Source organism: Desulfoprunum benzoelyticum (assembly GCF_014201505.1).
GTDB lineage: Bacteria > Desulfobacterota > Desulfobulbia > Desulfobulbales > Desulfocapsaceae > Desulfoprunum > Desulfoprunum benzoelyticum.
In genome coordinates, this window is the sequence record NZ_JACHEO010000026.1 from 1 (window position 1) to 44,681 (window position 44,681).

The following is a 44,681-nucleotide window of genomic DNA, read 5'->3' on the forward strand; positions in this document are numbered from 1 at the left end:
AGCAACTCCTCCGCCACCCACTCCATCACCGCCGCCAGTACTGCGGCCTTGTTGGGAAAATGTCGGAACAGGGCCCCCTGGGTCAGTCCCATGCGTTCGGCGATCGCCGCCGTGGTGATGCCATTCGGATTCTGCTCGGCGGCCAGTTCGATCACGGTCTGGACAATCACCGCGCGCCGTTCCTCGGCCGGGAGATGATGGCCACGATTGCTCATACGCCCTCCTTTCTAGATAGTAATTATTTACTATCTTCAATAGTACGGCATCGACCACCTCTGTCAAGACCGATGGTCTCAACATCGACAAAACGAACCCAAAAAGCAGGGAGTGTTGCCCGGCGATGGTCCTGCCGGTTGGTTGCTGCCGCAGGAGGGTCGTATCGGCTGGCAACGAACCGGAATGGAGACAAACTGCGGGTGCAGGTCGAGCTCTGCGACTGCCAACGGCGCAGCTGGGATCAGGATGGGCAGGAAGGAGGTCTCTGACCGACAATATATTCCACACTCCCCCGAGCCGCTCGCCGATCTTCCTCCAGGGTGAAAAGACTGGCGTAGCCGAGGGCCGCCAGGCGCCGGAGGGTGACTCGGTGGCGGCCGACGATGGCCGACCGGTCCCGCCCGGATATGCGGATCGTCAGATGTTCGTCTTGCGTCAGGCATGCCAGCCGCCGCCGGATCCGTTTGAACCACAGCCGCGACTGGACACACTCGCCGAAGGCCGGGTGATAAGGCCCGGCCACGATCCCGGCCTCCAGTTCGGCGGAGGGCTGCAGGCCCATGCGGATCACCCGGATACCGGCGGCGGCGAGCAACTCCTTCGCCCGGGCGGTCTTCGCCACCGCCTGGTTGAGCGACAGCGGTCGATAGCGGCCGGCCTGCCACTCTTCCTCCAGCCCGGTATTGCGCAGCACCACCGCCGGGTAAAGCCGGACCACGGCCGGGGCCAGGACGATGGTCTGGCGGATGCCGGCGATGAAGGAACGGTGCGTTTCCCCCGGCAGACCAGGCATCAACTGAATACCCACAGTAATCCCGGCCTGTTGCAGCAATTCCACTGCCCGCCGACTGTCCGCCGCCGTATGGCCGCGGCGGGCCGCCCGCAGCACCTGGTCGTCGAAGGACTGGACACCGATTTCGACGATGCCGACCCGATGGTCGCGGAGGAACCGGCAGGTCTCGGCATCGATGCAATCCGGCCGGGTCGACAGACGGATCGAATGCACCTCACCGGAATCGACAAACGGCCGCACCGCCGCCAGCAGCCTCTCCTGCTCCGTCTGGGGCAGACAGGTGAAAGAACCGCCGAAAAAGGCGGCCTGGACCTCGTCGCGCCCCGGGCTCCTGTCGATCCAGGTGCGGATGATATCGCCGATGGCCGCCGCATCCGACGCCGCCTGCCCGGCCGCGGTAACGCTGTGCTGGTTACAGAAAAGGCAGAGGTGGGGGCATCCCCGATGCGGGATGAAGAGCGGAATGACAAGAGGCATGACCGATCATTCGCCTTCCTGCAGCCGCCCGAGGGCGGCGGCGGCGGCCCGCTGCTCCGCCTCCTTCTTCGACCGGGCCTGCCCGGTGCCGAGAATCTCGCCGCGGAACACGACCGAGGTGGTGAACAGCGGTTGGTGCGACGGCCCCTCCTCCTGATCCAGCTGGTACTGGGGCCCCTCGTTGAACCGGTCCTGCAGTATCTCCTGCAATCGACTCTTGGCGTCGGCCACCAGCAGTTCCTCCTTCTTGCCGGAGATCGCCGGGATGAAGAAGGTCTCGATGCATCCGGCTGCCAGGTAATAGCCGGCATCCTCGAAGATCGCTCCGATCACCGCCTCATAGGCGGAACTGAGGATAGAGGACTTGTTGCGGCCGTTCGAGGCATCTTCCCCCTTGCCGAGGCGCAGGAAGCGTCCGAGTTCGATGTTGCGCGCCATCTGGGCCAGGTGGGTTTCGTTGACCAGGGCCGAACGGAGGCGGGTCAAATCTCCTTCCCGCATCTCCGGATACCGCTGGTGCAGCAGGTGACCGACCGCCAGATAGAGGACGGCATCGCCCAGATACTCGAGGGTCTCGTTGTTTTTGCCGAAGGACGGCTGTTCGAAGGAATAGGACGAGTGGACGAGGGCCAGTTGCAACAGCCGCAGGTCGGTGAAACGGTATCCGAGGATCTTCTCTAACTCGCTCAGCGGCTCCTTGTTCTCCTGCACCAAGGCGTCGAGATCCGTTGCCATGCTCAAATATTTCCTCTTGTCAAAATGATTAACTATGGTATAAAGATGGCCTCATCGTTGCGGCGGCGTAGCCAAGTGGCTAAGGCAGTGGTCTGCAAAACCATTATTCAGCGGTTCGAATCCGCTCGCCGCCTCCAGCAGATACAAGGGACCATGGCATCAGCCATGGTCCCTTTCGCGTTTCCGGCCGGTTCACGGCTGCCCCTGTATAGCACAGACGAAGGCGATACGCACGCCAAAGTTCAGCCGTCGCGCCTCCCTCAGGCAACAGGTATCCCCCAGATCTCCTCGGAATACTCCCTGATCGTCCGATCGGTCGAGAATTTGCCCATCCGCGCGACGTTGAGAATCGCCATCCGCGTCCACTCCTCAGGGTCGAGGAAGGCGGCGTTGACACGATGCTGACACTGAATGTAGGACTCCAGATCGAGCAGCAGCAGATAGGGGTCGTACTTGTTCATCAGACTTTCGACCAGCGGCATGAACAGGTCGCGATTGCCGGGACTGAAACAGCCGTTCCTCAGGCTTTCGATCACGTCGTTGATCTCGGCGTTGGCCTGGCAGATCTGCAGCGGCGTGCGGCTGATATTGAGACGCTCGTACTCGGCCTCCTCGGCGGTCATGCCGAAGATGAAGATATTGTCCTCGCCGACCTCCTCGCGGATCTCGATATTGGCTCCGTCGAGGGTACCGATGGTCAGGGCTCCGTTGAGCGCGAACTTCATGTTGCCGGTGCCGGAGGCCTCGGTGCCGGCGGTGGAGATCTGCTCGGACAGGTCCGCCGCCGGAATGATCTTCTCGGCCTGGGACACCGTGTAATTGGGAAGAAAGACAACCTTCAGCCGGCCGAAGATGCGGGGGTCGTTGTTGATCACGTCGGCAATCGAGGTGATCAGCTTGATGATCAGTTTCGCCCGCCAGTAGGACGGGGCCGCCTTGCCGCCGAAGATCACGGTCCGGGAGGCGATTTCCTCGCCGCCGTTGCGCAGGATCCGGTGGTAGAGATGGATGACGTGCAGGGCGTTGAGCAACTGCCGCTTGTACTCGTGGATCCGCTTGACCTGGACGTCGAACATCGAGTCGGGATCGATGGCCAGCGAACAGAGGTCCTTGACGTATTCGGCGAGCCGCACCTTGTTGGCCCGCTTGACGTCCTGCCACCGGCGGCGGAATTCGGGGTCATCGGCGCAGGGTTCGAGCCGGCGCAGCTGGGCAAGGTCGGTGACCCAGTCATCGCCGATGTGCTCGCCGATCAGGGCCGCCAGCTCGGGGTTGGCCTGCAGCAGCCACCGCCGCGGAGTGATGCCGTTGGTCTTGTTGTTGAATTTTCCCGGATAGAAGCGGTGAAAATCGTGGAACAGCCGGTCCTTCAGCAGCCGGGTGTGCAATGCCGCCACCCCGTTGACCGAATGGCTGCCGACGATGGCGAGATGGGCCATGCGCACCATCTTCGGCGGCCCCTCCTCGATGATCGACATGTTCCGCAGCCGGTTGATGTCGCCGGGATAGGACTGAGCCACTGCCTCGAGGAAGCGGCGGTTGATCTCGTAGATGATCTCGAGGTGCCGGGGCAGGACCCGGCCCAGCAGATCGACGGTCCATTTTTCCAGGGCCTCGGACATCAGGGTATGGTTGGTATAGGCGAAGGTCTTGACGCAGATATCCCAGGCCTCCTCCCAGGTCAGGCCTTCAATGTCGAGGAGCATCCGCATCAGTTCGGGGATGGCGATGGACGGATGGGTATCGTTGAGCTGTATCGCCACCGCATCGCTGAATTTGCCGAAACCTTCCCGGTTGTTCTTCTTGAAGCGCCGGATCACGTCCTGCAGGGTCGCGGCGACGAAGAAGTACTGCTGTTTGAGCCGCAGTTCCTGGCCGGCGAGGTTGTGGTCCGGCGGGTAGAGAACCTTCGAGATGGTCTCCGAACTGACCTTCGACTGGACGGCGCTGATATAGTCTCCCTGGCTGAAAAAGCCGAGGTCGAAGTCACGCGAGGCCCGGGCCGTCCACAGGCGCATATTGATGACATGATCGTTGCGGTAGCCCGGCACCAGGATGTCGCAGGGCATGGCCATAACGTCGGTGGTATTGACCCACTTGGCCCGGTAGCGGCCGTTGTCGTCGAGGTACCCGGTGACATTGCCGTAGAAACGGACCGGGAAGACCGGCACCCGCCGTTCGAACTCCCACGGCGTGCCGTAGCGCAGCCAGTTGTCCGGGGTCTCGACCTGGTAGCCGTCGATCAACTGCTGGTAGAACAGGCCGTACTCATAGCGGATGCCATACCCGTAGGCCGGGATTTTGAGGGTGGCGATCGAATCCATGAAACAGGCGGCGAGGCGTCCGAGACCGCCGTTGCCGAGCCCGGCATCCTCCTCCTGATCACGGATCTCGCTCATGTCGAAGCCAAGTCCCTCGATGGCCTTCTTCGCATCCTCCATGATCCCGAGGTTGACCAGGCTGTTGCCGAGGGAACGGCCGATCAGGAACTCGAGCGAGAGATAGTAGACCCGTTTCTTTTTCTTGGCATAGAAGGTTTTCTGGGTCGAAATCCACTTCTCGACCATGATGTCGCGCATCGTGTAGGCCAGGGACTTGTAGACGTCGGTCGGCCCCGACCGCTCCGGGTCCCGCCCTTGAAAACTCATCAGATGGTGGATGATGTTGTCCTTGATCGCCTCGGTATTGGTCTTGAAAAACACCTCGGGACAAGAAGGTGCATCCTTTCCCGAATCCGACTGGGACTCAACCTTCTGCAATTTTTTTTTCATGTTCCGTCTCCATGGTTCTCAACCGGGAAACCCGGTTCGCTTTTCGCGTCTACTCCGCCCCCTTCCCCGCATTCCCGACATTGACAGCGGACCCAGCCTGCTTATTTCTATCCAAATGGGCCGGCGGTGAAGCGGAAACAATCCGTATCGTTCCAGTCTGCCATGACTGCAGCGGAGTGTCCAGACCTTGCGGGCGATTCTGTCTTTTTGTTGAGAATTGTACCACATTGCAGTATACAGGGAGACCGTTCGCAGAAATGTATCCGACTGTCATCGTCCCGCCCGTACCCGAGACCGTCGCCAACCCGTCCCCCCGAAAGCGGAAAAGCCATGACCACACGACAGCCAGCCTCGAAAAACCGGACGCCGATCCTCCTCCTGATCGTTTTCATCGGCGGCTTTCTCGCCGGTGTCGCCTTCACTACCTATAAGACGAGCCGGATGGCGGCGCCGCCGGCAACCGGGGAACAGGCGGCCCAGCAGATTTCGCAGGAACAGGCCGAGGCCATCACCCAGCTCGAAAGCGCAGTCACCAGCCAGCCGAACGATTATCAGGCATGGATCAGGCTCGGCCACCTCTACTTCGATACCAACCAGCCCGAGAAGGCAATTCAGGCCTACACCCGATCGATCGCCCTGCATCCGCCCGACGCCAATCTGCTGACCGATCTCGGCGTCATGTACCGCAATACCGGACAGAAGGAAAAGGCGATCGCATCCTTCGACCAGGCCCGGCAGCTCGATCCGCGACACGAACCGTCGCGGCTGAACAAGGGTATCGTCCAGCTCTTCGACCTCAATGATCCGCAGGGAGCCATAGCCAGCTGGGAGGAGCTGCTCCGCCTCAACCCCGAGGCCAAGATGACCGACGGCAGCAGCGTCCGCCAGTTTATCGACGGGGTGCAGAAGGAACTGGCGAACCAGAAGGACAGGTAATGGCCCGCACCGGTCCCGTAACGGTTGCTTCCTGCCGGAACGGATCAAGATCCGTCCGCCGCCCCAGCCATAAAGGAGAGACCATGAAATTCGAGACCCTCGCCCTCCATGCCGGCCATACCGTCGACGGGGACAGCCTGTCGCGGGCGGTGCCGGTGTACCGGACCAGCGCCTACCTGTTCCGGAGCACGAAGCACGCCGCCGACCTCTTCGCTTTGAAGGAGGCCGGCAATATCTACACCCGTATCGGCAATCCGACCCAGGCCGTGCTCGAGGAGCGGTTCGCCGCCCTCGAGGGTGGAGCGGCGGCCGTCGCCCTGGCCTCCGGCACCTCGGCGATCTTCTACGCCATCATCAATATCTGCCGCCAGGGCGACGAGCTCGTGGCCGCCAACAATCTCTACGGCGGCACCTACTCGCAGTTCGACTCCATTCTGCCGCAGTTCGGCATCAAGGTCCATCTCGTCGACCCGAGCGACCCGGACAATTTCGCCCATGCCATCACCGAGCGCACTCGCGCCCTCTACTGCGAGACCCTCGGCAACCCGGCGCTGAACATGACCGACATCCAGGCGGTAGCCGATATCGCCCATCGCCACGGGCTGCCGCTGATCGTCGATTCGACCTTCACCCCGCCCTGCCTGTTCCGGCCGATCGAGCACGGCGCCGACATCGTCGTCCACTCGCTGACCAAGTGGATCGGCGGTCATGGCACCGGTATCGGCGGCATTGTCGTCGACGCCGGGACCTTCGACTGGAGCGACCCCAGGTTCACCCTCTACAACGAACCGGATCATTCCTACCACGGCCTGCGCTACGCCCACGATCTCGGCGAGATGAACCGCATCGCCTTCGCCCTGCGGCTGCGCCTGGTGCCGCTGCGCAACCTCGGCGCCTGCATCTCGCCGGACAATGCCTGGCTGTTCCTCCAGGGCATCGAAACCCTGGCCCTGCGGATGGAGCGGCACAGCGCCAACGGCCAGGCCGCCGCCGCCTACCTTCACCGCCATCCGGCGGTGGCGTGGGTCAATTACCCCGGCCTCCCCGGCTCGCCCGGCCATGAGACCGCCCGCAAATACTTGAACCACGGCTATGGCGGCATGGTCGCCTTCGGGATCAGGGGCGGGACGACGGCGGGCAGCCGCTTCATCGAAGGGCTGCGGCTGTTTTCGCATCTGGCCAACGTCGGCGACGCCAAGTCGCTGGCGATCCACCCGGCCTCGACCACCCACTCCCAGCTGTCGCCCGAGCAGCTGGCGGCGGCCGGCATCGACGCCTCGATGATCCGGCTGTCGATCGGTATCGAGCATATCGACGACATCCTCGCCGACCTGGCCCAGGCCCTGGACCAGGCGATCGAGGGACAGGACTGATCGTCGGCCATGACCATCGCCACCGGACAGGGCGCCCCGGCCTCGATCGGCATCGTCGAAAAACGCTTCCACCGGTTTGCCGACCCGCCCGACACCATGGTGCTCGAGAGCGGCACCCGGCTCGGGCCGATCACCGTCGCCTTTGAGACCTGGGGCCGGCTGAGCGAGGGGCGCGACAACGCGATCCTGGTTGCCCACGCCTTCTCCGGCGACGCCCATGCCGCCGGCCGCTACCCCGGCGAGAGCGGGGACGACAAGCCGGGGTGGTGGGACTTTCTGATCGGTCCCGGCAAGGGGATCGACACCGACCGCTATTTCGTGATCTGCGCCAACATCCTCGGCTCCTGCATGGGCACCACCGGCCCCTCCTCGCTCAACCCGGCCACCGGCCGCCCCTACGGCCTCGACTTCCCGATGGTGACCATCGGCGACATGGTCGAGACCCAGAAACGGCTGCTCGACCATCTCGGCATCGACCGCCTGCTGACCGTCGTCGGCGGCTCGGTCGGCGGCATGCAGGTCCTCGAGTGGTGCCGGCGCTACCCCCGGGTCGTGCGCTCGGCGATCCCGATCGCCACGACGATGCGCCACTCGGCCCTGGCCATCGCCTTCAACGAGATCGCCCGCCAGGCGATCATGGCCGACCCCAACTGGCAGGGCGGCAACTACTACGACACCGGCCGCCGCCCCGATCTCGGCCTCGCCGTGGCCCGGATGGTCGGCCACGTCACCTACCTCTCCGACGAGGCGATGCGCCGCAAGTTCGGCCGGCGGCTGCAGGACAAGAACGATTTCTCCTTCGGCTTCAACGCCGATTTCCAGGTCGAGAGCTATCTCCGCCACCAGGGCAGCAAGTTCGTCCGCCGCTTCGACGCCAATTCCCTGCTCTACATCACCCGCGCCGCCGATTATTTCGACATGACGCAGCGGCCGGATCCGATCGATTCCGCGCGACCCGGCATCAAGTATCTCGTGATCTCCTACAGTTCCGACTGGCTCTACCCGACCTACCAGGCCAGGGAGCTGGTGCGGCGGCTCAAGCGGGCCGGACAGGACGTCAGCTTCTGCGAGATCGAGGCCGACTGCGGCCACGATGCCTTCCTGATCCCGGACGAGCGCCTGAGCAACCTGATCGGAGGATTTCTCCATGGCATCGCCGCAGCCTGAACATATCCGTTTCGACCTCCAGGTCATCGCCTCGCTGATCGAACCGGGGAGCCGGGTCCTCGACCTCGGCTGCGGCAGCGGCGACCTGCTGGCCTGGCTGGCGGCGGCCAGGGATGTCAGGGGCGCCGGGATCGAACAGGACAAGGACAAGGCCGCCCGCTGCATCGCCCGCGGCCTCAGTGTCCTCCAGGGCGACCTCAACGCCGAGGTCGAAGACTACCCGGATGCCAGCTTCGACTACGTCATCCTCAGCCAGACCCTGCAGCAGGTCTACGAACCGGCCCGCCTCCTCCGCTCCCTCGCCCGGATCGGCCGCCGGGTGATCGTCAGTTTCCCCAACTTCAGCCACTGGACGATCCGGCTGCAGCTGCTGTGGCGCGGCATGGCCCCGAAAAACGACCAGCTGCCGTACTCCTGGTACGACACCCCGAACATCCGGGTCATCACCCTCGCCGACTTCCGCCGCTTCGCCCGTGACGTCGGCTACCGGATCGTCCGCGAGATCGCCATCGATACCGACACCGCCAGCCGCAGCGGCAAGGTCGTCGAATTTCTCGCCGACTGGCGGGCCACCTATGGTATCTTCATCATCGAACAGAAAAATTCCGACGGCGCCTGACTTCGCCGCCTTCCTCCCTCTCCACTTAAAGCGAGCACCGCAGCCATGGCACCGAAAATACAGCCGCAAACAACGATCGACACCATCGCCGACATCTGCAACCACATTCAGATCAGCCAGTCGAGCCGGCACGACAAGGTCCCGGCGATCGTCAACCGCCTGCTGAACTCCTGGAGCACGAAGGAATGCTACGAGCATATCAGTCCGGTGTCGATCCCCTCGCACGACAAGATCATCGAAATCGTCCAGCAGGCGCGGCGCATCCTCTTTCCCGGCTATTTCACCAGGACCAGGCTGCATGCCGCCAATCTCGAATACTATATCGGCAAGGAAACGACCGATCTCTACGAGAAGGTGGGTGAACAGATCGTTATCGCCATCCGTCACGACTGCCGGCGCAACAACCTGCCCTGCACCAGATGCGAGGAACGGAGTCAAGAGTTGACCCTGGCCTTCATCGAGTCCCTGCCCGATGTCACCGCCACCCTCGCCACCGATATCCGGGCGGCGATCGAAGGCGATCCCGCCACCGACAGCCCCGACGAGGTGATCTTCAGCTACCCCGGCCTCCTCGCCATCTCGATCTTCCGCCTGGCCCACGAGTTGTTCCGGCTCAAGGTGCCGATCGTCCCCCGGATCATGACCGAATACGCCCACAGCCTGACCGGCATCGACATCCACCCGGGCGCCACGATCGGCGAAGGCTTCTTCATCGACCACGGCACCGGTGTCGTCATCGGCGAGACCACCGTCATCGGCAACAACGTCCGCCTCTACCAGGGCGTCACTCTGGGAGCACTGTCGCTGCCCCGCGACGCCGGCACCAAGCTCCGGCACCAGAAGCGCCACCCGACGATCGAGGACGATGTCATCATCTACGCCAACACCACCATTCTCGGCGGCGATACGGTCATCGGCCGCGGCTCGGTCATCGGCGGCAACATCTGGCTCACCGAGAGCGTCGAGGCCGGCACCAGGGTCATGCTCAAACGCCCGGAACTGATCTATGCCAACGGTCGGGCCAGATAGCCTAACCATATCCCCGCAACGAGGCCAGTCATGAAACTGACGGAAACCACAGGCAACACCCCGCTCCTCGCCCTCGACAACTTCGCCGCCGGCGCCGCCGCGACCATCCTGGGCAAACAGGAATCCCGCAACCCGATGGGCAGCGTCAAATGCCGGATCGCCGTGGCAATGATCGATGCCGCCACGGCCGCCGGCGCGATCACCCCGGCCACCACGATCATCGAGCCGACCAGCGGCAATACCGGTCTCGGTCTGGCCTTTGTCTGCGCCAGCCGCCGCCTCCGCCTGATCCTGACCATGCCCGAGAGCATGAGCATCGAGCGCCGCAAACTGCTCAGCCACCTCGGCGCCGAACTGGTGCTGACCCCGGCGGCGCTGGGGATGAAGGGGGCGATCGCCGCCGCCGAACGTCTGCTGGCCGAGACGCCGGACGCATTCATGCCCGACCAGTTCGCCAACCCGGCCAACCCGGAGGCCCACCGCCGCACGACTGCCGAGGAGATCTGGCGCGACAGCGGCGGCCAGGTCGATGTCCTTGTCGCCGGGGTCGGCACCGGCGGCACGATCACCGGCATCGCGGAGGTGCTGAAGGCCCGCAACCCCGCCCTGCACGTGGTCGCGGTCGAACCAGCCGCCTCGCCGGTGCTCTCCGGCGGCAATCCCGGCCCCCACAAGATCCAGGGCATCGGCGCCGGCTTCGTTCCCAAAGTGCTGAACAGGGCGATCATCGACGAGGTCATGACCGTCAGCGACGACGACGCCTTCGCCACGGCCAGGGAGCTGGCGCGAAGCGAGGGCATCCTCTGCGGCATCTCGAGCGGCGCCGCCGCCTGGGCGGCCCGGCAGATCGCCCGTCGACCCGGCCAGGCGGGCAGTACCATCGTCACTATCCTGCCCGACACCGGGGAACGCTACCTGAGCACCCCGCTGCTGCTCGATTGACGTTGCCCGAGCCGCTCCGGTACCGACGAAGCCGTAGAAAACACTGGAAAATCCGGGAGGATGGCACTATACTTTCCGTTGACCATGAGGCCTTCCCGGCCCCCGACCACATGAACCAGACTCCAATTTGAGGACCGAGACCATCGAAACACGTCACCTGAAGGTTTTCGTCGCTGTCTACAAGAACCGCAGCTTCACCAAGGCCGCAGAATTGCTGCATACCAGCCAGCCGACAGTCAGCGAACATATCCACAACCTCGAGTCGCGACTCGACTGCCGGCTCTTCGACCGCCTCGGCCGGTCGATCATGCCGACCCTCGAGGCCCAGCTTCTCTACCCACGGGCACTGGCGATACTCGAAGACCTGCGCAAACTGGAAGACGAGGTCAGCGCCACCGGCAAGGGAGTGGCCGGCGAACTGATGATCGGGGCCAGCACCATCCCGGGCGAATATATCATTCCCAGGCTGGCATCGTCGTTCAAGGCGAAGTACCCGGGGGTCTCGTTCGAGATCAGGATCGGCGATTCCGCCGGAATCGTCGACAGTGTCGCCGACAACGACCTGCTGATCGGCATCGTCGGGGCCCGGATACCGTCCCGCAAGGTCAATTACCAGCCCTTCATCGAGGATGAACTGATCCTCGTCGCCGCCGCCGACGCCGACATCCCGGGTGCGATCGAAGTGACCGATCTGACCGCCCTGCCCTTCCTGATGCGTGAGGAAGGATCGGGGACGCGGAAGAATATCGAGGCCTTTCTCGCCAGGAAGGACCTCGGCATCGAGCACCTGAAGATCTGTGCCACCCTGGGATCGAGCACCGCCATCAAGGAATCGGTCAAGGCCGGCCTCGGGGTGTCGATCATCTCCCGTTTGGCGATGCGAGACGAGCTCCAGGGCGACCGGGTCAAGGTAATCAGGATCAAGGGCTTGACGATGAAACGCTCGTTCTATATCATCTCCGCCCCCAAACGGAGCCTGCCCAACCACTACCGCCTTTTTCTCAACCGGCTCATGGAGGAACGGAAACTCTGAACCACTCATCATGACCCCAAAGGATACTATCATGCAGCCACGCGGGTATATCAAAGTTCTCAGCCTGGCCCTTCTCCTCGCCATCATCCCGGCAATCGGGACGACAGCGAAGGCGGATACCACCTCAAGCGCGACAGCGGAAAAAACCGGCCTGTATTCGACCGGTGCCCGTTTCGGCACATCGTTTCGGGGTGAAGACACCGATCAGGCCGACTTCTTCGTCGCCAGAAAACTGCCGTGGGCCAGGAATCTGTCGTCCGGCTGGAATCTCGGCGCCGCCGTGGAACTGGACCTCAGCATCCTCCAGCATGACGACGAGGAAGTCGTGGCCGGATCGGTCTCGACCGACCTGATCCTGTCGTCACCGGGACACCGTTTCTTCCTGTTGACGGGAGTCGGCGCCGGCGTCCTCGAAGACGAAATTCTCGGCGATATCAATTTCGGCGGCCCGGTCTTCTTTCTCTTCCATGCCGGGGCCGGCCTCCGCCTGACCCCCTGGCTCTCCCTCGGTTACCGCTATTCACACATGTCCAACGGCGGCATCTACAGCAGGAACCCGAGCCTGAACCTGAACATGGTGGAGCTGCGGTTCACCTTCTGAAACAGGAGAGGGGCTTCGGCCCGGACCTCTCCCCGGCTGCCCGACGGGCGGGGAGAAAAAAGCCTTGATCTGCAACGTTCATCTGTGCTAGCTTTTTCTGCTCCGGGTCAGCTGCCGCATCCCGGCAACGGCCCTTCATCGTCACTACCGGCGTGGCGGATCAACCATAGAGACACTTCCCGTCCGCCGCACTGTCCACACTCTCACGGTCCCGACCACAGCCCATGCATACTCCATTCCTTCGCGTCGAAAAAATCGGCGGCACCTCGATGTCCCGATTTCCGGAGATCATCGACAACATCATCCTCCGCGATCCCGACGACATCTACGGCCGGATCTATATCGTCTCCGCCTACAGCGGCATCACCAACGAGCTCCTCGAACACAAAAAAACCGGCAAACCCGGCATCTACCAGCTGTTCAAGGAGCAGCAGAACTATCCCCGGAAACTGCTTGACCTGCGTGACAATCTGTTCAAGCTCAACGAGGCCCTGACGCCGGTCGGACTCGACCTCGACGAGGCCAACGATTTCATCGGCGACCATATCGATCTGACCATCAATATCCTCCGCAGCATGGACAACGTCCTCTCCTCGGGATACGTCTCACACAAGGCCCTGCTCCTCGCCGCACGCGAAATGCTGGCCTCCCTCGGCGAGATGCACAGCGCCTTCAACTCGGCGAACATCCTGAAGAACCAGGGATACAATTCGACGTTTATCGACCTCAGCGGCTGGGAGGACAGCCGGCAACTGACCATTGACGAGCGGATCAAGGACAGCTTCAATTCCATCGACCCGTTTTCGACCATCTGTTTCGCCACCGGCTACACCAAGGGCAAGGAAGGGATCATGCGGGAATTCGACCGCGGCTATTCCGAGGTGACCTTCTCGAAGGTGGCGGTCCTCCTCGGGGCCAAGGAGGCGATCATCCACAAGGAGTACCATCTCTGTTCCGGAGACCCGCTGGTCATCGGTGAGGACAAGATCCACCCGGTCTGCAACACCAACTTCGATGTCGCCGACCAGCTGGCCGACGTCGGGATGGAGGCGATCCACCCGAAGGCATCGAAGCCGCTGGAGATCAACAACATCCCGATCCGAATCAAAAACGCCTTCGATCCCAACCATTCCGGAACCCTGATCACCAAGGATTTCATCGCCCCCCGATCGAAGGTCGAAATCGTCACCGGCTCCGACAAGGTCGTCAGCATGGAGATCCATGATACGCGCATGGTCGGCGAAGTCGGCTTCGATCTGCGTATCATGCAGGTCCTGGCCAAACACCAGGTTTCCTATATCAGCAAGGCCACGAATGCCAACACGATCGCGATGCTGATCGCCGACCGCGACTGCTCACAGGCGCTGCTGGACGATCTGAGCGATAAATTCGAATCGGTCACCAGCCGCCCGGTAGCCATCGTCTGCGCCATCGGCTCGAATATCGGTCAGCCCGGCATCCTGGCCAGGGCCGCCCAGTCGCTGGCCGCCGACGACATCAATATTCTGGCGGTTTCCCAGACTCCCCGCCAGACCAACATGCAGTTCATCGTCGAGAGAGTGCAGTTCGCCCAGGCCCAGCGGGCCCTGCACCAGGCGCTCTGCATGTAGCGGAAAACGGCAAGGGCCGGGCATGCCCCCTCCGACATGCCCGGCCCTTGCCGGTCAACCACAGCGAAGCCGGAACGGCAGCGCTGTTCACCGCCCGCAGCTGACTCGCAGCCGATCCGGCTCCCTGCTCACCATTGCGGTTCGACTTCGCTCAGAAATTTTCCCGACGGAACCAGCATGCCGCGCTTGTCAAGACTGAAATACAGCCAGGCCGTCTCCAGGCGTTTCCCCTGCCCCCCGTCATCGACCGAGATATCGACCTGCTCCCGCCGGTACCAGTCGGGATGGCCTTCGAGGCTGTCGAGGGCGGCCAGTATTTTCTCATCGACACGGTAGAGTTCTCCGAAAATCGGCGAAACCGCCTCCTCCTTGAGAACAATCGGCGTCCCGGTCGAATAATACATTGCGAACTTCTCCAGTGTCTGCGCCGCCCCAACAAATTCAGCACCGGTCAACAGACGGTGATTACTGAACCCCTTCTTCAGGGTGCCATAGACAAAAACGAGATAATGCATGAAAGTATTCACCTGTGAATTATTTTCCGGCATCCCCGCCGGGTATAATCAAAGAATTTGATATAATATTTATATATATTTAAATGATGCCTGCACGAAAAGCAATCGAATAACGACGTCCCCAGCATCACAATTGCCTGTCATTACATGCTATATGAGGTCTGTTGCGGAAAACTTCTGATGCCGTGGAGACAACCGGGACCATCTTCGCGTTGCCGGGAATCGCTTCCTGTGGTATCACGGGGCACCGCTTCTGATACCCGCATAACCGGAGGATTCCGCCAATGCCGCCGCAGCCCACCGAAACGATGAACCTGAAAGGAATTGTCGCCGCCCTTCTCTCCGCCCTGCTGATGGGGACCATCGGCGTCTTTTCGAAGATCACCGGCCTGTCCGCCGAAACCATCACGTTCTTCCGCCTCTTTTTCGGCGCCGGCTTCATGCTGCTCTACCTTGTTGCCTGCCGGCAGACCGGCCGTATCAGGCAGTGGCCGACCTGGCCGGTGCTGATCAACGGCACCATGTTGTCCGGCTTCATCATCTTCTATGTCCAGGCGATGAACCTGACGACGATGGCCAACGCCATCATGCTGGTCTACCTGGCGCCGCTGACGGCATCGATCTATGCCCATTTCTTTCTCGGCGAACGGTTGAACCGTGCCAGCGTCCTGCTGATCGCCGCGGCCCTCTTCGGTTTTGCCATGATGATGGAGTTTCGCATCGATTTCTCCAGCGGCAGCAACCACTTCGCCGGAATCTGCCTGGCCGCCCTGGCATCGTGCTGCTACGCCGCCTTCATCCTCATCAACCGGACGATCAAGGCGCATGTCCATGTCTACAGCCGCACCTTCTACCAGCTGCTGATCGGGGCCCTGGTCATGCTGCCCTTCCTGATCGCCAGTCCGCCGGCGATCTCGACGACCAACTGGCTGTGGCTGACCGGCACCGGTCTTTTCCCCGGCTTCCTCGCCATCCTCTGCGCCGTCGTCGCCCTCAGCACCCTTCCCGCCGCAACCTTCGGCACCCTGGCCTATTTCGAGCCGATTGCCGTCATCGCCTTCGGCTGGCTGATCTTCAACGAAACCCTGACGCCGCTGCAGATCGCCGGGTGCCTGCTGATACTCGGCAGCGGTGTGATCAAGACCTGGCTCAGCGCCAGGCCGGCGGCGACCAGGACCTGCCCGGCCGCCCTTGACACGGCGGGTGATTCCTCGGATACCGGTCGAAGATAACGCCCACCCCTGCTCCGCGGCGGTCCCTCCCCGACCCACCGGCCCCTCCGCCCTCCTCCGGCCGAACCGGTTCGCAGCGGGCCCAACGGGGAGTAGCGCTTGCCTCCGGTGATGCAGCCGCCGAGACTTTACCAAGTCAGTCCACTGATCACAAGTCAGGACGCAGTGAAAATCATCCCTGAGTCGGAGGCGCCTGGCTCCAGCGTTCAGGGCAGGTTTTGACGATGGCTTTTCTTTTCGAAAGTGCCTACATTCTCCGGCAGGAACCTTGCCCTGGCCGCCATCCCTGCCGAGATTCAGACAAGGAGGAGAATATCATGCTGCGCTGCACCGGACCGGCGTTGATTGTCGAGGACGACCCCAACACCGCAAATCTGCTCAAGACCTATCTCGAGCATGAAGGTTTTACCTGTGAAATCGCGACTGATGGCGAAAAGGCCGTGCGATTGGCCCGACATCGCCGGCCCTGCATCATCATCCTCGACATCATGCTGCCCAAACTCGATGGATGGGAGGTCTGCCGGCAGGTGCGGACCTTCTCCAATGTGCCGGTACTGATGCTGACCGCCCGGGAGGAGGAGATCGACCGGGTGACCGGACTCTCGCTCGGCGCTGACGACTATGTCATCAAACCCTTCAGCCCTCGCGAACTGGTGGCCCGGGTCAAGGCCATCCTGCGGCGCTCGAACATGCAGACGAACAGTCAGGGTAAAATGCTGCGCTCCGGCGGGCTGGAGATGGACCTGGACAGACACCGGGTCAACCTTGACGGCAGGATTGTCGACCTGACCAGTTTGGAATACAAACTGCTCCAGGCCCTGATGCAGGCCCCCGGCCGGGTCTTTTCCCGCAGCGAACTGCTCGATGCCGTTTATCATGGCGGCGAGATCGTCATCGACCGGGTGGTCGACGTCCATATCGGTAAACTGCGACAGAAGATTGAACGGCAGCCCTCCCAACCCCGCTACATCCGCACCGTCCGCGGATTCGGCTACGCCTTCGCCGACCCGGAAGACCTATGAACCCTGTCAGACAACGCCTGCTCTGGAAATTGCTGCTGGTCAACGGGATACCGGTGGTGACGATCATCATGGTGATCTGGTTGGCCCTCGATGGCCTGGCAGCCGGCAACTTTCCCGATCTGCCGGGAAACGACCCGATACCGCCGGCAGGTATCCCCCAGAGCTTTATCACCTCAATCCACGCCACCCTGATCTGGGCCAGCCTCGCCGCCCTGCTGCTCGGTTTCGTCCTCAGCTACCTGCTGACCCGCAGGGTGCTGAAACCACTCTCGCAGATGAACGCCGTCACCCGGGCGGTGGCATCGGGCAACTTCACGGCCCGGGTGGAGGTCACCACCGGCGATGAGGTGGGACAGCTCGGCATCTCCTTCAATCACATGGCCGACAGCCTGGAACGGATCGAACAGCTGCGCAGGAACATGGTGGCCGATGTCGCCCACGAACTGCGGACGCCGCTGACCAACCTGCGCGGCTATCTCGAGGCCGTCAACGACCGTGTTCTCCCCCCTTCCCCAGAGACCATCGATCTGCTGCTGGGTGAGACCCTGCGCCTGGTCAAGCTCGTCGACAACCTCCAGCAATTGGCCCGCGCCGACGCCGCCAGGACATCCCTGCACCGGGAGAAACTGGTGATATCAAAGCAACTGCAGGAGATGCTGACCCTGTACCGACCGAGCATCGAAGAAAAGCACCTCGAGGTGACGACCGATTTTCCGCCGGAGGCCGACACGGTCCAGGCGGATCGGGACAAATTTCTGCAGGCGGTCCGCAATCTCCTCGACAACTGCGTCAAATACACCCCGGACGGGGGACAGGTCGCCATCTCCAGCAAACGGCTCGACGATGGCCTGGAGATCCTGTTCTGCAACAGCGGCCCGGCAATCTCCAGCACCGACCTGCCCCTCATCTTCGAACGATTCTTCCGCACCGACCGTTCCCGCGGCCGCAATGCCGGGGGCTCCGGTCTCGGTCTGGCGATCACCCGGGAACTGATAAAGGCCCACGGCGGCCGGGTCGGAGCCGACAGCACGGATGACCGGACCTGCATCCGGTTTACCCTGCCCGACTGAAAATCACGGTTCCTGCCATCTTTACCGGATCTTTACACCGGCGTTATACCATCCTTACAACGACGCCTTAGTTTTGAAGCATCGGAGGTGATTTCTCATCGCCTTCATTAACTGAACTTGAGGAGAAATCGTCATGAAGACTCTCACTAAATCGATCCTGGCACTCGTTGCAGTACTTTCCATTTCCCTGTTCGTCGCCGGCTGTGGGCCAAAATCCGCAGATTGGCAGGGGTATTCGGCACCGGGCGCAGGAACTGGAATGAGCGGTGACAACTTCAGCAGCATGGGCGCTGGAAACTCCGATCCGAGCCGGGGTGCGGGGATTTCCGACAACGACACCCACAATGCCGGGGTCTTCGGTCCCACCAATGAGGCGCGAGGCACGGAGTCGCACGAAAACTGATCATTAAACAACAACCTGCAGGGAGGCCGGCATGAAATTTGTCTGGGCGGGCGTCATCACGGCACTGACACTACTTTTTACTGCCGGCTTCGCTGTATCCGCAAAGGAGGATAAGCACGACGTGAAAACAACACCCCCACCTCCGGCAATGGAGAAGGCTCTTTTTGCCGGCGGCTGTTTCTGGTGCATGGAAAAGCCCTTTGAAGAACTCGACGGCGTTATCTCGGTGACCTCCGGCTATGCCGGCGGTACGACGGAAAATCCGACCTACGACGACTACGGTGCGGGTGGGCATACCGAGGTCGTTCAAATTGTCTATGATCCTCAAAAAATTTCCTACGGCCGGTTGCTCGACGTCTTCTGGCGGCAGATCGACCCGACCGATGCCGGCGGCCAGTTTGTCGACCGCGGGCGCGAGTACCTTTCCGCCATCTTCGTCTCCAATGAAGAACAGCGGCAGCTGGCCCTGGCCTCGAAACAGGAGCTGGCCGCCAGCGCCATTCTGAAGAGGCCGATCGTCACCGCGATTCTGGATGCCCCCCGTTTCTGGAAGGCGGAAGAATATCACCAGGATTATTACAAAAACAACCCGATCCGCTACACATTCTACCGTTCACGCTCGGGCCGCGATGACTTCCTCCGCCGGACCTGGGACAAGGCCGAGATCGACCTTTCCGGGGAGGGAAAGGGCGAAGGTCGACGACAGAAGCTGTCCGCCATGCAGTACCATGTGACCCGGGAGAACGGCACCGAGCCGCCTTTCAACAACGAATACTGGGACAACAAGAAGGCCGGTCTCTACGTCGATATAATCTCCGGTGAGCCACTCTTCAGCTCGCGCGACAAATTCGATTCGGGGACCGGCTGGCCCAGCTTCACCCGACCGGTGGTCGCGGACAACATTGTCGAACGCGAGGACCGGGGCCTTTTCAGCGTCCGGACCGAGGTCCGCAGCCGCAAGGGTGACGCCCATCTCGGTCATGTCTTCGACGACGGACCGGCGCCGACGGGCCTGCGCTACTGCATCAATTCCGCCGCTCTCCGCTTCATCGAAGTTGAAAAACTTGTCGAATCGGGTTACGGAGAGTTTGTCGAGCAGTTCGAATAACCGCATCGCCACGGGGTGACGGCCGGCCCACGGCCGCTCCCCGTAGATCCTGCGCCACTCTGTTATCGACTGGGTTCACCGCCCTATGTCCTATCGTCTTCTGGGCGACCTGGTCGTCGTCCTCCACCTGCTGTTCATCCTCTTCGTCGCCGCCGGCGGCCTGCTGGTCCTGCCGCGTCCCCGCCTCGCCCTGCTGCATCTGCCGGCGGTCGTGTGGGGGGCCTTGATCGAGTTCACGGGCGGTATCTGTCCGCTGACTCCCCTTGAAAACCTCTTCAACCGGCTCGCCGGCCACAGAGGGTATGACGGCGGCTTCATCGACCACTATCTGCTCCCCATCATCTATCCGGAAGAAATGACCCGGGAGATCCAGATCGGGCTCGGCCTGCTGGTCGTCGCGATCAACGCCGCCCTCTATCTGCTGCTGATCCGCCGCTCCCTCCGCCGGCGGAGTCGAAAGTAGCGGTGGCAATCCTCTATCCGTGCCGCGGCGACGGAGGTGGCGTCGTTGTCGTCACAAGATGTTTGCCGCAAACTTGACTTCTGGTATAGTGAGCCTTGCCGGAACTGGGACGGCAGTCCCTTGTTTCCTTTCCATTTTTTCCAGCAAGGCCATAGTGATCGATGAACGGTACACACCCCAACCCTACCCTCGAGACGATCTTTCGCCGCCACAGCATCCGCCAGTTCCAGGAAGCGCCGGTCGACGAGAAACTGATCAAGATCATCCTCGATGCCGCCAACCAGGCCCCTTCCGCCCATAACCAGCAATCCTGGCGCTTTGTCGTCCTGCGGGAGAAGAAACGCCTGGAACTGGCCCACCTCGTTGCCGGCCGGGCGGGCGACTTTCCCAAGCCCTCGTCGTCGATCCTGCGGATGGCCTCGCGCTGCCTGGCCAGCGCCCCGGTAGTGATCAGCGTCAACAACACCGGCAGCCTGATTGCCCACGGCAGCGAGCTGTTCAACCTCGCACCGGAACGGTCCCGCGATTTCTTCCGCACCATGGAGATCCAGAGTTCGGCCGCCGCCGTCGAAAATCTCCTCCTCGCCGCCACCTCCCTTGGCCTCGGCAGCGTCTGGCTCGGCATCCTCTACCTGATCAAGGACGAGGTCCTGACCTTTCTCGGCGAGAACAAGGGCGAGTTCATGGCCGTCATCCCGATCGGCTACCCGAAAAAGAATCAGGGTGGACCGCAGAAAAAACCGCTTCAGTATGTCCTGAAGGAATTCGACTGACAGCGAACAGCCGGAATGGAGGGAGCGAATCAGGCCGGCGGGCAGGCGAGGTCGGCCAGGGCGATTCTGACCGCTGCCGCCAGTCCGTTCTCCTGACAGTAACGGAGATTGAGGGCGGCCAGTCGTTCGTTGAAACCGTCCATGAACAGCAGGTCCGCCTGCTCGAGATCATCATCCTCGGCAAAGTTCAGGGGACAGGCCGAGACCTCTATCCGCTCTTCGATTTCATCGATATAGGCCAGGGCCATGCCCTGGGTGCGGCAGATGATCGGTCGCAGCGGATAGACGGTGCAGCGATCGTCGTCGAGAAAAACGCATCGGCCTTGTCGCCGCTGCCCCCCGGCCGCCCGACAATCCCGCCCCGCAAGCAGCATCGCCGCCTCCAGCGGCAGGATTGAAAATTCAATACAGCAAGCCGAACAACCCGGCCGGCAGCGGATTTTGCCTGCCAGTCGGCCATCGACAAGCTCGCTCACGAACCGGTCGATCTCCATGACGAGTTGGAGATACGCGTCGCGGACCTGACGGGTGGGGGACGGTAATTTCCCGGGTTCGATCATCGGCAGCGGAACGGGAACGGCACCGGCCAATACGGGAGATATGATTTTCTCATCTTGCCGGTCGGCGCATATTGTTTATAATTTAAAACTTACACACTGCCTGCGGCAGCGTCCAGAAGGGGACGCTGCCGCAGACTGCCATTCGACGGAGGACATCGCCATGCTGCACAAATCGCAACAACTCGTTTTCGCCCTTATCGTGACTCTCTGTTCCGCCCTGCTGATCTCCTGCTACACCCCGGCCGGGAGAAGCGCCGGGGAGGTAGTGGACGACGCCGGCATCACCACCCAGGTCAAAACCTCGCTCATGGCCAACAAGGCTCTCGAGGGGATCGCTATCTCCGTCAAGACCTTCTCCGGCGAGGTCACCCTCACCGGTGCCGTCGATACTCCCGAACAGGTCCGCAAGGCCTCGGAGATCGCCGCCTCCGTCCGTGGTGTCAAAAAAGTCAACAATCTCGTGACAGTGAAATAATGGCCCCTGCCTGAAGGGCTCGGGGAGGACCGGTTGTGCCGGTTCTCCCCCGGCATCTCGTGCCGCCCGCCCGTTCAGTTCATCTCATCCCGGGGCTGAGACTACAGGGCGAAGCGGAGCGCAGCGCCAAGGAAGATGGTGTCGGTATCGATATCGGTATCGTCATCCTCCAGCTGCACTGAATCATTGAATCGATAGTTGGCCGAGATATCGACGAAGACCCGGGGCAGCAACTCGAGGTTCAAACCGACCCTGAAGGCATAGAAAGGGTCGTCGGCAAATTCGCCGTCGGTGCGGATAAGCCCTATGCCGGCACCGGCATAGATCGTGCTGCCGATCAGGATATAGGCTTCCGGGGCGTAGGCATTCTCACCGAAGCGATCGGGCAGCAGTTCCATATCGACCTCGACGCCGAGGAAATCCCACCAGTGCTGGTAGCTGACGAAATAGGAAAAACCATCGTCATCATCGATCCCTTCCTCATCGAGATCATCCACCGCAACCCAGTAATTGGCGCCGCCGCCGATCCGGTGTTCACCGGCCTGCAGATCAGCGGTGAACAGCACCAGGCCCAGGGCCAGCAATGCCATCAACAGTCTGTTCATAATCGTTCCTCCTCATCTACCATTGCTTTCGTTTCTCCACGACATCCCCGGCAAACAGGACCACCCGTTGCCGTCGGGGCCAACCTCTTCCTCCACAATCGGAACTGCAAAACACCCATGGTAACAGAGCAGCGGTGAAATGACAATCATCGGGACATGACCGGCTGCCGTCCGGTTGCCGCGGTGTCCCGGCAATCGGCCGCACCGTTGGAATCAGGGCTGACGCAGAGTGACCAGACGGGTCAGCAGGAACCAGGCGCAGAGGGTGAAGACGGACGCCCCGACCCCGAGCCAGCCAAGTGTCGTGATCTTGTCCGCCCAGTGAAGGGAGATGGCCCACATCGAGGCGGCGCCGGTGATGAAAAAAATGAAGACCATGAACGCGGAGGCGGTACCGACATCGGTCTCGACCTGCTCGAGAATGAGGTTGTTGCCGGGGGGTCGGGTGAACGAGAAGCTGAAGGTGAAGAACCACATCGGCAGCGCAATCCGCCAGACACCGGGCAACAGCGGTATGGCCATGACCAGGGCCGAGCAGACCATGCCGACGAAGCCGAACGGCAGGAGCCGCATCAGCGATACCCTCTTTACCGCCCGGGAAAAGGCCATCGGGGCGACCATGAAGGCCGCCGAGTTGAGGGCGAAAAAGGAACCGAACTGCTGCTCGCTGTAACCGAGCCGGGTAATGTAGATATCGGGCGCGGCGGCGATAAAGGCGAAAAAGGGCATTCCCATGACGGCAAACGTCAGGGCCAACAGGATATAACGCCGGTTGCGGAACAGACGCGCATAGTTATAGGCCACCCGCGACAGCGGTTCGGCGGCGGCGACCTGGAGGGTTTCCTTGACCCGCAGGACCCCGAAGAAGGCCACCATCCCCAGCAGGGCCTGGATGACGAAGATGAAACGCCAGGAAGTCATGCTCATGACCCAGCCGCCGATCATCGGGGCCAGCATCGGCGCAGCGGCGGTGATGATGCCGAGCTGGATGAAGATCCGCTGGCGCACCTGGCCGGTAAACATATCCTTGCTGATCGCCAGGGCGATCGCCGAGGCCGAGGCCGCCCCGGCCCCCTGGACGATCCTGGCGACAATCATCGTTTTCACCCCTCCGGCCATCGCACAGAGCAGACTGGCGACAACGAACAAGCCGATGCCGGCGAGCAGCGGCGGTCGGCGGCCGTACCTGTCGGACAGCGGGCCATAGATCAGCAGGAAGCCGCAGTAGGTGGCGAAAAAACAGACCAGGGTCAGGTTGACGGTGGCCAGCGAAGTCCCCCAGGTCTCAACCAGCATCGGAATCGCCGGCAGATACATGTCGGTCGACAGCGGTGGGAACGCCGACAGCAGCGCCAGCAGGGCGATAATCCGTTTCATGGAGCGGCGCACAATCGTCCACCGCCCCGGCCGGGGTCATCGGCCGACAGGCGATTGGCCCGAACCGAGCCGGTCGCATGCCATCGCTTGTGTTTCCTGTCCATCATGTTCCCTGTTCCCTGCTGATCTTCTCCCGGCAGGCGAGACGGGCAGGCGCCGCCATGAAAAATGGTTGCCTCGCGGCGCCGGATGTATTTCACTGACGGGATGAAGCCGCCATCGCCATCGACCTCCCGCCGTTGCGGGATCAACAGGAGTCTATCGTCGCCAACCATGGCCGCATCTTCCTTTCCCGTCACCTGTCGCAACGTCTCGGTGAACGTCGATGGACGGACGCATGGGTGAATCGCTGGTGCTGGTGCACACCACCGATGACCCGGAGGAAACGAGGGACTGCTCACTGGTGCTTTCAGCCGCCGATATACCGCACACGATCACCTCTCCGTCGCAATCGAGCTGGGGTATTGCCGTCGCCGCAGAATCGGCCGACCAGGCCCTCAGCGAACTGACCGCCTATGCCGAGGAAAACCGTGACTGGCCGCCACGAACGCTGGAACAGGACCGGTTCAGACCGTCATTCCATCTGCTCAGCCCGTTCATTATCGGCTGTCTTGTCCTTCTCTACCTCGAAACCGGCCAATGGCGGCATGATTCGCCGTGGTTTACCGCCGGGGCGGGGGATTCGACCGCCATCCTGGCCGATGGCCAGTACTTCCGCCTGGTCACCGCCCTGACCCTGCATGCCGACACCCTCCACCTGCTGAGCAACTGCGTGCTCGGCGTCTTCCTCCTCCATTACCTCTTCCAGTTCCTGGGCAACGGGATCGGCCTGGCGGCCCTGCTGACGGCGGCAAGCCTCGCCAACCTCATCAATGTCGTCGCCCATGGCCGGGACCATCATTTCGTCGGTTTCTCGACGGCCATATTCGCCGTCATCGGCATGCTCTCCTCCCTCAATTTCCGCCGCCATTCGGCGATCGGCCGCACCCGGTGGCTGATGCCGCTGATGGCCGGCCTGGCGATGCTGGCGATGGTCGGCAGCGAAGGCGAACGCACCGACCTCGGGGCGCATTTTTTCGGACTGGTCATCGGCCTGATCGCCGGTTATCTCTTCGGGACGAAGCCGGTTCTCGCCCTGCGCCCCTCATTCTGGCTGCAGACCATCCTCACCGGCGCATCACTGGCCGTCTTCCTGATCGCCTGGAAAATGGCCCTGTCCTGACCCGGATCGACCGGACGGCGGGAATTCCCCGAACATCTCAAAAGTGCAAAGTGTTTTTGAGATTCACGGTTGAGAAACAACGGAAAGCGGAGAACGTCAGGCGGCAATCGATCACGCGCGGAATGACCTTCCCTTGCCGCCCCTGGCGCAAGACCGGATCTCGTCCCCGCCCAACCTCAAAGCCTCCACATAACCTGGAATCACATGCCTTTACTGCGAAAGGGGCGAATCTCCGCCGATGCGATGAACGCCGGTTTGAGGAGGACCTCATCCTCGTGACGATGCCGCAGATACACCATGATATCGGCCTTGACGACATCGACCTCGAACAGTTCGCCGCCTCCCAGGGATGGGTCCTTCCAGCGTTCGGCGAAGCCCTCCGCTCTTCGCCGGTCCGGCGTCCAACTCAGGCTTGTCCTGACACCGGCGACCGAGCCCCGATAAACAGTGGCGGAAGCGAAACCGACAGGTTCACCGAGGGCATACAACCGTTCCGGATCGCAATCGGCGAACAGGTCGTTCCACGTCTCGGCGTCACCGCCTGAAGAGAATGGACTGTTGAACCTGCCGTACAAGAAAAGCACTGCTTCCTCCAGCCTGCCGGCCTGGCGGAACTGGCCAAGATTGTTGCGGAAGAATTGGGGTTGATCCTTGACATGCAGCAATTTCATCGCCTTGAGGGGATCGGCCTGCCGCTGTAAGGTATCCTTGAGTTGCGCGAGCTTGTCCTGCATCTGCCGTTCATGCCGGGCCTGCATTTTGGCATTGTCGAATGTTCCGGTGTATGCGTCGGGAGGGTGAAGAAAGACAACCCCCTCTACATTCCACTCCATATTGTCTCCTCTCTGGCGTGTCGCAGCGGTCTCTCGTCTCATCCCTTGATGGAAGATGACGGCGGCGGTGAAAACTGCAGGATCAAAAAACCGGTTGACCGTCGGACCGCCGGCAGGAATCTCCCTTCCGTTCACCGGATATCCCGCATTCAGTCGCTCAGGTGGCGGTCGATTCAAGGCGGTCCCGGCAGGACTCTTAGCCGGCAATCTCCTGGAGCGCACGATGAATCGCATCCTTGAGTACTTCGAAGCTGTACGGTTTGCGAAGGAAGGCCTGGGGAAGATCAGGATGGCCGCCCTCCATGACCTGCTCCTCTCCATATCCGCTGATCAGGATCACGGCAATGCCGGGATCGATCCGGCGCAGAGCGCTCAAAGTCTCCCAGCCGTTCATCCCCGGCATGTACACGTCGCTCAGTACCAGGCAGATCTCATTCTGATGCTGACGAAAGATATCCATCGCCTGTATGCCGTCGCCGGCACTGAGGACTGTGAATCCCAGCCTCACCAGCATCATGGTGGTGATATCGACGATGATGTCATCGTCATCCACCAGCAGGATCTTCCCGGCCGGCCGGTCTTCCGTGGTGCAGGTCCCATTCGTTGACCGATCGGCATCTCCCTCCGCTGCCACCGGCAAAAAGACGCGATACCGACTGCCGTGACCGGGGGAACTGTCGACCGCGACCACGCCGCTGCGCGCCTGCACGAGGCCCAGGACCTCGTGGAGCCGCGGTCCCGTCAGGTCCACCAGCCCATTGCGCCCGATGCGTCGGATCTCTTCCCGGGGTCGGCCGAACATCTCAGAGGCGGCCGGATTGGCGTCGAGGATGGTGCCGTCCGGACTGGTCGACAGTATCGCCTCGTTCGAATAGTTGAACAGGGCCCGATAACTCACTTCAGACCCGGACGCTTCAGACTGCGGCCGTTCATATCCCCTGTTTTCGTGGCCAGCCGATATCTGTTCCAGTTCCTGAATCCGCTGCCTCAGGTCATCATTTTCCGCAATCAGCACCTGTCTGGTTTTGTGTTCATCCTTCATGCCGTGTCCATACCGTGTCGTCATCGGGAACGGAGGTCGACAAAGATTGCCTTCCTGAGCGAAGCCCAAGGAATCCACATTCCGCAACCTGTTTAAGCTACTCTTTCAAGACGAATTTTGCATTTTTTTTGTGCCGTTGCCCCTGGTTTGGGGACCGGACCGATCAGCACTCGGACAGCACCGAGGCCCCTGGAACCACAGTTGTCGACCTGCGGCCGCGCCTCCCTCCCCCGTGCCGCTGTCATTACTTCCTTTTGTGCTCCATTGTCAGACAGGCCCGGCGGTAGGCCTGCAGGGTGCTCTGGGCCAGGCCCAGCACACTGCCGCGTGTGTACACGCCCTTGACGTTGACACGGCCCGCCGGCACCCCGGCCAGGAGTTCGAGACCATCGATGACGTGGCCGATCGTGTGAATATGGAACCGACCCTGGGCCACCGCCTCGACGACCCGGTGATCAAGCATCAGGTGACGGCGGTTGCGATCCGGAATCAGTACCCCCTGGCCGCCTTCCAGGCCGGCGGCGGCACAGATGTCGAAAAACCCTTCGATCTTCTCGTTGATGCCGCCCACCGGCAGGACCTCGCCGTGCTGGTTGAGCGCCCCGGTCACCGCGATGCCCTGCCTCAGCGGGAGACCGGACAGAGACGAGAGCAAGACATACAGTTCGGCGCAGGAGGCGGAATCGCCTTCAACGCCGCTGTACTCCTGCTCGAAGACGATGGAGGCGTTGAACGCCAGAGGGGCGTTGCGGGTGAACAGCGCGGCGAGATAATGATGGAGGATGAGGACCCCCTTGTCGTGAATCGGGCCGGACATATTGACCTCCCGTTCGATGTTGATCAGTCCTTCCTCGCCGGCATAGGTCCGGGCCGAGACACGCACCGGAAAACCGAAGCGGTGATCCCCCAGGTCGACGACGGTCAGACCGTTGAGCTGGCCGACCGACTCGCCCTGCAGGGCGATGAGCACATCGCCCTCGGCGATCGATTCCCGCAACCGCTGTTCGGGATAGTCGTGCCGCTGCCTCCGTGCGGCGAGGGCCATGTCGACATCGACCGCCGCCACCAGGTCGCCGGCCCGGGTTTGGCACAGCGCCGCGCTCTCCAGTATCAAAGCCTCGGTGTGCCCGAATATCGCACTCTGGCGCGACTTGTCCTCGGCCTCGCGATGCCCCTGCTCCAGCAGCCGGGACACCGCGGCGGCGGAGAAATGGGGCAGTCCCAGGAGCTTGCAGGTATGGGCGACGAAGATCGCCGAGGCGCGGCGGGTGGCGTCGCTCGCCGCAAATCTCTCGGCAAAGTCGACCTTGACGCGGAAGCGACGGGCAAATTCGGGATCGCCCTCCTGCAGTTCGTAATACAGATCACGCGAGCCGATGAGGATGATCTTGACATCGACATCGACTGCCTCGGGTTCAAGTGAAACCGCAGCAATCGGCGCGAAGGCGGTGCCTGGTTCCTCGATCTGGAGACGACCGCTGCGGAGGAAACGGCGCAGTTTCTCCCAGACCAGGCCGTCCGCCAGCAGGTCGCGCAGGTGCAGCATCAGAAAGCCGCCATCGGCCCTGTGCAGGCTGCCGGCACGAATACGGGAAAAATCGGTCACCAGCACGTCATTTTCGGACTGGTACTCGATGCTGCCGAATAGCGACCGGAACAGCGGGTTGTCCTCGACGATCACCGGCGCCCCGCGCAGACCATCGTTGTCGACGACCAGGTTGATCCGGTAACGGGTCAACAGTTTGTTCAACATCTCCTTGCGCAGCTCGTCATCGGTCTCGGCGGCCTTGAACAATTCGAGGTTGTCGAGGATGTCATCTTTGACCTGATGGAGATAGGTATCGAGTCTGGCCGAATCCTGGTTCGTCTTGTTCAGGGCGGTGCGAATTCGACGCAGTTCACGGTCGAGCAGCGGCTTGACCTCCTTGCGGGCCAACGAAGCGAGCGAATCGACCATCACCCGCTCCAGCGGCCGGGTCAACTCCATATAGCGGTTGATTTCGGCGATCAGCTCCTGCTCGGCCCGATCGATCTCGGCCCGCTGCTCCTTCGGCAGGGCCAGCATCTCGTCTTCGGTCATCGCATGCCCTTCCCTGCCCCGCAACGTGAAGAGCAGATGACCGGACTCCCGGTGCATCGTAAAATTCCGGGCTTCGCCGAAGGCATCGAGTTCGGCGTAGGCCCTGGATTCTTCCTCCTTGTAGGATTTGGCGATACGCTCGCTCTCGACCTTGAAGTGCGGGCCGTCCAGTTGCTGCGGGATATCCGCCAGCAGGGTATTCATCATCCGCGCCATATGCTGACGGAGCAGACGCCCCTGACCGCTCGGCAGGCGAAGGGCACGGGGACGTTCCGGGGCATCGAAATTGTACAGATAACAGAGATCCGGCGGGGTGGCGCGGTTCGAGGCGGCGACCTGCATGGCCTGTCGCAGCAGCGACGAGCGGCCGCTGCCGGCCTCGCCCAGAACGAAGAGGTTGTAATCGGCCTGATCCATCCCCAGGCCGAAGCGTACGGCGGTTTCCGCCCGTTCCTGCCCGATCCAGGACAGGGGATGGTGAAGCAGTTCCGAGGTGTCGGCAAATCCCAGCGTGTCGGGATCGACGGTGAGACGCAGCTGGTCAACGGTCAGTTTCGTGATCGGCATGGAAGAGAGAGCGAGGAAAACCTGAGGTTATGGGTGGGTCCGAAGAGGGCTGATCTTCGGGAATTTCATGAAGCAGTGACGGCAGGACCCGGGCCCCGGAGGCCCCGATCGGACGGCCGAGGGCGAGGCTGCCGCCGGGACCTTTTGTCACACGACCGAATCGAAAGGAAAAAATACCCGGCAACCGCGATTGTAGCCAGTTCGTTCCGGCATGGGAACCGATAATTGCATGGAGTGTGGCATCCAGGAATGATCGCCGAAGACCGCCAGGCGGGATTATCGGGCCCGGCCGTACTGTTTCGGCCACCCCGTCTCGGCACCCAGGGCCTTGGCGGCATGCAGCGGCCAGTAGGGATCGCGGAGCATCTGCCGCCCCAGGAGCACCGCATCGGCCTGACCGGTCGCCACGATCTGTTCGGCCTGGGCCGGGTCGGTGATGCAGCCGACCGCGCCGCTGGCGATTCCGGCCTCGGCCCGAATCCTGGCCGCAAAGGGGACCTGAAAGCCGGGACCGAACGGAATCGTCTCATTGGGGACGGCAAAGCCGGAGGAACAATCGATGAGGTCAACCCCGATCTCTTTCAACTGGAGGGCCAGGAGCACCGATTGATCAAGATCCCATCCCCCCGCTACCCAATCGGTCGCTGAGATGCGGACGAAAACCGGCAGATCCTCAGGCCATTCCGCCCGCACCGCACGCGCCGCCCGCAAGGGGAAACGCAGCCGATTGTCGAGACTGCCGCCATAGTCATCCCCTCGCCGATTGACCAGGGGGGAAAGAAATTCATGAAGGAGATAGCCGTGCGCCATGTGCAGTTCCACCACCTCGAAACCGGCTGCCAACGCCCGCCGGGCAGCAGCCTGGAACCGGCTTTCGACCTGGCTCATGTCGTCGAGGGTCAGGGCCCGCGGCACGGGATGCCCGGCGTCAAAGGGAGCGGCACTCGGAGCCAGCGGTTGCCAGCCGCGCTCATCGATACCCAGCGGTCCGCCCCCCAGCCACGGAGCCGAGCAGGAGGCCTTGCGGCCGGCATGGGCGAGCTGAATCCCCGGCACCGCCCCCTGGTCCTTGATAAAGCGGGCAATCGCCTTGAATGCCTGAGCCTGGGCATCATTCCAGATCCCGCTGTCATCCGGGCTGATCCGCCCCTCCGGACTGACCGCGGTGGCCTCCACCATCACCAGTCCGGCGCCGCCGACGGCCCGACTGCCGAGGTGTACGAGATGCCAGTCTCCGGGTACTCCATCGGGACTTGAATACTGGCACATCGGAGACACGAAAATCCGGTTGCGAAATGTGATTGAGCGCAGGGTGAGTGGGGAAAAAAGTATGCTCATGGGTTGGCCTCATTGCAAAAGGTGGATGCCGGGACAGGGGAACGGCGGCCTGTCCAAAATATTCGAAAAACTCCGGAAGAACCAACTCCCCGCAACATCCTGCAACTCTTTGGGGACACCACAACGCCATATCGATGCCGAACGCCGGGAATGTCTTGCAAAACGGGATACAATGGAGGATGCTCCCGGGAAGGGAGAACCGATTTCCGGGTTTCGCCCTCATCAAGTGTCGCCTTCCACGTTATCATCTGAGTCAGAAACCCACTTGGCCGTCAACCCAATTTTCTACAAAAAAACATGACTGGCAGCCATCCAAAAATGAACCCGGGAGAATTCAACCGCCTTGTCGAACAGGCGATCGCCCGCATTCCCCTGGAAATCCGCCGTTATCTCGACAATATCCTGATCTCGGTGCAACGGCGCCCGGACCGGCAACTGCTGGCGGAAATGGGGCTTGCCCCGGATGAAGAGTTGTTCGGCATTTTTACCGGCGTCCCCCTGACCGAACGCAGCCCGGCCGACCCTCCTCTCTATCCCGACACCATCCATATCTATCAGGAACCTCTCGAGGCCTACTGTCGCAGCCGCGAAGAGCTGATCGAGGAGATCGAAATCACCGTTGTCCACGAGATCGCCCATTACATGGGATTTGACGAAGACGACCTGGTTGCCCTGGGCTACGGCTAGACGCCCACATTCACCGGAGAATCGCCGCCGCCGGCTGGAAAGGCGGACGGCAACCGTTGAAGACTGGGATCATTGCTCACTGGTGGTTGCAAAAGCGGCACCGTCGTGTGGACTCGAATAAAGGAAACGGCACGCTATGAACTGTATTGGTTTCGACGCCGCCAGGCATTGCCTGGGGTTGCAGAACTTCGATGCCGGAGGAAGCCTTGCCGATCTTAGGCCTTGTCAAGTTCAAGCGGGACGATCGATGATCGTTAATGATCGGAGTACGAGGCCGGCAGATCTATCGCGAATGTGGATCGGACTGCATCGGCACCTGTTTTCAGGGGCATGCAGCCAACTCACCTCAGGTCATAACGCCAAAGTGGAATGGTTTAGGGCCACGATTTCTATTGTTTTGACCATCGGGATTCTTGTGATTCGACAGCCTGACCTTTCTGGCAACCAAAACCTGTTTTTCAATGTGACATTCGAACTCGACTGTAACGCCGACCTTCAAAAACTGACAATCGACAAGATCGGCCTTGCGCACCAGAATATCGGGACCGCCTTTATTGTCGAGAAACCCTGAGTCTTTGTCACGGAACCATTTTTTCACTACTGTTTGCAAAAAATCACCTTTACTTTATCATTTCGTCATCTTTCGAGCAGGACCATTCCCAGCACGGTGTGCCGCACCACCAACCGCCCGCGAAACAATCATTCCCGTTCGTGATCGCATCATCGACCATTGCAGTGAGAATCTGCCATGATATCCGGCAACCGCTCATTTGATTCCTTTGCCATTGCCATTGACTTTCAAGAGATATTTCGCCCCCTTGGCTATTGACAATTCGTTTTTTCCTTCAAAAACAACCTTGATTGTCCCGCACTTGTCTACCTCGAGGACTTTTCCGATACCCCATTCCGCCTTTTTATTGTGTCTAACGTTTTCACCTTTGGAAAAAATCGCCATAATTGCTCCCTCTTAAAATAAATGTTATGAAACTGGTATATTATACTGCGTCTTCATTTGACGAAGTCTCTGTTTGCTTCTCCAGAAAAATACATGGCAACGATTGAGAGCAGTGGACGGTCTATCAACTCTCCGACTCGGGGATGGTCTCTTCCTCGCCCCCATCCTCATTCTCCCCCGGCGGCGGTTTATTCTTTTCTCGCTTCCGTTGTTGTTTTTCTGTTTTCTTTTTCTTTCTTTCCAATTCCTTCTGGCGTTTTTCAAACGAAAAATTGCTTCTTGACAATGGGAGACCTTTTTTTAAATTTTATCCGTCAGGCTGGCGCCGCTAACAAACCACGGCGTGACTATTCGAAAATCAAGAGCTGAATGACGACAATCGACGCTCTCGGGAGGGAACGACGTTCCCCGACCAACTCCGAAAGGGGGAACGATGAAACTGCACGAACATGATTCCAGGGCGGATCAAACTTCTTCTTCCTGGAGTTTGATCATAATCTGGCGACATTGATTTTCCGCATCCATGGCATTCTTGGCCACGACCGTCTGCAACGACCGAGTATGCAGGTTGAGCAATTCATAGCGGTCGTCACCGATATATTCCAGGAGCCAATCCTTCCATTGATGGACTGTTCTTCTGCGCATATTTTATTTTCTCCGGAGTAAAAGTATTTCTTCAACAACATACCCTGGAAATGAGATAATAGATAAGGGATTTTTCCCCGACGTCGATATTCGGCAACATTCAGGACCAAGCAAGCGATAGAATTGATTGTCAGGCGGAACCGCGATGATGGAGCCCGGGCAAGGACTGGAAGGCCATTCACGATAAGCGGCCTCTGATTTTCCGGAAATTCAACGAAAAGGAAACACCATGCTGATCGTCATAGGCGGCGATGCCGCCGGCATGACCGCCGCGTCGCTGGTCCGCCGACTGCAGCCGGAAACCGGCATCACGGTTTTTGAACGCGGGCCGTACACCTCGTTTGCAGCCTGAGGCATTCCCTACTATGTCGCCGGTCTGGTCGACAGGGAAGAGGCGCTCATCGCCAGAACGCCGCAATCGTTCCGTGACAAACACAATATCAATGTCCATATCAGGCACGAGGTCACCGGCATCGATCCGGCAAGGCAACGGGTCCTGGTGAAGGACCTGACCTCCGCGACCGAACGTTGGGAGCCTTACGATCAGCTGCTCCTCGCCACCGGGGCCAGACCGTTCCGACCTCCTCTCGAAGGCATCGACAGTCGCAATATCTACGACGTCCACAACCTCGTCAACGGTACGCAGCTCAAGCGGGCGCTTGCCGAGCAGCAGCCGAGGTCGGCGGTCATCATCGGCGGCGGCTATCTCGGTCTGGAGATGGCCGAAGCCCTGCACATGCGCGGCCTGAACGTCACCATGATCCAGCGCAGCGCCCAGGTGATGTCGACCCTCGATCCGGACATGGGCGGTCGTCTCAACCGGGCCTTGCTTCATCACGGTATCGATCTCCGGGTCAACGAAACGGTACAGGGCTTTGAACACAAGGCAGGGCTGGCCGTTGCCGTCGCCACCGACAAACAGACCATTCCCGCCGACCTGATCATCCTCGGACTGGGAGTCGTACCCAACAGTCAATTGGCGAAGGATGCCGGCATTCCGCTCGGCCCGAAAGAAAGCATCAAGGTCAACGCGATGCAGCAGACCGAAACGGCCAATATCTGGGCGGCAGGGGATTGCGCCCAGTCCTTCCACCTTGTCAGCCGTCGGCCGGTGCATATCGCCTTGGGCACCATCGCCAACAAACAGGGGCGGATCGCCGGCATGAATCTGGGGGGCCGGCCCGCCGCCTTCCCCGGCGTGGTCGGGACTGCGATCACGAAATTCATGGACACCGAGTGCGCCCGGACCGGGCTGAACGAGAGGGAGATCGAGGCACTGGGACTGGAGTATGCGGTCGGCATGATCGAGGCCCACACCCTGCCCCGTTATTACCCGGGCTCGGCCCCGATCAGCGTCAAGGTTCTGGCGGAAAAGAGTTCCGCCCGCCTGCTGGGGGTCCAGATCGTCGGCGGCCCCGGATCGGCCAAACGCATCGATACGGCGGCTACCGCGCTCCATGCCGGTTTTTCGCTGGAGGACCTGCTCTATCTCGATCTCAGTTATGCCCCGCCTTTTGCCGGGGTGTGGGATCCGATCGTCATCGCCGCCCGCATGGCCCTGAAGAACGGGTAAAAGAGGCGGTGCACCTCATCTTCTGGAACGTTTTCTGAGCAAGAAAAATGCCAGCAGCCCGAAGAGAACGACCCCGGTCCCCAATCCCAGGAAAAAAGTTCCCCAACCGCCACCGGAGGAGACGACCGGTTCCTCCGGTGCCCCGGGGCCTGCAGCCGGAGGCGCAGGGGCATCGGCTTGCACCGGAGTCGCCGCCGGGGCTGCCGGGTTGCTCACGGCGATTGCGGGCTCCGGTTTCGGCGGCAGCATCGCAAATCCCTTACCCAGCAATTCACTGGCCTTGGCATCACGAACCTTGCGATCTTTGCTCCCCATGACAATGGCGATGACCCGTACCCCGCCCTTTTTGGCGGTTACCGCGATCGAGAATCCCGCGGCCTGGTAATAGCCGGTCTTGAACCCGTCGCAGCCATCGATCTGCCCCAGCAGATGGTTGTGGTTGCGCATGATGAAGGTGTTGTCCCGGAAGCCCCGTTCCCTGGTGCCGGTATACTTGAGGGCATCCGGGCGATCGGCCAGGGCACGGCAGAGGAGGGCGAGGTCGCTGGCCGTCGTGACGTCCGGTTTCTGGCCCTCCGCCGGAGGCAGGCCGTGGACGGAGTGGATATGGGTGTTCTTCATCCCCAGCTCCGCCGCCTTCTGATTCATCAGGGCGACAAATCCCTCCTTGGAACCGGCGATATGCACGGCCAGGGCGACGGCCGCATCGTTGGCCGATTGGACCGCCAGGGCATAGAGGAGTTCTTCGACGGTAAATCGTTCCTTCGGATCGAGATAGACCTGCGACCCACCGGTCTTCGCCGCCTCCGTGGTCACCTGGACCATGTCCTCCAGCTTCAGGGTCCCCTGGTCGATCCGTTCGAGGATCACCAGAAGGTTCATCAGCTTGATTACCGAGGCAGGGAACAGCGGGGTATCGGGATGATCGGAGAACAGCACCTTGCCGGTCTCGGCATCAATGACCAGGGCGGAGGCATATGGGTCCCTGGAGACGGTATCGATCTTGGCCCGACCGCCCCAGGCCGTCTGGACAGTCAGTATGAAGACAACGAGGAACAAGGCAATATTTCTCATAATTCTCGCACACAATTGGTTGAATTTGGCAAACGGAAGACGGTGTTGGCAGTCCTTCACAGACAAAACGAAAAGGGTGGAAAATCCTGGATGATAAAGAGGCGACACAAGTAACGCCAAAAGCCCTCACGACCAACGTGCCGGAAGTACAGGGCCGGCTCAAACTCCCGTAGAGTAACCATGCAGAGCATTCCGGGCAAGTGTTTTCACGGCCGGCTTCGAGACGTGGAACAGATCACTGGTGGAGCCTGATAGTCTTTTCATCAGTATCTGCTGGAGTAATGCAGATCCGATCTGCTACTATGTGCTACACGGGTTGAATTTCTGTCGTTGAACCGGCAGCTTTGACTATCAAGACCGAAATCTCACAGGTCATATCGCCGTCAACTCGATCGGCGGCAGGACACCGACTCATCCCTTGTCGGATCTCAATGCGAGCGAATGATCGTCCACAACAGGCCTGTTCAAGGTTCCAGCGCCGCTGCTGAGCGCTCTTCACAGTAGACAAAGGGAAATACATGAACCGGACCCCGAACTCGGAGAGGGATGACGCCATCGACCACAGGCTGATGGAAGCGTATCGGGAGATGAACCGGGAAGTTCTCCAGCTGCTCAACGATCCTGAAAATGTACCGGAATCGATCAGGCATGTCCTCGAGGTGCTGAAGAAATGGACCGGATTCGATGCCGTTGCCATCCGCCTGCAGGATGCCGATGATTACCCTTATTTTGCGCAACAGGGTTTTTCCGAGGAATTTCTCCAAATCGAGAACGCCCTGGCGGAACGTACGAAGAGTGGCAGGGTCTGCCGGGACCAGGACGGCAACGTCAGGCTGGAGTGCACCTGCGGCCTGGTGATCTCCGGCAGAACCGACCCCGCCAACCCATTCTTCACGCCCGGCGGCAGTTTCTGGGTCAACGACTCGGAACCGCTTCTGGATATCCCCCCCGACGAAGATCCCCGGTTGCATCCGCGCAACACCTGCATACACCAGAAGTATGCCTCCGTGGCACTGGTGCCCATTCGCGACAAAAAAAAGATTGTCGGCCTGATCCAGTTCAACGATCGGCGCAAGGGATGTTTCACCCGCAACTCGATTGAAACACTCGAGGGAATCGCAGCCCACATCGGTTCGGCGTTGATGCGCGAACAGGCCGAAGCGGCGCTGCGGGAAAGTGAAACCAGGTACCGATCGTTGTTTGAACACATGATCAACGGCTTTGCCCTCCACGAAATCGTCGTCGACCAATCGGGAAAGCCCGTTGATTATATCTTCCGGGAAGTGAACAGCGCCTTCGAAAGGCTGACCGGTTTGAAGGCCGAAGATATTTTGAACAAAAACGTCACCCAGGCGATACCCGGCATCGATCAGGATGTCTTCGACTGGATAGGCGTGTATGGCAAAGTTGCCCTTACCGGCACCCAAATCCGCTTCGAACAATTTTCCGAACAACTCGGTGGCTGGTACTCGATTGTCGCCTACAGACCGATGCCGAATTTTTTCGCGACTGTCTTCGAGGACATCACCGAGCGCAAAAAGGCCGAAGCGGCGCTGCTTGACTCGGAAAAGCAGCTTCAGTCCATCAATTCTGATCTGGAACGCCGGGTTGAACGACGCACCCGCGAACTCCAGGAGACACAGAGACAATACCTGCACGCTGAAAAACTGGCGGCGATCGGCAGACTGTCCGCCTCCATCGCCCACGAATTCAACAATCCCCTGCAGGGAATCATGTCGATCCTGAACGGCTTGAAAAAAAGGGCGATCCTCGAGGAAGAGGACAGGGAACTGCTGGACGCGGCGATCGATGAAAGTAAAAGGATCAAGGATCTGATCTCCAGTCTCCGCGAATTCAACCGCCCCTCCTCAGGTCGCAAAGTCATGGTGGATGTGGAGAAATCGATAGATTCCATTCTATTGCTGCATAAGAGCGATTTTCGCAGCAAACGGATTGCCGTCGTTCTGAACTATGCCGACCAGTTGCCACAGATCATGGCGGTTCAGGACCAGATCAAACAGGTCTTTCTCAACCTCCTGGCCAACGCGGCCGATGCCTGTTCCCCGTCCGGCGGCGTGATCACAATCAGTACCCGGAGGGAAGACAGGAGAGTCGCCGTGGCCATCAGCGACACCGGGATCGGCATCCGACATGAGCAGATGGACCTGCTCTTCCAGCCATTCTATACGACGAAGCCCGAAGTCAAGGGGACCGGTCTGGGCCTGTCGATATGTTACGGTATCGTCCGCAATCATCAGGGGGAGATTCGCGTCGAAAGCCAGCCGGGCAAAGGTTCGACCTTCACCGTCCTCCTCCCCATCAACGAGGAGTGAGGTTTTTTTCTGTGTAATCCCGATGCCGCCCTGATCGAAAGATCGGTCGTGGTCGTTGAACACGATACGCTACCCCCGCCTGTCGTCCCGGTGCGGATTTGTTGTGGAAAAAGCGAACGAACGAAGGGAAAAAACTGCTGGGTATCAGCCCCCCTATCAGGTAATCTTCGCCCCATTGTCGCCCGTTGCCGGTACAAACTGGCAATGAGGTTGCAGCAGCCGGGCATTCCTGCCGCCTTTCGCGGCACCGATGTTCGACTGATCGTCGGGGGAAAGGAAAACCATTCTACAACCAACAGGAGAGAGGCAATGAAAAGGGTATGCGCTGCAAGTCTATTCGTCCTCATTACGATCTGTACCACGACTGCCTGGGCCGGTTTCGGCACGCACTACACCAACGGAGTCGAAGGCATCCGGGCGGCATCGCTGCCGCCGCCGGGGGTCTATCTCCGATTGTACACCGTTTTTTACGGTGCAGACGAGCTGAAGGATAGAAACGGCGACGGTTTCGGCAACTTCGATCTCGACGTGTTTGCCGTCGTTCCCCGGTTCATCTGGGTTACCAACTACAAGCTCCTCGGCGCCGATTATTTTGTCGATGTCGTCGTGCCCCTGGTCTCCACCGACATCAGCCTCGGCATGGGGAATATGACTCTTTTCAGCGACGATCAATTCGGTCTCGGCGATATCGCCGTGGAACCATTCGGTCTGTCGTGGCACGGTGAGCGCTATGATGCGGCGTTAGCATTCGGCGCCTACCTGCCCGTGGGCGAGTACGACGAAACGGAACCGGCATCGCCAGGTTTGAATTACTGGACAGGCATGGTCACCGCCGGGGCCACCTACTATCTCGATCAGGCGAAGACATGGTCGGCATCGATTCTTGCCCGTTATGAATTTCATGGCGAGAACGACGACACCGAGATGACCAACGGCGACGATTTCCATTTCGAGTGGGGGATCGGCAAGAAACTGGCCCAGTTCTGGGAGATCGGGGCTGCCGGCTACTGTCAATGGCAGGTCACCGATGATTCCGGGCGGGGAGCAACCGATTCCCGTGATCAGGTCTATGCCGCCGGCCCGGAAGTGAATTATTACATTGCCCCGCTGAAGACCAATGCCACCTTCCGATACGTCATGGAATTCGACGCCGAGGATCGCTCCGAGGGAGAGGTGGCCTCTCTCACCCTCACCTACCGGTTCTGATCCGCGGTCGATGGTACGAGCCTGAGACGTGCACGGATCGGAACACCGGACAGCTCTCGCGCCGTTCCAATCCGTTGTCTCTTGTGATCGGCCGTTCACCCGACCGGTCTTTGTTCATCGCCCCCTGGCTGCGTGCCGGCACCCGGCGGAGCTTAGGGGCCGTTACGAAATAACCATTACATCTTCACCCATTTCGTTACGGCCCCTTATGCCGGTATCAACACTCCACCGTTACGGTTATTTTTATACAACGGCCTGCACGCAGGAAAATTTATCCCGGTACTCCCGAGGGGAAAGGTTCGTGTGCTGCCTGAACAACCGCCGGAAGGTGCTGCTGTCCTCATAACCGATGTACCGCGTTATCTCGTCGATGGTCTCGAACGTGGTTTCAAGTTTCTTTTTTGCCGCCTCGATCCGTACCAGTTGCAGGTACTGAATCGGGGCATGGCCGGTGGCGTGTTTGAACCGTCGCTTGAAGTGGCGCGGGCTGATCCGGACATGACGGGCAACCTCATCGATCACGACGCCTTTCGAGAAATTCTGCTCAAGATAGCGCTGCGCCTGCAGCATCTCATGGTCATTATGCTCGCGTTGCCGGGACAGCATGAAATACGGCGTCTGACTATCGCGGTTCGGGTCGATCAGCAGGGCCTTGGCACAGGCCGAGGCCAGTTCGGCCGATCCATAACGGTTGATAATCCAAAGCCCGAGATTGTAATACGAGGTGGCGGCACCGGTACAGATCAGGCCGTTATCCTCGGTCAACAGGTACTCGGGGCGGAGATCGACCGCGGGAAAACGCTCTCTGAATTTCCTCGCGAACTGCCAGTTGGTCGTCGCCCTCCTGCCGTCGAGCAGGCCGGTCTCGGCGAGCAGGAAGACACCCGTGCACATCGCGGCGACAGGGGTCTGCCGCCGGTGGTGGGCAATGATCCAGTCCCGCACGGTGGCGGTGTCGCCGTGATCCGGGTCCGGCAGAGGAATGAACGGCGGGATCAGCACAAAGTCTGTGGCCGGGGCATCGGTCAGTGAACGGGTCGGCAGCATCTGCATGCAGCCGCTGCTGACAACCGGCCTTCCCCCCTGGCTCACGATTTCAGTGGCAAAGGGAGGGTCGGGCTTGCCGGACAGATAGGCCGACCACATGTTGGCAATGGCAAACATGTCGACCAGACCGGCAATTCCCGAAGCCAGACAGCCTTCCGCCGCAAGAAAAGTCATCTTCATTGCTCTCTCCTCTTCATCCCTTCAGGCCCGAATGGCCTTTTATGCACGGTATATGGCATTTATGCCGCTTTTATTCGAGTCCTGCAAGGAGTAAGTAGAGGAACAGTCCTGCAGCCAGTCCATTCACCCATTGCCAAGAGGAACCCGATGAAAGAATGGCGAAAAACCGGATGTATCCTGTGTGCCCAGAACTGCGGCCTGGAGATCCTTGTCGAAGACGGCCGGATGACCAAGGTCAGACCGGACAAGGATAACCCGCGCAGTAAAGGCTATGCCTGCCGCAAGGGCATGAAGATCCTGCATTACCAGTATCAGAAGGGTCGCTTGACCTCCCCCCTCAAACGGATGGGAGAAAAATACGAAGCCATATCCTGGGACCAGGCCACGACGGAGATCGCCGCCAGGATGCGGGATCTGGTTGATACCCACGGACCGCGATGTCTGGCCTATATGGGCGCCAGTTCCCAGGGCGGCCACTTCGAAGCGGCCTTCGGCCTGACCCTGCTCCGCTCGCTGGGCTCGCAATACATGTACTCCTCCGCCGGCCAGGAGTTCAGCGGCGCCTGGTGGGTCTACGGGCGGATGCTGGGCAAGCAGTACAATATCGCCATTCCCGACGAGCACGAAACGGAGATGCTGGTCGGTTGGGGCTGGAACGGGATGCGGAGCCACCAGATGCCCGAGGCGCCCCGGGTGCTGACGAAGATCGCCGGCAACCCCGCCAAGCTGCTGGTGATCATCGACCCGCGGCGGAGCGAGACCGCGCGGCTCGCCAATCTGCACCTGCCGCTACGGCCCGGCACCGACGCCCTGCTGATGAAGGCGATGATCGCGATCATCCTGCAACGGGGCTGGGAAAAAACGGAATACCTGGAAAAATATGTCGAAGGTATGCCCACGATCCGAACCTGGTTTGCCGGATTCGATGTCGAGGCGGCGATTGCCGTCTGCCAGTTGGAGTATGATCAGGTCGTCGAACTCTGCCGCCTGATGACGACCCGGCGGTGGTGCATGCATCCGGACCTGGGCATCTATATGGGCCGCCACAGCACCCTCAACTCGTATCTGCTGAATATCCTCGGCGCGGTCTGCGGCATCTTCGGGGTCCGCGGCGGCAATCTGATCCCCGGCATGGTCATGCCGCTCGGCTTCCATGCCGACGAACGGGATCCGAAGACCTGGAGGACGATCGCGACCAACATACCGCCGGCGGCGGCCGGATCCTTTCCGCCGGCAGTGGTCCCGGAAGAGATCTCGAGCGATCACCCGCAACGATTGCGGGCCCTGTATATCAGCGGCTGCAACCCCCTGCGCTCCTATCCGGACACCACGGCCTACGAGAAGGCCTTCGAGAAACTCGACCTGCTCGTCGTCTGCGACATCGTCATGAGCGAAACCGCGCGATACGCCCATTACATCCTGCCCTGCCGCAACCCCTATGAATCCTGGGACGGCACCTTTTTCCCCTGGACCTACCCCGGCGTCTACTTCCAGATGCGGCAACCGCTGGTGGACGCGCCGGGGGACTGCCGGGAGGCATCGCAGATCTTCACCGACCTTGCCGACAAGCTTGGCTTCATCCCCGATATTCCGCAGGAGGTCAGGGCAGCCGCGCCGGGCAACCGGCTGCTGTTCGGCGCCAAACTGATGGAATGGGCGGCGAAGGAACCGGCCATCCGCTCGAAGATGCCGTTCATTTTGGCCAGGACCCTGGGTGCGGAGTGGAACAGCGCCAACAAGGCAGCGCTGTGGGGACTATTGATGACCGGGCCGAAATCCCTGCGGGAAAACGCAGCCCGGGCCGGATTCAAGCCGGGACTCGATCAGGGGGATCGCCTGTTTCAGGCGGTCATCGATACGCCGCAGGGTCTGTGGGTCGGTGCAGCCGACACCGACAAGCCGATGGCCGGGATCAGCACACCGTCGGGGAAAATCGAGGTGTATATCCCGGAGCTGGAGGCGGCGGCAAAGGCCCTGAATGCCGTGCAGGAAGAGGCGGATCTGCGCCTGCCGGCCGAATTCCCCCTGGCCCTGCAAGCCGGCCGTCACATGAAGTACAACGCCAACACCCTGATGCGGGATCCGGCGTGGAACAATGGCGCCAGGGCCTGCACGGTGGCGATGCATCCGGATGACATGACCGCCCTGAACCTCCGCGACGGGCAGCGAGTCCGGGTGACGACCGCAGCCGGGAGCGAGGTCGGAGAAGTCGAGCTGGATGACGACGTCCGCCGGGGAACGGTACTGATTCCCCATGGATTCGGGTTAAACTATGAGGGGGAGGTGTACGGGATCAACGTCAACCGGCTGACCGGAAGCAGCCACCGGGATCCCCTCGGCACCCCGATTCATCGTTTCGTACCGTGCCGGGTTGAGGCGAGCAGCGACTGAATCCCTTTGTCAGCTCAACGTGTGAAGACCTCGCCGGGGGGCTGGCCAAGGACAGCCCCCGGACGGCTTCGATGGCGTACCGCAGTACCTGTGGTACTCCATCAAGCCATCCCCCCGAGGGCCGCAAGGCAATAAACGAGGGACTATTTTTTGTCCTTGAGCAGGTCGCGGATCTCGGTCAGCAGCTTCTCTTCCGGGCTCGGTGCAGGCGGAGCCGCCGGGGCCTCCGCTTCCTTCCTCTTCAGGGCATTGATCCCCTTGATCATCATGAAAATCGCGGCGGCAACGATCGCAAAATCGAAAACTGTCTGAATGAATTTGCCATAGCTGAGGACCACCGCCGGCGCCCCGTCGGCTGCCGCCTTCAGAGTAATGGCGAGATTCGAGAAATCGACGCCGCCGAGGAGAAAGCCAATCGGCGGGGTGACGACATCGGCAACCAGAGAGGAGACGATCTTGCCGAAGGCGGCGCCGATGATGATACCCACCGCCATATCGACAACATTCCCTTTAACCGCGAACTCTTTGAACTCTTTTAAAATCTGCATGTTCTCTCCTTTTTTGACGACAATTATGAAATCCGGCACAAAGGCACTCTCCCCCCACACGGAAGGACGACCTGTCCGTATCGAACCGACACCATGATACATCGGAATGATTATTATTCCACAATTTGCTGTGCCCTCAAACGATAATCAGTTCACCGGTGCATTATTTTTCAGCTTTGACACTGTTGAAGAGCATTGGATGCAACACGACTTAAAATGAAGGATAGGGGGCGTTTCGCCTGCTGCATGGCGATGAACACATCCGCCGGGGAGCTGGAAGATCACGTCACAATCTGTAGATAAAAAGTGGACGGTTGCGAAATCGAAGGGCATAATCCTTCCGTTTCACGGCAATGATGCATATAAGGGATTTATCCACGGAGTTCCGAAACGACCGGTACTCCGTGCAAACAACCACAGAAAATTATGGAGGAGGATATGGACGGGAAACACCCACACGAACACCAGCATGAACACAGGCACCATCACCGGCACGAGCATCCCCATGAACATGACGGTCTCATCCACGAACACCCGCATGAGCATGAACACGACCACGGTCACAGGCATGGACACGAGCATGAACACGACCATGGACAAGGACATGATCATGGCCATTTTCATCCCGACGACGAGATGGAGAATCACGACCACAACCATTCCGATCATGAAAAGGAAAAACACGACCATGAACACTGAATGCCGGTCCCGGAAATAACACCATCCTGACCATGCTTCGACACCCGATACAGTACAGTTGCATTGGGCGTCGAAGCAACAGTTCGGTTGTCGGTCCATCACCCCTACGGCCCACGGCATAGACGACACCAACAGCACTCCTTCCACGATACCGGAATCCAACCTCATCACAAACGAGCAGTTACGAACTTGTCTTGCCGAGCAGAAGACGTCAAAAAAATGGCTGAGGCTTGGAGCGATCGCTGTCAAAAACGGTTATATCGTATCCGTCAAAATAACCGCATCTGTTTTTCCCTGCACTGAGCTGTCATAGTGGGACCACCTTTTATCATGGAGGAGCTTCACTATGAACATTG

Annotated in this window: 43 protein-coding genes, 1 tRNA gene and 1 pseudogene; 25 read left to right on the top strand and 20 right to left on the bottom strand. The window is 60.4% G+C overall.

Annotated features, from left to right (window positions below; all coding sequences use genetic code 11):
* The 3 genes from HNQ81_RS15530 to rnc all read right to left on the bottom strand — a co-directional run.
* Positions 1–215 (bottom strand): TetR/AcrR family transcriptional regulator (locus HNQ81_RS15530; RefSeq protein ID WP_183352228.1); only part of this gene is annotated, 215 nt, incomplete at its 3' end.
* Between the two features lie 242 nt (positions 216–457).
* Positions 458–1,486 carry an elongator complex protein 3 gene (locus HNQ81_RS15535; protein WP_183352229.1) on the bottom strand — a complete coding sequence of 343 codons (1,029 nt, stop codon included), beginning with the start codon at positions 1,484–1,486 and terminating at the stop codon, positions 458–460.
* 6 nt (positions 1,487–1,492) lie between these two features.
* Positions 1,493–2,221: a ribonuclease III gene (gene rnc, locus HNQ81_RS15540; protein WP_183352230.1), complete on the bottom strand. Its 729-nt coding sequence runs from the start codon at positions 2,219–2,221 to the stop codon at positions 1,493–1,495.
* A gap of 61 nt (positions 2,222–2,282) precedes the next feature.
* On the opposite strand from rnc, the gene HNQ81_RS15545 reads away from it, so the two are divergent.
* Positions 2,283–2,358, top strand: a tRNA-Cys gene (locus tag HNQ81_RS15545).
* A gap of 123 nt (positions 2,359–2,481) precedes the next feature.
* Here the strand turns inward: HNQ81_RS15545 and HNQ81_RS15550 are convergent.
* Positions 2,482–4,992, bottom strand: coding sequence for a glycogen/starch/alpha-glucan phosphorylase (locus HNQ81_RS15550; protein ID WP_183352231.1), 2,511 nt, complete (start codon positions 4,990–4,992; stop codon positions 2,482–2,484).
* Between the two features lie 330 nt (positions 4,993–5,322).
* Between HNQ81_RS15550 and HNQ81_RS15555 the strand changes: the two genes are divergently transcribed.
* The 9 genes from HNQ81_RS15555 (at position 5,323) to HNQ81_RS15595 (ending at position 14,302) form a co-directional block, all read left to right on the top strand.
* On the top strand, positions 5,323–5,928 hold the full coding sequence (locus tag HNQ81_RS15555) for a tetratricopeptide repeat protein (protein ID WP_183352232.1): 606 nt from the start codon (positions 5,323–5,325) through the stop codon (positions 5,926–5,928).
* A gap of 83 nt (positions 5,929–6,011) precedes the next feature.
* Positions 6,012–7,301: an O-acetylhomoserine aminocarboxypropyltransferase/cysteine synthase family protein gene (locus HNQ81_RS15560; protein ID WP_183352233.1), complete on the top strand. Its 1,290-nt coding sequence runs from the start codon at positions 6,012–6,014 to the stop codon at positions 7,299–7,301.
* Positions 7,302–7,310: 9 nt separating this feature from the next.
* Entirely contained in the window at positions 7,311–8,468 is a 1,158-nt protein-coding gene (gene metX / locus HNQ81_RS15565; RefSeq protein WP_183352234.1) for a homoserine O-acetyltransferase MetX, read from the top strand.
* Positions 8,449–9,087, top strand: coding sequence for a methionine biosynthesis protein MetW (metW, locus tag HNQ81_RS15570; RefSeq protein ID WP_183352235.1), 639 nt, complete (start codon positions 8,449–8,451; stop codon positions 9,085–9,087). Before metX ends, metW begins: the two co-directional genes overlap by 20 nt.
* A 45-nt stretch (positions 9,088–9,132) precedes the next feature.
* A complete protein-coding gene (locus HNQ81_RS15575) occupies positions 9,133–10,116 on the top strand; it encodes a serine O-acetyltransferase (RefSeq protein ID WP_183352236.1) in 984 nt (327 codons plus the stop codon).
* 30 nt (positions 10,117–10,146) lie between these two features.
* On the top strand, positions 10,147–11,058 hold the full coding sequence (gene cysK / locus HNQ81_RS15580; protein ID WP_183352237.1) for a cysteine synthase A: 912 nt from the start codon (positions 10,147–10,149) through the stop codon (positions 11,056–11,058).
* A gap of 127 nt (positions 11,059–11,185) precedes the next feature.
* Positions 11,186–12,091 (top strand): selenium metabolism-associated LysR family transcriptional regulator, encoded by a 906-nt coding sequence (locus HNQ81_RS15585; protein ID WP_183352238.1) that lies wholly within the window; start codon positions 11,186–11,188, stop codon positions 12,089–12,091.
* 31 nt (positions 12,092–12,122) lie between these two features.
* Positions 12,123–12,692: an acyloxyacyl hydrolase gene (locus HNQ81_RS15590; RefSeq protein ID WP_183352239.1), complete on the top strand. Its 570-nt coding sequence runs from the start codon at positions 12,123–12,125 to the stop codon at positions 12,690–12,692.
* A gap of 224 nt (positions 12,693–12,916) precedes the next feature.
* The gene (locus tag HNQ81_RS15595) at positions 12,917–14,302 is read left to right on the top strand and encodes an aspartate kinase (RefSeq protein WP_183352240.1); all 1,386 of its coding nucleotides are present in this window, start codon (positions 12,917–12,919) and stop codon (positions 14,300–14,302) included.
* Between the two features lie 128 nt (positions 14,303–14,430).
* On the opposite strand, the gene HNQ81_RS15600 is transcribed toward HNQ81_RS15595, so the two are convergent.
* The gene (locus HNQ81_RS15600; RefSeq protein ID WP_183352241.1) at positions 14,431–14,817 is read right to left on the bottom strand and encodes a gamma-glutamylcyclotransferase family protein; all 387 of its coding nucleotides are present in this window, start codon (positions 14,815–14,817) and stop codon (positions 14,431–14,433) included.
* A gap of 284 nt (positions 14,818–15,101) precedes the next feature.
* Here HNQ81_RS15600 and HNQ81_RS15605 point away from each other — a divergent pair, with 284 nt between their 5' ends.
* The 8 genes and pseudogenes from HNQ81_RS15605 (at position 15,102) to HNQ81_RS15635 (ending at position 20,888) form a co-directional block, all read left to right on the top strand.
* Positions 15,102–16,049 (top strand): DMT family transporter, encoded by a 948-nt coding sequence (locus HNQ81_RS15605; RefSeq protein ID WP_205240353.1) that lies wholly within the window; start codon positions 15,102–15,104, stop codon positions 16,047–16,049.
* A 317-nt stretch (positions 16,050–16,366) separates the two neighbouring features.
* Positions 16,367–16,657 (top strand): annotated as a pseudogene (locus HNQ81_RS18290) (response regulator); the annotation flags it as partial.
* A 129-nt stretch (positions 16,658–16,786) separates the two neighbouring features.
* Positions 16,787–17,071, top strand: coding sequence for a winged helix-turn-helix domain-containing protein (locus tag HNQ81_RS18295; RefSeq protein ID WP_420842284.1), 285 nt, complete (start codon positions 16,787–16,789; stop codon positions 17,069–17,071).
* A complete protein-coding gene (locus tag HNQ81_RS15615; protein WP_183352243.1) occupies positions 17,068–18,141 on the top strand; it encodes a sensor histidine kinase in 1,074 nt (357 codons plus the stop codon). The genes HNQ81_RS18295 and HNQ81_RS15615 overlap by 4 nt, the downstream gene beginning before the upstream one ends.
* A gap of 133 nt (positions 18,142–18,274) precedes the next feature.
* Entirely contained in the window at positions 18,275–18,544 is a 270-nt protein-coding gene (locus HNQ81_RS15620; RefSeq protein ID WP_183352244.1) for a hypothetical protein, read from the top strand.
* Between the two features lie 31 nt (positions 18,545–18,575).
* Entirely contained in the window at positions 18,576–19,652 is a 1,077-nt protein-coding gene (msrB, locus tag HNQ81_RS15625; RefSeq protein ID WP_183352245.1) for a peptide-methionine (R)-S-oxide reductase MsrB, read from the top strand.
* Between the two features lie 85 nt (positions 19,653–19,737).
* Positions 19,738–20,115 (top strand): DUF2784 domain-containing protein, encoded by a 378-nt coding sequence (locus HNQ81_RS15630; RefSeq protein ID WP_183352246.1) that lies wholly within the window; start codon positions 19,738–19,740, stop codon positions 20,113–20,115.
* A 161-nt stretch (positions 20,116–20,276) separates the two neighbouring features.
* Positions 20,277–20,888, top strand: a complete 612-nt coding sequence (locus HNQ81_RS15635) for a nitroreductase family protein (RefSeq protein WP_183352247.1) — start codon at positions 20,277–20,279, stop codon at positions 20,886–20,888.
* A 29-nt stretch (positions 20,889–20,917) separates the two neighbouring features.
* On the opposite strand, the gene HNQ81_RS15640 is transcribed toward HNQ81_RS15635, so the two are convergent.
* The gene (locus tag HNQ81_RS15640; RefSeq protein WP_183352248.1) at positions 20,918–21,448 is read right to left on the bottom strand and encodes a YkgJ family cysteine cluster protein; all 531 of its coding nucleotides are present in this window, start codon (positions 21,446–21,448) and stop codon (positions 20,918–20,920) included.
* Between the two features lie 160 nt (positions 21,449–21,608).
* Between HNQ81_RS15640 and HNQ81_RS15645 the strand changes: the two genes are divergently transcribed.
* On the top strand, positions 21,609–21,923 hold the full coding sequence (locus HNQ81_RS15645; protein ID WP_183352249.1) for a BON domain-containing protein: 315 nt from the start codon (positions 21,609–21,611) through the stop codon (positions 21,921–21,923).
* 101 nt (positions 21,924–22,024) lie between these two features.
* Here HNQ81_RS15645 and HNQ81_RS15650 read toward each other — a convergent pair whose 3' ends face one another.
* From HNQ81_RS15650 to HNQ81_RS15660, 3 genes are all read right to left on the bottom strand, one after another.
* A complete protein-coding gene (locus tag HNQ81_RS15650; protein ID WP_240191807.1) occupies positions 22,025–22,528 on the bottom strand; it encodes a hypothetical protein in 504 nt (167 codons plus the stop codon).
* Positions 22,529–22,741: 213 nt separating this feature from the next.
* Positions 22,742–23,905, bottom strand: a complete 1,164-nt coding sequence (locus tag HNQ81_RS15655; RefSeq protein ID WP_183352250.1) for a multidrug effflux MFS transporter — start codon at positions 23,903–23,905, stop codon at positions 22,742–22,744.
* Positions 23,902–24,180 (bottom strand): hypothetical protein, encoded by a 279-nt coding sequence (locus tag HNQ81_RS15660; RefSeq protein WP_183352251.1) that lies wholly within the window; start codon positions 24,178–24,180, stop codon positions 23,902–23,904. The genes HNQ81_RS15655 and HNQ81_RS15660 overlap by 4 nt, the downstream gene beginning before the upstream one ends.
* 50 nt (positions 24,181–24,230) lie before the next feature.
* On the opposite strand from HNQ81_RS15660, the gene HNQ81_RS15665 reads away from it, so the two are divergent.
* Complete coding sequence (locus tag HNQ81_RS15665; RefSeq protein ID WP_183352252.1) at positions 24,231–25,127, top strand: rhomboid family intramembrane serine protease; 897 nt, start codon at positions 24,231–24,233, stop codon at positions 25,125–25,127.
* Between the two features lie 200 nt (positions 25,128–25,327).
* Here the strand turns inward: HNQ81_RS15665 and HNQ81_RS15670 are convergent, their stop codons facing one another.
* The 4 genes from HNQ81_RS15670 to HNQ81_RS15690 form a co-directional block, all read right to left on the bottom strand.
* On the bottom strand, positions 25,328–25,960 hold the full coding sequence (locus HNQ81_RS15670) for a hypothetical protein (protein ID WP_183352253.1): 633 nt from the start codon (positions 25,958–25,960) through the stop codon (positions 25,328–25,330).
* 196 nt (positions 25,961–26,156) lie between these two features.
* A complete protein-coding gene (locus HNQ81_RS15675) occupies positions 26,157–27,002 on the bottom strand; it encodes a response regulator (protein WP_183352254.1) in 846 nt (281 codons plus the stop codon).
* A 244-nt stretch (positions 27,003–27,246) separates the two neighbouring features.
* The gene (locus HNQ81_RS15680) at positions 27,247–29,649 is read right to left on the bottom strand and encodes a Lon protease family protein (RefSeq protein ID WP_183352255.1); all 2,403 of its coding nucleotides are present in this window, start codon (positions 29,647–29,649) and stop codon (positions 27,247–27,249) included.
* 276 nt (positions 29,650–29,925) lie between these two features.
* On the bottom strand, positions 29,926–30,987 hold the full coding sequence (locus HNQ81_RS15690; protein ID WP_183352256.1) for an NADH:flavin oxidoreductase/NADH oxidase: 1,062 nt from the start codon (positions 30,985–30,987) through the stop codon (positions 29,926–29,928).
* A gap of 318 nt (positions 30,988–31,305) precedes the next feature.
* Between HNQ81_RS15690 and HNQ81_RS15695 the strand changes: the two genes are divergently transcribed.
* Positions 31,306–31,674, top strand: coding sequence for a metallopeptidase family protein (locus HNQ81_RS15695; protein WP_183352257.1), 369 nt, complete (start codon positions 31,306–31,308; stop codon positions 31,672–31,674).
* A gap of 346 nt (positions 31,675–32,020) precedes the next feature.
* Here the strand turns inward: HNQ81_RS15695 and HNQ81_RS15700 are convergent, their stop codons facing one another.
* The 3 genes from HNQ81_RS15700 to HNQ81_RS15710 form a co-directional block, all read right to left on the bottom strand.
* Complete coding sequence (locus tag HNQ81_RS15700; RefSeq protein ID WP_205240331.1) at positions 32,021–32,272, bottom strand: hypothetical protein; 252 nt, start codon at positions 32,270–32,272, stop codon at positions 32,021–32,023.
* A 168-nt stretch (positions 32,273–32,440) separates the two neighbouring features.
* Positions 32,441–32,629, bottom strand: coding sequence for a DUF3553 domain-containing protein (locus tag HNQ81_RS15705; RefSeq protein WP_183352259.1), 189 nt, complete (start codon positions 32,627–32,629; stop codon positions 32,441–32,443).
* Between the two features lie 465 nt (positions 32,630–33,094).
* Positions 33,095–33,274 carry a hypothetical protein gene (locus HNQ81_RS15710; protein WP_183352260.1) on the bottom strand — a complete coding sequence of 60 codons (180 nt, stop codon included), beginning with the start codon at positions 33,272–33,274 and terminating at the stop codon, positions 33,095–33,097.
* Positions 33,275–33,503: 229 nt separating this feature from the next.
* On the opposite strand from HNQ81_RS15710, the gene HNQ81_RS15715 reads away from it, so the two are divergent.
* Positions 33,504–34,847, top strand: a complete 1,344-nt coding sequence (locus HNQ81_RS15715) for an FAD-dependent oxidoreductase (RefSeq protein WP_353740492.1) — start codon at positions 33,504–33,506, stop codon at positions 34,845–34,847.
* Between the two features lie 15 nt (positions 34,848–34,862).
* Here HNQ81_RS15715 and HNQ81_RS15720 read toward each other — a convergent pair whose 3' ends face one another.
* Positions 34,863–35,921, bottom strand: coding sequence for a D-alanyl-D-alanine carboxypeptidase family protein (locus tag HNQ81_RS15720; RefSeq protein WP_183352261.1), 1,059 nt, complete (start codon positions 35,919–35,921; stop codon positions 34,863–34,865).
* 518 nt (positions 35,922–36,439) lie between these two features.
* Between HNQ81_RS15720 and HNQ81_RS15725 the strand changes: the two genes are divergently transcribed.
* Both HNQ81_RS15725 and HNQ81_RS15730 read left to right on the top strand, forming a co-directional pair.
* Positions 36,440–38,254, top strand: coding sequence for an ATP-binding protein (locus HNQ81_RS15725; protein WP_183352262.1), 1,815 nt, complete (start codon positions 36,440–36,442; stop codon positions 38,252–38,254).
* A 309-nt stretch (positions 38,255–38,563) separates the two neighbouring features.
* On the top strand, positions 38,564–39,460 hold the full coding sequence (locus HNQ81_RS15730) for a SphA family protein (RefSeq protein ID WP_183352263.1): 897 nt from the start codon (positions 38,564–38,566) through the stop codon (positions 39,458–39,460).
* 243 nt (positions 39,461–39,703) lie between these two features.
* On the opposite strand, the gene HNQ81_RS15735 is transcribed toward HNQ81_RS15730, so the two are convergent.
* Positions 39,704–40,687, bottom strand: a complete 984-nt coding sequence (locus HNQ81_RS15735; protein ID WP_183352264.1) for a GlxA family transcriptional regulator — start codon at positions 40,685–40,687, stop codon at positions 39,704–39,706.
* A 147-nt stretch (positions 40,688–40,834) separates the two neighbouring features.
* Here HNQ81_RS15735 and HNQ81_RS15740 point away from each other — a divergent pair, with 147 nt between their 5' ends.
* Positions 40,835–43,078 carry a molybdopterin-containing oxidoreductase family protein gene (locus tag HNQ81_RS15740; RefSeq protein WP_183352265.1) on the top strand — a complete coding sequence of 748 codons (2,244 nt, stop codon included), beginning with the start codon at positions 40,835–40,837 and terminating at the stop codon, positions 43,076–43,078.
* Between the two features lie 143 nt (positions 43,079–43,221).
* On the opposite strand, the gene mscL is transcribed toward HNQ81_RS15740, so the two are convergent.
* Positions 43,222–43,626: a large-conductance mechanosensitive channel protein MscL gene (gene mscL, locus HNQ81_RS15745; RefSeq protein WP_205240334.1), complete on the bottom strand. Its 405-nt coding sequence runs from the start codon at positions 43,624–43,626 to the stop codon at positions 43,222–43,224.
* A gap of 345 nt (positions 43,627–43,971) precedes the next feature.
* The gene (locus tag HNQ81_RS15750) at positions 43,972–44,574 is read right to left on the bottom strand and encodes a hypothetical protein (RefSeq protein ID WP_183352266.1); all 603 of its coding nucleotides are present in this window, start codon (positions 44,572–44,574) and stop codon (positions 43,972–43,974) included.
* Positions 44,575–44,681: the final 107 nt, after the last annotated feature.

Coding starts and splice junctions, on each gene's coding strand:
- HNQ81_RS15535 (WP_183352229.1), bottom strand. CDS start 1,486: ATGCCTCTTGTCATTCCGCTCTTCATCCCGCATCGGGGATGCCCCCAC.
- rnc (WP_183352230.1), bottom strand. CDS start 2,221: ATGGCAACGGATCTCGACGCCTTGGTGCAGGAGAACAAGGAGCCGCTG.
- HNQ81_RS15550 (WP_183352231.1), bottom strand. CDS start 4,992: ATGAAAAAAAAATTGCAGAAGGTTGAGTCCCAGTCGGATTCGGGAAAG.
- HNQ81_RS15555 (WP_183352232.1), top strand. CDS start 5,323: ATGACCACACGACAGCCAGCCTCGAAAAACCGGACGCCGATCCTCCTC.
- HNQ81_RS15560 (WP_183352233.1), top strand. CDS start 6,012: ATGAAATTCGAGACCCTCGCCCTCCATGCCGGCCATACCGTCGACGGG.
- metX (WP_183352234.1), top strand. CDS start 7,311: ATGACCATCGCCACCGGACAGGGCGCCCCGGCCTCGATCGGCATCGTC.
- metW (WP_183352235.1), top strand. CDS start 8,449: ATGGCATCGCCGCAGCCTGAACATATCCGTTTCGACCTCCAGGTCATC.
- HNQ81_RS15575 (WP_183352236.1), top strand. CDS start 9,133: ATGGCACCGAAAATACAGCCGCAAACAACGATCGACACCATCGCCGAC.
- cysK (WP_183352237.1), top strand. CDS start 10,147: ATGAAACTGACGGAAACCACAGGCAACACCCCGCTCCTCGCCCTCGAC.
- HNQ81_RS15590 (WP_183352239.1), top strand. CDS start 12,123: ATGCAGCCACGCGGGTATATCAAAGTTCTCAGCCTGGCCCTTCTCCTC.
- HNQ81_RS15595 (WP_183352240.1), top strand. CDS start 12,917: ATGCATACTCCATTCCTTCGCGTCGAAAAAATCGGCGGCACCTCGATG.
- HNQ81_RS15600 (WP_183352241.1), bottom strand. CDS start 14,817: ATGCATTATCTCGTTTTTGTCTATGGCACCCTGAAGAAGGGGTTCAGT.
- HNQ81_RS15605 (WP_205240353.1), top strand. CDS start 15,102: ATGCCGCCGCAGCCCACCGAAACGATGAACCTGAAAGGAATTGTCGCC.
- HNQ81_RS18295 (WP_420842284.1), top strand. CDS start 16,787: ATGGACCTGGACAGACACCGGGTCAACCTTGACGGCAGGATTGTCGAC.
- HNQ81_RS15615 (WP_183352243.1), top strand. CDS start 17,068: ATGAACCCTGTCAGACAACGCCTGCTCTGGAAATTGCTGCTGGTCAAC.
- HNQ81_RS15620 (WP_183352244.1), top strand. CDS start 18,275: ATGAAGACTCTCACTAAATCGATCCTGGCACTCGTTGCAGTACTTTCC.
- msrB (WP_183352245.1), top strand. CDS start 18,576: ATGAAATTTGTCTGGGCGGGCGTCATCACGGCACTGACACTACTTTTT.
- HNQ81_RS15630 (WP_183352246.1), top strand. CDS start 19,738: ATGTCCTATCGTCTTCTGGGCGACCTGGTCGTCGTCCTCCACCTGCTG.
- HNQ81_RS15635 (WP_183352247.1), top strand. CDS start 20,277: ATGAACGGTACACACCCCAACCCTACCCTCGAGACGATCTTTCGCCGC.
- HNQ81_RS15640 (WP_183352248.1), bottom strand. CDS start 21,448: ATGATCGAACCCGGGAAATTACCGTCCCCCACCCGTCAGGTCCGCGAC.
- HNQ81_RS15645 (WP_183352249.1), top strand. CDS start 21,609: ATGCTGCACAAATCGCAACAACTCGTTTTCGCCCTTATCGTGACTCTC.
- HNQ81_RS15650 (WP_240191807.1), bottom strand. CDS start 22,528: ATGAACAGACTGTTGATGGCATTGCTGGCCCTGGGCCTGGTGCTGTTC.
- HNQ81_RS15655 (WP_183352250.1), bottom strand. CDS start 23,905: ATGAAACGGATTATCGCCCTGCTGGCGCTGCTGTCGGCGTTCCCACCG.
- HNQ81_RS15660 (WP_183352251.1), bottom strand. CDS start 24,180: ATGGTTGGCGACGATAGACTCCTGTTGATCCCGCAACGGCGGGAGGTC.
- HNQ81_RS15665 (WP_183352252.1), top strand. CDS start 24,231: ATGGACGGACGCATGGGTGAATCGCTGGTGCTGGTGCACACCACCGAT.
- HNQ81_RS15670 (WP_183352253.1), bottom strand. CDS start 25,960: ATGGAGTGGAATGTAGAGGGGGTTGTCTTTCTTCACCCTCCCGACGCA.
- HNQ81_RS15675 (WP_183352254.1), bottom strand. CDS start 27,002: ATGAAGGATGAACACAAAACCAGACAGGTGCTGATTGCGGAAAATGAT.
- HNQ81_RS15680 (WP_183352255.1), bottom strand. CDS start 29,649: ATGCCGATCACGAAACTGACCGTTGACCAGCTGCGTCTCACCGTCGAT.
- HNQ81_RS15690 (WP_183352256.1), bottom strand. CDS start 30,987: ATGAGCATACTTTTTTCCCCACTCACCCTGCGCTCAATCACATTTCGC.
- HNQ81_RS15695 (WP_183352257.1), top strand. CDS start 31,306: ATGAACCCGGGAGAATTCAACCGCCTTGTCGAACAGGCGATCGCCCGC.
- HNQ81_RS15705 (WP_183352259.1), bottom strand. CDS start 32,629: ATGGCGATTTTTTCCAAAGGTGAAAACGTTAGACACAATAAAAAGGCG.
- HNQ81_RS15710 (WP_183352260.1), bottom strand. CDS start 33,274: ATGCGCAGAAGAACAGTCCATCAATGGAAGGATTGGCTCCTGGAATAT.
- HNQ81_RS15720 (WP_183352261.1), bottom strand. CDS start 35,921: ATGAGAAATATTGCCTTGTTCCTCGTTGTCTTCATACTGACTGTCCAG.
- HNQ81_RS15725 (WP_183352262.1), top strand. CDS start 36,440: ATGAACCGGACCCCGAACTCGGAGAGGGATGACGCCATCGACCACAGG.
- HNQ81_RS15730 (WP_183352263.1), top strand. CDS start 38,564: ATGAAAAGGGTATGCGCTGCAAGTCTATTCGTCCTCATTACGATCTGT.
- HNQ81_RS15735 (WP_183352264.1), bottom strand. CDS start 40,687: ATGAAGATGACTTTTCTTGCGGCGGAAGGCTGTCTGGCTTCGGGAATT.
- HNQ81_RS15740 (WP_183352265.1), top strand. CDS start 40,835: ATGAAAGAATGGCGAAAAACCGGATGTATCCTGTGTGCCCAGAACTGC.
- mscL (WP_205240334.1), bottom strand. CDS start 43,626: ATGCAGATTTTAAAAGAGTTCAAAGAGTTCGCGGTTAAAGGGAATGTT.